At 63.1% G+C, this 57,671-nt stretch carries 51 protein-coding genes and 2 tRNA genes (2 of these 53 cut by a window edge); 16 read left to right on the top strand and 37 right to left on the bottom strand.

The features are described 5' to 3' along the window. Positions 1 to 273, top strand: partial view of a DNA replication/repair protein RecF gene (gene recF, locus ABDZ98_RS14685; RefSeq protein ID WP_160591649.1) — the 3' portion only. The gene continues 813 nt to the left of window position 1, outside the view; only the last 273 of its 1,086 coding nucleotides appear in the window; its start codon lies off the left edge, out of view; its stop codon occupies positions 271 to 273. Here recF and ABDZ98_RS14680 read toward each other — a convergent pair. Beyond that, positions 270 to 947 (bottom strand): GDSL-type esterase/lipase family protein, encoded by a 678-nt coding sequence (locus ABDZ98_RS14680; RefSeq protein WP_160591785.1) that lies wholly within the window; start codon positions 945 to 947, stop codon positions 270 to 272. The genes recF and ABDZ98_RS14680 overlap by 4 nt on opposite strands. A 78-nt stretch (positions 948 to 1,025) precedes the next feature. On the opposite strand from ABDZ98_RS14680, the gene ABDZ98_RS14675 reads away from it, so the two are divergent. Further along, positions 1,026 to 1,742 (top strand): ATP-binding cassette domain-containing protein, encoded by a 717-nt coding sequence (locus ABDZ98_RS14675; RefSeq protein WP_160591647.1) that lies wholly within the window; start codon positions 1,026 to 1,028, stop codon positions 1,740 to 1,742. Then, the gene (locus ABDZ98_RS14670) at positions 1,739 to 4,273 is read left to right on the top strand and encodes an ABC transporter permease (RefSeq protein ID WP_160591645.1); all 2,535 of its coding nucleotides are present in this window, start codon (positions 1,739 to 1,741) and stop codon (positions 4,271 to 4,273) included. The genes ABDZ98_RS14675 and ABDZ98_RS14670 overlap by 4 nt, the downstream gene beginning before the upstream one ends. 69 nt (positions 4,274 to 4,342) lie before the next feature. Here the strand turns inward: ABDZ98_RS14670 and ABDZ98_RS14665 are convergent, their stop codons facing one another. Then, positions 4,343 to 7,039, bottom strand: a complete 2,697-nt coding sequence (locus tag ABDZ98_RS14665) for a TonB-dependent receptor (RefSeq protein ID WP_202386011.1) — start codon at positions 7,037 to 7,039, stop codon at positions 4,343 to 4,345. Between the two features lie 327 nt (positions 7,040 to 7,366). Between ABDZ98_RS14665 and typA the strand changes: the two genes are divergently transcribed. After that, entirely contained in the window at positions 7,367 to 9,193 is a 1,827-nt protein-coding gene (typA, locus tag ABDZ98_RS14660) for a translational GTPase TypA (RefSeq protein WP_160591643.1), read from the top strand. Here the strand turns inward: typA and ABDZ98_RS14655 are convergent. Beyond that, positions 9,190 to 9,852 carry an SdpI family protein gene (locus tag ABDZ98_RS14655; protein ID WP_160591642.1) on the bottom strand — a complete coding sequence of 221 codons (663 nt, stop codon included), beginning with the start codon at positions 9,850 to 9,852 and terminating at the stop codon, positions 9,190 to 9,192. The genes typA and ABDZ98_RS14655 overlap by 4 nt on opposite strands. Beyond that, positions 9,849 to 10,154 carry a metalloregulator ArsR/SmtB family transcription factor gene (locus tag ABDZ98_RS14650; RefSeq protein WP_160591640.1) on the bottom strand — a complete coding sequence of 102 codons (306 nt, stop codon included), beginning with the start codon at positions 10,152 to 10,154 and terminating at the stop codon, positions 9,849 to 9,851. The genes ABDZ98_RS14655 and ABDZ98_RS14650 overlap by 4 nt, the downstream gene beginning before the upstream one ends. 96 nt (positions 10,155 to 10,250) lie before the next feature. Between ABDZ98_RS14650 and ABDZ98_RS14645 the strand changes: the two genes are divergently transcribed. From ABDZ98_RS14645 to ABDZ98_RS14630, 4 genes are all read left to right on the top strand, one after another. After that, positions 10,251 to 11,408: a glycosyltransferase family 4 protein gene (locus ABDZ98_RS14645; protein WP_160591638.1), complete on the top strand. Its 1,158-nt coding sequence runs from the start codon at positions 10,251 to 10,253 to the stop codon at positions 11,406 to 11,408. Between the two features lie 76 nt (positions 11,409 to 11,484). Beyond that, a complete protein-coding gene (locus ABDZ98_RS14640; protein ID WP_160591636.1) occupies positions 11,485 to 12,804 on the top strand; it encodes a replication-associated recombination protein A in 1,320 nt (439 codons plus the stop codon). Continuing rightward, positions 12,797 to 13,666 (top strand): hypothetical protein, encoded by an 870-nt coding sequence (locus ABDZ98_RS14635; RefSeq protein ID WP_160591634.1) that lies wholly within the window; start codon positions 12,797 to 12,799, stop codon positions 13,664 to 13,666. The genes ABDZ98_RS14640 and ABDZ98_RS14635 overlap by 8 nt, the downstream gene beginning before the upstream one ends. A 20-nt stretch (positions 13,667 to 13,686) precedes the next feature. After that, a tRNA-Thr gene (locus tag ABDZ98_RS14630) sits at positions 13,687 to 13,762 on the top strand. Between the two features lie 60 nt (positions 13,763 to 13,822). Here ABDZ98_RS14630 and ABDZ98_RS14625 read toward each other — a convergent pair. From ABDZ98_RS14625 to queF, 5 genes are all read right to left on the bottom strand, one after another. Further along, positions 13,823 to 14,845, bottom strand: a complete 1,023-nt coding sequence (locus ABDZ98_RS14625) for a HupE/UreJ family protein (protein WP_160591632.1) — start codon at positions 14,843 to 14,845, stop codon at positions 13,823 to 13,825. Then, entirely contained in the window at positions 14,845 to 15,765 is a 921-nt protein-coding gene (locus ABDZ98_RS14620; RefSeq protein ID WP_160591630.1) for a peptidyl-prolyl cis-trans isomerase, read from the bottom strand. The genes ABDZ98_RS14625 and ABDZ98_RS14620 overlap by 1 nt, the downstream gene beginning before the upstream one ends. Continuing rightward, the gene (locus tag ABDZ98_RS14615) at positions 15,766 to 17,622 is read right to left on the bottom strand and encodes a DUF3604 domain-containing protein (RefSeq protein ID WP_202386010.1); all 1,857 of its coding nucleotides are present in this window, start codon (positions 17,620 to 17,622) and stop codon (positions 15,766 to 15,768) included. A 181-nt stretch (positions 17,623 to 17,803) separates the two neighbouring features. Then, positions 17,804 to 19,105 (bottom strand): UDP-glucose dehydrogenase family protein, encoded by a 1,302-nt coding sequence (locus tag ABDZ98_RS14610; protein WP_160591628.1) that lies wholly within the window; start codon positions 19,103 to 19,105, stop codon positions 17,804 to 17,806. A 97-nt stretch (positions 19,106 to 19,202) separates the two neighbouring features. After that, positions 19,203 to 19,670 (bottom strand): preQ(1) synthase, encoded by a 468-nt coding sequence (gene queF, locus ABDZ98_RS14605; protein ID WP_160591626.1) that lies wholly within the window; start codon positions 19,668 to 19,670, stop codon positions 19,203 to 19,205. A 105-nt stretch (positions 19,671 to 19,775) separates the two neighbouring features. Between queF and ABDZ98_RS14600 the strand changes: the two genes are divergently transcribed. The 8 genes from ABDZ98_RS14600 (at position 19,776) to ABDZ98_RS14565 (ending at position 26,864) form a co-directional block, all read left to right on the top strand. Next, a complete protein-coding gene (locus tag ABDZ98_RS14600; protein WP_160591624.1) occupies positions 19,776 to 20,624 on the top strand; it encodes a sulfurtransferase in 849 nt (282 codons plus the stop codon). Beyond that, positions 20,576 to 21,832, top strand: a complete 1,257-nt coding sequence (gene metC / locus ABDZ98_RS14595; protein WP_160591622.1) for a cystathionine beta-lyase — start codon at positions 20,576 to 20,578, stop codon at positions 21,830 to 21,832. Before ABDZ98_RS14600 ends, metC begins: the two co-directional genes overlap by 49 nt. Next, positions 21,829 to 22,842, top strand: coding sequence for a mechanosensitive ion channel family protein (locus ABDZ98_RS14590; RefSeq protein ID WP_160591620.1), 1,014 nt, complete (start codon positions 21,829 to 21,831; stop codon positions 22,840 to 22,842). Before metC ends, ABDZ98_RS14590 begins: the two co-directional genes overlap by 4 nt. 92 nt (positions 22,843 to 22,934) lie before the next feature. Then, positions 22,935 to 23,708, top strand: coding sequence for a uroporphyrinogen-III C-methyltransferase (gene cobA / locus ABDZ98_RS14585; protein WP_160591618.1), 774 nt, complete (start codon positions 22,935 to 22,937; stop codon positions 23,706 to 23,708). Continuing rightward, positions 23,705 to 24,001, top strand: coding sequence for a DUF2849 domain-containing protein (locus ABDZ98_RS14580; protein WP_160591615.1), 297 nt, complete (start codon positions 23,705 to 23,707; stop codon positions 23,999 to 24,001). Before cobA ends, ABDZ98_RS14580 begins: the two co-directional genes overlap by 4 nt. After that, the gene (locus ABDZ98_RS14575) at positions 24,001 to 25,635 is read left to right on the top strand and encodes a nitrite/sulfite reductase (protein WP_160591613.1); all 1,635 of its coding nucleotides are present in this window, start codon (positions 24,001 to 24,003) and stop codon (positions 25,633 to 25,635) included. Before ABDZ98_RS14580 ends, ABDZ98_RS14575 begins: the two co-directional genes overlap by 1 nt. Then, entirely contained in the window at positions 25,628 to 26,074 is a 447-nt protein-coding gene (locus ABDZ98_RS14570; RefSeq protein ID WP_160591611.1) for a DUF934 domain-containing protein, read from the top strand. The genes ABDZ98_RS14575 and ABDZ98_RS14570 overlap by 8 nt, the downstream gene beginning before the upstream one ends. Continuing rightward, complete coding sequence (locus ABDZ98_RS14565) at positions 26,067 to 26,864, top strand: phosphoadenylyl-sulfate reductase (RefSeq protein ID WP_160591609.1); 798 nt, start codon at positions 26,067 to 26,069, stop codon at positions 26,862 to 26,864. Before ABDZ98_RS14570 ends, ABDZ98_RS14565 begins: the two co-directional genes overlap by 8 nt. 195 nt (positions 26,865 to 27,059) lie before the next feature. Here ABDZ98_RS14565 and ABDZ98_RS14560 read toward each other — a convergent pair whose 3' ends face one another. The 28 genes from ABDZ98_RS14560 to ABDZ98_RS14425 form a co-directional block, all read right to left on the bottom strand. Next, the gene (locus tag ABDZ98_RS14560) at positions 27,060 to 28,250 is read right to left on the bottom strand and encodes a cupin domain-containing protein (RefSeq protein WP_160591607.1); all 1,191 of its coding nucleotides are present in this window, start codon (positions 28,248 to 28,250) and stop codon (positions 27,060 to 27,062) included. 102 nt (positions 28,251 to 28,352) lie between these two features. Next, positions 28,353 to 28,862 carry a hypothetical protein gene (locus ABDZ98_RS14555; protein WP_160591605.1) on the bottom strand — a complete coding sequence of 170 codons (510 nt, stop codon included), beginning with the start codon at positions 28,860 to 28,862 and terminating at the stop codon, positions 28,353 to 28,355. Between the two features lie 175 nt (positions 28,863 to 29,037). Then, positions 29,038 to 29,946 carry an NAD-dependent epimerase/dehydratase family protein gene (locus ABDZ98_RS14550; protein ID WP_160591603.1) on the bottom strand — a complete coding sequence of 303 codons (909 nt, stop codon included), beginning with the start codon at positions 29,944 to 29,946 and terminating at the stop codon, positions 29,038 to 29,040. After that, positions 29,943 to 31,076, bottom strand: a complete 1,134-nt coding sequence (gene proB / locus ABDZ98_RS14545) for a glutamate 5-kinase (protein ID WP_160591601.1) — start codon at positions 31,074 to 31,076, stop codon at positions 29,943 to 29,945. The genes ABDZ98_RS14550 and proB overlap by 4 nt, the downstream gene beginning before the upstream one ends. Positions 31,077 to 31,122: 46 nt before the next feature. Beyond that, positions 31,123 to 32,193, bottom strand: a complete 1,071-nt coding sequence (obgE, locus tag ABDZ98_RS14540) for a GTPase ObgE (RefSeq protein WP_160591599.1) — start codon at positions 32,191 to 32,193, stop codon at positions 31,123 to 31,125. Between the two features lie 233 nt (positions 32,194 to 32,426). Beyond that, positions 32,427 to 32,502 (bottom strand) — tRNA-Ala (locus ABDZ98_RS14535). A gap of 112 nt (positions 32,503 to 32,614) precedes the next feature. Further along, a complete protein-coding gene (locus ABDZ98_RS14530; protein ID WP_160591597.1) occupies positions 32,615 to 33,496 on the bottom strand; it encodes a hypothetical protein in 882 nt (293 codons plus the stop codon). A gap of 169 nt (positions 33,497 to 33,665) precedes the next feature. After that, the gene (locus ABDZ98_RS14525; RefSeq protein ID WP_160591595.1) at positions 33,666 to 34,457 is read right to left on the bottom strand and encodes a Bax inhibitor-1/YccA family protein; all 792 of its coding nucleotides are present in this window, start codon (positions 34,455 to 34,457) and stop codon (positions 33,666 to 33,668) included. Between the two features lie 119 nt (positions 34,458 to 34,576). Beyond that, a complete protein-coding gene (locus ABDZ98_RS14520) occupies positions 34,577 to 35,380 on the bottom strand; it encodes a pyrroline-5-carboxylate reductase family protein (RefSeq protein WP_337190196.1) in 804 nt (267 codons plus the stop codon). Positions 35,381 to 35,388: 8 nt separating this feature from the next. Further along, complete coding sequence (locus tag ABDZ98_RS14515) at positions 35,389 to 35,895, bottom strand: type III secretion system chaperone family protein (RefSeq protein WP_160591589.1); 507 nt, start codon at positions 35,893 to 35,895, stop codon at positions 35,389 to 35,391. A gap of 174 nt (positions 35,896 to 36,069) precedes the next feature. Continuing rightward, positions 36,070 to 37,599 (bottom strand): tetratricopeptide repeat protein, encoded by a 1,530-nt coding sequence (locus ABDZ98_RS14510; RefSeq protein WP_160591586.1) that lies wholly within the window; start codon positions 37,597 to 37,599, stop codon positions 36,070 to 36,072. Positions 37,600 to 37,645: 46 nt separating this feature from the next. After that, complete coding sequence (gene ftsZ / locus ABDZ98_RS14505; RefSeq protein ID WP_160591584.1) at positions 37,646 to 39,343, bottom strand: cell division protein FtsZ; 1,698 nt, start codon at positions 39,341 to 39,343, stop codon at positions 37,646 to 37,648. Between the two features lie 118 nt (positions 39,344 to 39,461). After that, a complete protein-coding gene (ftsA, locus tag ABDZ98_RS14500; protein ID WP_160591582.1) occupies positions 39,462 to 40,751 on the bottom strand; it encodes a cell division protein FtsA in 1,290 nt (429 codons plus the stop codon). Beyond that, positions 40,751 to 41,659 carry a cell division protein FtsQ/DivIB gene (locus ABDZ98_RS14495; protein ID WP_160591580.1) on the bottom strand — a complete coding sequence of 303 codons (909 nt, stop codon included), beginning with the start codon at positions 41,657 to 41,659 and terminating at the stop codon, positions 40,751 to 40,753. Before ABDZ98_RS14495 ends, ftsA begins: the two co-directional genes overlap by 1 nt. Further along, positions 41,659 to 42,624, bottom strand: coding sequence for a D-alanine--D-alanine ligase (locus ABDZ98_RS14490; protein WP_160591578.1), 966 nt, complete (start codon positions 42,622 to 42,624; stop codon positions 41,659 to 41,661). Before ABDZ98_RS14490 ends, ABDZ98_RS14495 begins: the two co-directional genes overlap by 1 nt. Beyond that, entirely contained in the window at positions 42,621 to 43,601 is a 981-nt protein-coding gene (murB, locus tag ABDZ98_RS14485) for a UDP-N-acetylmuramate dehydrogenase (RefSeq protein WP_160591576.1), read from the bottom strand. Before murB ends, ABDZ98_RS14490 begins: the two co-directional genes overlap by 4 nt. Beyond that, positions 43,598 to 45,013, bottom strand: coding sequence for a UDP-N-acetylmuramate--L-alanine ligase (gene murC, locus ABDZ98_RS14480; RefSeq protein WP_160591574.1), 1,416 nt, complete (start codon positions 45,011 to 45,013; stop codon positions 43,598 to 43,600). Before murC ends, murB begins: the two co-directional genes overlap by 4 nt. Continuing rightward, positions 45,010 to 46,284 (bottom strand): undecaprenyldiphospho-muramoylpentapeptide beta-N-acetylglucosaminyltransferase, encoded by a 1,275-nt coding sequence (gene murG, locus ABDZ98_RS14475; protein ID WP_160591572.1) that lies wholly within the window; start codon positions 46,282 to 46,284, stop codon positions 45,010 to 45,012. The genes murC and murG overlap by 4 nt, the downstream gene beginning before the upstream one ends. Next, entirely contained in the window at positions 46,281 to 47,504 is a 1,224-nt protein-coding gene (locus ABDZ98_RS14470; RefSeq protein ID WP_160591570.1) for a peptidoglycan glycosyltransferase FtsW, read from the bottom strand. The genes murG and ABDZ98_RS14470 overlap by 4 nt, the downstream gene beginning before the upstream one ends. Then, a complete protein-coding gene (gene murD / locus ABDZ98_RS14465) occupies positions 47,501 to 48,856 on the bottom strand; it encodes a UDP-N-acetylmuramoyl-L-alanine--D-glutamate ligase (protein ID WP_160591568.1) in 1,356 nt (451 codons plus the stop codon). Before murD ends, ABDZ98_RS14470 begins: the two co-directional genes overlap by 4 nt. Further along, a complete protein-coding gene (mraY, locus tag ABDZ98_RS14460) occupies positions 48,853 to 49,923 on the bottom strand; it encodes a phospho-N-acetylmuramoyl-pentapeptide-transferase (protein ID WP_160591566.1) in 1,071 nt (356 codons plus the stop codon). The genes murD and mraY overlap by 4 nt, the downstream gene beginning before the upstream one ends. A gap of 13 nt (positions 49,924 to 49,936) precedes the next feature. Then, positions 49,937 to 51,394: a UDP-N-acetylmuramoyl-tripeptide--D-alanyl-D-alanine ligase gene (locus ABDZ98_RS14455; protein ID WP_160591564.1), complete on the bottom strand. Its 1,458-nt coding sequence runs from the start codon at positions 51,392 to 51,394 to the stop codon at positions 49,937 to 49,939. Continuing rightward, a complete protein-coding gene (locus ABDZ98_RS14450) occupies positions 51,391 to 52,863 on the bottom strand; it encodes a UDP-N-acetylmuramoyl-L-alanyl-D-glutamate--2,6-diaminopimelate ligase (RefSeq protein WP_160591562.1) in 1,473 nt (490 codons plus the stop codon). The genes ABDZ98_RS14455 and ABDZ98_RS14450 overlap by 4 nt, the downstream gene beginning before the upstream one ends. After that, positions 52,863 to 54,620, bottom strand: a complete 1,758-nt coding sequence (locus ABDZ98_RS14445; RefSeq protein WP_160591560.1) for a penicillin-binding transpeptidase domain-containing protein — start codon at positions 54,618 to 54,620, stop codon at positions 52,863 to 52,865. Before ABDZ98_RS14445 ends, ABDZ98_RS14450 begins: the two co-directional genes overlap by 1 nt. Further along, entirely contained in the window at positions 54,617 to 55,177 is a 561-nt protein-coding gene (locus ABDZ98_RS14440) for a hypothetical protein (RefSeq protein WP_160591558.1), read from the bottom strand. Before ABDZ98_RS14440 ends, ABDZ98_RS14445 begins: the two co-directional genes overlap by 4 nt. Next, positions 55,174 to 56,160, bottom strand: coding sequence for a 16S rRNA (cytosine(1402)-N(4))-methyltransferase RsmH (gene rsmH, locus ABDZ98_RS14435; RefSeq protein WP_160591556.1), 987 nt, complete (start codon positions 56,158 to 56,160; stop codon positions 55,174 to 55,176). Before rsmH ends, ABDZ98_RS14440 begins: the two co-directional genes overlap by 4 nt. Next, entirely contained in the window at positions 56,157 to 56,654 is a 498-nt protein-coding gene (locus tag ABDZ98_RS14430; RefSeq protein ID WP_343809080.1) for a division/cell wall cluster transcriptional repressor MraZ, read from the bottom strand. Before ABDZ98_RS14430 ends, rsmH begins: the two co-directional genes overlap by 4 nt. A 214-nt stretch (positions 56,655 to 56,868) precedes the next feature. Further along, positions 56,869 to 57,671, bottom strand: the 3' portion of a protein-coding gene (locus tag ABDZ98_RS14425; RefSeq protein WP_160591553.1) for a Gldg family protein. Its footprint extends 46 nt past the window's final position; 803 of the gene's 849 nt are visible here — the last part of the coding sequence; its start codon lies off the right edge, out of view; its stop codon occupies positions 56,869 to 56,871.

Raw genomic sequence — 57,671 nt, 5'->3', positions numbered from 1 at the left:
GCCGCGCTGTGCTCAACCGGGGAGCAAAAGGCCATGCTGATCGCCATCACGCTGGCCCATGCCGTGCTGGCTGCGGGCAATCGCCCCGGCGTGCTGCTGCTGGACGAAGTGGCGGCTCACCTCGATCCGGTCCGCCGCGCGGCGCTGTTCGAACGGCTGGGGTCAAGCGGCGCACAGATATGGCTGACGGGCACAGAACGCGCCCCATTCGCCGAAATCGAGGGCAGAGCCGCCGTCTGGCAGGTCACCGACGGAAAAGTTGTGCGGCTCTAGTCTTTTGCATCCGGCAGGGCTGCGGCAACCGACCCGGCCGTGGCTGCCACAATCGCCTCGATCCCTTCGGCCGTTGGATGGATGCGATCGGCCTGGATCAGGCGCGGCTGGTCATAAACCGCTTCAAGGAAAAAGGGCACCAGCGCGGCATCGAAGCGGGCGGCAAGATCGGGATAGATGGAATCGAAATCCTCCTGATACTGCACGCCCAGATTGGGCGGCGCGCGCATGCCCATCACCAGCACCGGAATATCGCGAGCGGCCAGTTCCTGCATGATGGCGGTCAGATTCTCGCGCGTGGCATCGGGGGTAATCCCGCGCAGCAGATCATTCCCGCCCAGCTCGACAATTGCCAGATCGGGCTTTTGCGCCTCATTATCGAGCACGAAGCCGATCCGCTGGGCACCCGCTGCGGTGGTATCGCCCGATACGCCCGCATCGATCACGCGGGCATTGATGCCGCTGGCGCGCAGCACCACTTCCAGTTTCTCCGGATATCCCTCATCCTCGGCCAGATTATAGCCGGCGAACAGGCTGTCTCCAAAGGCGAGGATAGTCCGCTCCGGTCCTATCACGGGCAGGTCTTCCGTGATCGGCGCAGGTTCGGCCACCTGCTGCTGGGTGGGCGGAGCCTCTGCCCCGCAGCCTGCCAGTGAAAGCGCCGCCAACCCCATCCATAAACCGCCAATACGCATACTATACCGACTTCCAGCCATCTTGTGTGTGCACCATAGCTATGCCATCGCAGGCTTGTGACAAGTCCCCAGAAAAACCAATTCGCTATCGAGGCGCGCGATCTTCGGCTGACTTTGGGCGAAGGCCCGTCTGCCGTGGAGATCCTGCGCGGCATCGACCTTCTCGTTCCGGCAGGCGAGACGCTGGCCCTGCTTGGCCCGTCGGGTTCGGGCAAAAGCTCGCTGATGGCGGTGCTGACCGGGCTGGAGCGCGCCTCATCAGGCACGCTGATGGTGGCAGGAGCCGATTTTGCAGCCATGAACGAGGACGCGCTGGCGCTGGCCCGCCGGGGCCGCATCGGCATTGTGTTGCAGGCCTTCCATCTGCTGCCGACCATGACCGCGCAGGAAAACGTCGCCACTCCGCTGGAACTGGCAGGAGAGAAAGACGCATGGGCGCGTGCTGCTGCGGAACTTGAGGCCGTGGGCCTTGGCCACCGGCTGACGCATTATCCCGCGCAGCTTTCCGGCGGGGAGCAGCAGCGTGTCGCCATCGCCCGCGCCATCGCGCCGCGCCCGCCGTTGATCTTTGCCGATGAGCCGACTGGCAATCTGGATACCACCACCGGCACCAGCATTGTCGACGTGCTGTTCGAACGGCGCGCGCAGACCGGCGCAACGCTGGTGATCATCACCCATGACAAGGCGCTGGCGCAGAAATGCGACCGGGTGGTCACGCTGGCAGACGGCCGCATCGAAACAGACCTGATGGCTGCAACACCGGGCGCGGCATGAACGAACGAGGCTCTGCGAGCCTTGGCTGGGGCACCGCATGGCGGATTGCCCGGCGTGACCTGCACCGGCAGTTTCGCGGACTGCGGCTGCTGCTGGTCTGCCTGTTCCTGGGCGTTGGCGCACTGGCGGCGATCGGATCGCTCACCTCCGCCATTCGCGGTGAGCTGAACCAGCAGGGGCAGGTGCTTCTGGGCGGCGATTTCGAAGTCGAGGTTTACCAGCGCCCGCTGACGCAGGAGGAGAATGAATTCCTCGAAGGTTACGGCACGCTGTCACAAGGCCTCAGAATGCAGGCGATGGCCAGCACCGAAGAGGCAACCGCTCCGATTGAACTCAAGGCCGTGGATGACAACTGGCCGCTCTATGGCGAGCTGACGCTTGATGGCGGCAGCACCATGGGCGCGCCGCCGCAGGGCCAGGCATGGATCGCGCTGGGCGTGGCGCAGAGGCTGGGCATCGGCCCGGGCGATCGCTTCACGCTGGGCCGCCTGCCGCTGACGGTGGCGGGCATTATCGAGGACGAGCCTGACCGGCTGAGCGAGGGCTTTTCGCTGGGCCAGACAGTGATCGTGCCCTTCGATGTGCCTGAGCAAGCCGGGCTGACCGCGCCGGGCGCGATGTATGAAACCAAGACCCGCCTGCGCTTTGACGGCAATTACGACCCCGCCTCTGTCGAAGAGGCGGTGGCGCAGGCCTTCCCCGAAGCGGGGCTGGATACGCGCACGAGGGACCGCGCTTCTCCGGGTGCAGAGCGCTTTGTTTCGCGCATGGGTGAATTCCTCACGCTGGTGGGGCTGGCGGCGCTGGTGATTGCCGGCATCGGCATTGGCGGCGGCGTGGCATCCTATCTGGAAGCGCGCCGCGCCAGCATTGCCACGCTGAAAATTCTGGGCGCGACCAGCGGCGATATCGCCCGCATCTATGGCCTGCAGATCGGCGCTGCGGCGGTCATCGGATCGGTGGCGGGACTGGCTGCGGGCGTGCTGGTCACTCCGCTGCTGGCTAAGGCGCTGGGATCGCTGCTACCGGTCAACACCGATCTGGTGATCGATGTCGCTGCCCTGCTGCGCGCCGCCGCCTTCGGCCTGCTGGTGGCGCTGATCTTTGCCGCGCCGCCGCTGATGCGTGCGCGTGATTTTCCTGCAATGGCGCTGATGCGTTCGCGCGTATCGCCGCTGGTCAGCAGCTGGCGCAGCGCGGCTGTGCCGGTGATTGCGGGACTTGCCGGGATTACCGCGCTGGTGCTGATCGGCTCGCCCACGCCGGGCCTGTCTGCGGTGTTCATGGGCGGCGCGGTGGCGATGCTGCTGCTGCTGGCCCTGCTGGGCCGCATGATCCGCAAGGCTGCACAGAACTGGCCTCGCCCGTCCAACCCGATAATCCGCGCCGCGCTGGCCAATCTCTACCGCCCCGGCTCTGCCACCGGATCGCTGGTGACCGCGCTGGGCTTTGGCCTTTCCGCCTTCGTGCTGCTGGCGGCCGTCCAGACCAGCCTGAACGGCAATATCCAGCGCTCCGTCCCCGCCATTGCGCCCGATTATTTCGTGCTCGACCTGCCCCGAGATGGCGTGGAGCAGTTCACCGCCATGATCGAGGCGCGCGCGCCCGGATCGACGGTGGAGACCACGCCCACATTGCGCGGGGCTGTGCTGGCCTATGGGCCTGAAGACAACCTCACCTACGTCAGCCAGCAGGAAGAGGCGCCGGAAGGTGCCTGGGGCCTGCGCGGGGAACGCGGGCTGACCTATGCCGACGCGCTGCCGCAGGGCAACGTGCTGACTGCGGGCGAATGGTGGCCTGCCGCTTATGACGGGGAGCCGCTGGTCTCTGTCGATGCCGATACGGCGCAGGCTGCGGGTCTGCAACTGGGCGATATCATCACCGTGGGCATTCTGGGCGTGGAACGCAGTGCCCGCATTGCCAATTTCCGCCGGATCGACTGGGAAAGTCTGGGCTTCAACTACGTCTTCATCTTCTCCCCCAATGCGCTGGCCGATGCGCCGCATAATGTTGCCGCCACCGTGGCCTTTGCCGATGGGGCACAGCCGGGCGACCTGCTGCGCCAGCTGGTGCAGGCCTTCCCTTCCAGTTCGGTGATCGAGGTCGGCCCGATATTGGCAGAGGCGCGCAATATTCTGGATCAGGTGGCGCTGGCCATTCTGGCGGCGGCATCGGTGGCGGTGCTGGCGGGCATCGCCGTATTGCTGGGCGCGATTGCCGCAGCGCGTGCCGCGCGCATCTATGACACGGTGATCCTGCGCGTACTGGGCGCCAGCAGGGGGCAGCTTCTGGGCCTGCAATTTGCAGAGTTCGGCCTGCTGGCAGCGATCCTGGCGTTGGTGGCGCTGGCGCTGGGCAGCGGTATCGCCTGGCTGGTGATCGTGCAGATGTTCGAATTCGAATGGCTGCCGGACTGGCCGCGTATCCTGGCCGTGCTGGGCGCAGGCCTGGCACTGGTGCTGATCTTCGCCTTTGCCGCATCTCTGCCGCTGTTGCGCGCCAGACCAGCCAGCACACTGCGCAACCTGTAAGATTACGGACAAGAAAAAGGGGGCCGCAAAAGCCCCCTTCCCCTTGTTCAGTTGTGGTGTTCTGCCCGGTCAGTAGCGGAAACGAACCGTTGCGCCATAGCTGCGCGGATCGCTGGGATAGGCCGAAACCGCACCCGGTTGCGCAGGCGAATCGAAGATCACGCCGAGATCCTGCTTGTTGAGCAGGTTGCGGCTCCAGACAGACAGGCTCACGCCGCATTCGCATTCATAGGCAATCGATGCGGTCAGGTCGTTCACCTCGCGGGTGAAGGGAACCGCCACGGCAAGCGCCGCGGTATTGTCCAGAATCGCCCCGTCAGGACCGCGCACCAGGAAGCCCGGCAGGCCCTCGATCAGCTGCTCGCGCGATTGCCACAGATAGGAAACGCGCGGGACGATAACGGCATGGCCGATATCGAATTCGTATTGCGCGCCCAGCAGCACGGTAAATTCGGGAACATCGGCCGGACGCGTGCCGGTGAGGTTGCCGACGGAGCTGTTCTGGAAATCGTCATAGACCGGGTCCAGATAGGTGCCGCCGAAGTTGATCGTCAGATCGCCAAAGGTCGCCACGCCGTCCAGCTCGATCCCGAATGTGCTCTGCTTGCCTGCGTTGAGCAGGGCAAAGCCGGTGCCGGTGAAGATGTTGGACTGGAAGCCCTTGATGACCTGATCGAACACCGTCAGATTGACCGACAGATCATCCAGATTGGCCTTGATGCCAGCTTCGATCACTCGCGATTTTTCCGGCGCGGCATAGCGGCTGCCATAGGTCAGGTTGTTGACGCCCAGATCGGCATTCAGGATCGCCGCGCGATCCGCCAGGAAAGGCCGGCTGTCACGCGACAGGTTGATGGAGCTGGCCTTGAAGCCGGTGGCATAGCTGGCATAGACATTGACATCGGGTGAGAGATCATAGGCCAGCCGGGCGGTGTAGCTGAAGTTGTCATCGCCAACCTTGCCGCTTTCCACCTGGTTGGGAACAGCCAGGAACGGCGGCAGGAACTGCAAGGCCCGCAGCGGCGCCAGCGGATTGGCCAGCGGATTGTTCATGTTGGCATCGGCATAGGCCTGTGCACCGGCCTGAATGGTCGGGAAGAAGGCGGCGGTGTCCGGGTCGGTCGCAAAGGCGAAAATCTCGGCCTCGGTTGCCAGCCGGTCCAGACCCAGCGCATCGCCAACGGTCTGGGCGACACCGCCTTCATACAGCACCTGATTGCGGAAGGCCGCATATTGCGGCGCGTCCAGATCGATTGACGAGAACACGTCGCTGGAAATCGCATTGGCCGTAAAGGTCTTGCTGTCATCGGTGTAATTGCCGCCCAGCGTCAGCACCAGCCCGTCGGCGATCTCGAAATCGAACTGGCCGAAGATGGACACCGCATCGGACTTGAGCGTGTAGGCCTCATCGAAACCCTGACCATCGGCGAAGAACTGTCCGGCGTAATTGACCCCGTCGAAGAAGCTGAAAGTGGCTTCGAGCGTCGGCACGTCAAACACCCCGCCCGTGCCAGCCTGTATCAGCAGGTTGGCATAGGGACGGAACTGGTTGGCAAACAGCAGGTCGTTGGTCTGATCGACATCCTCGGCAAGATAGAAGACGCCAACCAGCATATCGATGCCGTCTGTCAGCTCACCTGCCAGGCGCACTTCCTGCGTGAACGTGTCAATCGTGAGGTCCTGCGCATTGGGATAGATCAGGTTCGCGCTGGAAAAATCCGAATCCTGCGCGGTCACCGCATTGGTGTTGCGATAGGCCGTGATCGAAGTCAGCGTGAAGCCGCCAAAGTCGTAATCGAGCTGGCCGGAGAAGCCGTAGTTCTCGATATCATTGGTCGAATTGAAATTGTTGTAGACCACGCCGGCGAACGGATCGGCCGGATCGGTGACCTTGCCGCCAAGCGCCAGAATGGCGCCGGTGGCCGGGCTGCTGCGCACGTTGACGACGCCGCAGCAGTTTTCATCGATCGAATCGTAATCGGCAATGAAGCGGGCCGAGAAATTATCGTGATTGTCGAACAGCAACTGGCTGCGCACGAACCAGCGATCACGGTTGTTGGTCTTGTCGCCCGTGCCAAGGTCCTGCAGGTAGCCGTCGCGCTGGTTGATGCCGCCGGAGATGCTGGCTGCAACCGTATCGGACAGCGGCCCGGTCACAAAACCCCTGGCAATCACCATGTCGCGATTGCCATAGGTGAATTCACCCATCGCCTCTAGATCGAACTGCGGTTCCTGCGTGGTGATCGAGATCACACCGGCAGAGGCATTCTTGCCAAACAGCGTTGATTGCGGACCGCGCAGCACTTCGATGCGGCTGACGTTGGGCAGATCGGTAATCTGGGCGGCCGTGCGCGAACGATATACGCCGTCCACAAACACGCCTACCGAGGGCTCGATACCGGCATTATTGGCGCCATTGCCAAAGCCGCGGATGAAGAAATTGGTGTTGGCCACGCTCTGGCGCTGACCGACCTGGAGCGAGGGGACCACGCTCTGCAGGTCGCGCAAATCGCGGATCTGGCCGCGTTCAAGCGTCTCGGCCGTCGTCACGCTGACGGCAACGGGTGTTTCCTGCAACGTGGTTTCGCGCTTGGTGGCGGTAACGATAATGGAATTGCCGGTGCTGGCGTCGGCATCTTCAGCTTCCTGCTGGGCTGCATCCTGATCCTGCGCCTGGACAGCCACAGGGGCTGTAAGTGCAACGGCTGCGACCCCGCAAAGAAACATGCGGGTATAACCGGCGGTGCCGGCGTTCCTGATCTTCATGTGTTTCTCCATCTCTCCCTCTCGGTCCGTTTGTGCCTTGTTTCGGCATCTGTTTGGCGGACCTGAGTGTCTGTAGTTTGGCCGCGCGGATTAGTTTGCGCAATCGGTAAGAACAATCCGCATATGGAAATAAGTTGCGCAAGAAACTACTGATGGTGCAAAAACATCACACGCCTGAGGAGGCACCGGAGGGTTTTCTGGCATAATCCCACGGTTTCCGCGGTTTTCTTGCGCCTTGCAGCCGCAGCCATGCTCCGCTAGGGGCTTGCCCGTCAGCAGAGGCAATTTGCCAAGAATCCTGCTCCCGCAAATCCAAGGTCCTATTTTATGTCCGCGCCCTTACGCAATGTGGCGATCATCGCCCATGTCGACCACGGCAAAACCACGCTCGTCGACCAGTTGTTCCGCCAGTCCGGCACCTTCCGTGAAAACCAGCGCGTTGAAGAACGCGCCATGGACAGCAATGACCTGGAGAAGGAACGCGGCATTACCATTCTGGCAAAATGTACCAGCGTGGATTGGGAAGGTACGCGGATCAACATCGTCGATACGCCGGGCCACGCCGATTTCGGCGGCGAGGTGGAGCGTATCCTGTCGATGGTCGATGGCGTGATCCTGCTGGTCGATTCCTCCGAAGGCGCAATGCCGCAGACCAAGTTCGTAACCGGCAAGGCACTGGCCCTTGGCCTCAAGCCAATTGTCGTGGTCAACAAGGTCGACCGCCCTGACGAGCGTATCCAGGAAGTGCTGGACGAGGTTTTCGACCTGTTCGTGAGCCTGGACGCCAGTGACGAACAGCTCGATTTCCCGGTCCTCTACGCGTCTGGCCGCAACGGCTATGCCAGTGAGAACCCGCAGTCGCGCGAAGGCACGCTGACGCCGCTGTTCCAGAAGATCGTCGATCACGTGCCGCCTCCCTCGGCAGATCCCGACGGCCCGTTCAAATTCCTGGTGACGCTGCTCGATCGCGACAACTTCCTTGGCCGTATTCTTACCGGCCTGGTGTTCTCCGGCTCGCTCAAGATCAACAGCCCGATCCACAGCCTGGATAATGACGGCAATGTCGTTGAGACCGGCCGCGCATCCAAGATCATGTCTTTCCGCGGGCTCGAGCGCGTGCCTGTGGACGAAGCCAATGCCGGTGACATCATTTCCATTGCGGGCCTGACCACCACCACGGTTTCCAACACCATCTGCGATCCTGAAGTTACCGAGCCGCTGCACGCGCAGCCAATCGATCCGCCGACATTGTCCATGCGCTTTGCCGTGAACGATTCGCCGATGGCCGGCCGTGAAGGCACCAAGGTCACATCGCGCATGATCCGTGACCGCCTGCTGCGCGAAGCTGAATCCAACGTCGCCATCCGCGTGACCGAAGCAGACGACAAGGACAGCTTCGAAGTTGCCGGACGCGGAGAACTTCAGCTGGGCGTGCTGATCGAAACGATGCGCCGCGAAGGGTTCGAGCTGGGCATCAGCCGCCCGCGCGTGCTGTTTGGCGAAGACGAGAACGGCAAGAAGACCGAGCCGTATGAAACCGTCATCATCGATGTGGATGACGAACATTCGGGCACGGTTGTCGAGAAGATGGCTGTGCGCAAGGGTGAACTGACCGACATGCGTCCGTCCGGCGGCGGCAAGACCCGCATCACCTTCTCTGCCCCGTCACGCGGCATGATCGGCTATCACGGTGAATTCCTGTCCGACACGCGCGGCACCGGCATCATGAACCGCCTGTTCGAGAAGTATGGCCCGCACAAGGGCAAGATCGAAGGCCGCAAGAACGGCGTGCTGATCTCCAACGGTACGGGCGAGGCGAATGCCTATTCGCTCAATTCGCTGGAAGATCGCGGCATCCTGTTCGTCGGCCACGGCGTGCCCCTGTACGAAGGCATGATCATCGGCGAGAACGCCAAGCCGGGTGACCTTGAGGTTAACCCGATGAAGGCCAAGCAGCTGACCAACATCCGCTCATCGGGCAAGGACGATGCCATTCGCCTGACCCCGCCGCGGACGATGACGCTGGAACAGGCGATTGCCTATATCGATGATGATGAGCTGGTCGAAGTCACGCCGACTTCCATCCGCCTGCGCAAGCGTCACCTCGATCCGAACGAACGCAAGAAGGCCAGCCGCTCCGCCAAGGCGAGCTAACTGCCGCTCGCCTTCTTCTGGTGCCACAGCCACCAGCTGTAGACGAAGGGAACGAAGGCGGCGATCAGGATTGGACCCAGCAGCAAGGCAATGGCCACGCCCTCGCTGGTTTCGACAAAGGCATTGATGATGATGACCGCTCCGGCGGCCATCATCAGCTTGCCGCCCAGCCGGTGCGTGGCGATCCAGTTGTCGGTATCCATGATGGTCCACGGCGTGCGTATGCCGACAAAGAAGCTCGGTCGGCTCTTGGGCAGCATATTGCCCAGGAATATCAGAAACATGCCGATCACCGCGTAGAACATCCGCGGGGGCAGCTGCCAGCCCAGTGCGGGCGCGGCGATGCTGACCTGCACGAAAATCATCACCACGATCATGCCAATCCACACCGCGCGCAGCAGCGGCGCGGATTGCTCCAGCTTGTTCTGCAACGGCTCCAGAAAAGGCGTGGCAGCCATGATCAGCGACACCACCAGCAGCGAGACTGGCGCCACCAGCAGGGCGGTCAGCGCCTTGTCATAACGGTCCGGCTGACCGGCGGCGTTGAAGTGGACGGGCAACATCCCTCCTTCGGGCAAGGTTGCATCCATATAGAACGCAAAACCCACCATCGCGGCCACCACCAGCAGCGAAGCGATCAGCAATCCCCTTACCCTCATGTCTTCTTTCCTTCTCCAACAGGCAGGTCTTCATGCATGGCATTGCGATGCCCCATCCGCCCCATGAAGCCCATCACCGCCTCTTCCAGCGTGGTCATGTTGAGCGTGTAGATGATCGACCCGCCCCGGTTCTCGCCCAGGATCAGCCCGGCGGCCTTGAGCTTGGCGAAATGGCCCGACATGGTCGGCTTGGAGACCGGGAAATGGTCTGCCAGATCGCCCGCAGACATGCCGCCCTGCTTGAGCAGTTCGAGCACCTGACGGCGAATCGGATGGGACAAAGCGTCGAAGACATCATGCATAGCTATTTAGCGAATAGGCTAAATGAACGATTTTGCAAGGCGATTTCATTGTCTCAGCCTCTCGCAATCGGGCGCAGCCTGTCATAAGGGGCATTGATGGATATCGCCGATCTGCGCGTTGCCCTGTTCAGCGGAAACTATAATTACGTCCGCGATGGCGCCAATCAGGCGCTGAACAGGCTGGTTGATTTCCTGCTTCGGCAGGGGGCGTCGGTGCGCGTCTATTCCCCCAAGGTGGAAGATCCCGCATTCGAACCGGCGGGAGAGCTGGTGGGTCTGCCCAACCTGCCCATCCCCGGGCGCGGCGAATATCGCATTCCGCTGGCCCTGTCGGCCTCGGTTAAACGGGACCTGGCCAAGTTTGCGCCCAATCTGGTGCACGTGGCCTCTCCCGATATTGCCGGACACAGGGCCGTAACCTGGGCGCGCGAACGCAAATTGCCGATCCTGGCGTCGGTCCACACCCGGTTTGAGACCTATCCGCGATATTACAACATGGCTTTTCTGGAGCCTGTTGCCGAATCGATCCTGCGGCGCTTCTACAATCGCTGCGATGCGCTGGTCGCTCCGTCCGAAAGCATGGCGGCGGTGCTGCGAGAGCAGGGCATGAACGAGGATATCTCCATCTGGTCACGCGGAGTGGACCGCGATGTGTTCGATCCCGCTCGCCGCGATCTGGCCTGGCGGCGCGAATATGGCATCGCCGATGAAGAGGTGGCGATCGGCTTCCTTGGCCGTCTGGTGATGGAAAAGGGGCTGGACGTCTTTTCCGATGCCATCGCCGAACTGAAAAAGCGCGGCACTGCGCACAAGGTGCTGGTGGTGGGTGAAGGCCCGGCCAGGGAATTCTTCGCCGAACACGTGCCCGGCGCCATCTTTGCCGGCTTCCAGCGCGGACCGGCTCTGGGCAAGGCGGTGGCCAGCATGGATCTGCTGCTCAATCCTTCGGTTACCGAGACATTTGGCAATGTAACGCTGGAAGCGATGGCCAGCGGCATTCCCGTCATCGCCGCGCGCGCCACGGGCAGCACCAGCCTGGTCCGCGACGGGGAAACCGGGCGGCTGGTGGAACCCGGCCGCATCAGCGATTTTGCCGATGTGCTGGAAACCTATATCGCCGATCCCGACCTGCGCCGCGCGCATGGCGCGGCGGGCGAGGTTCGCAGCCGGGAATTTTCCTGGGATGCGATCAACAGCGCTGTGGCGGACGCCTATCTGCGGCTGGTCGGTCAGGCTGCCGCCAAATCAGCGTAATGCGCCCTGAGGTGGATTTCTGCGTGCGCGATGTTGTCTTGGCAATGCGGGCACTGGGCCCCTATCTGCCAATCCCATGACAGACCTGTTCGAAGACAATCAGGAGCAGCCCCGGCGCAGCGACCAGCCAGACGCCGATGCCCCGCTGGCCGATCGCCTGCGCCCCGCCTCGCTGGACGAGATTATCGGGCAGGACCATCTGACCGGGCCGGAAGGCGCGATTGGCCGCATGGTCAACGCCGGCAAACTATCCAGCATGATCCTGTGGGGACCTCCCGGCACCGGAAAGACCAGCATTGCGCGCCTTCTGGCAGACAGCGTGGGCATGCGTTACGAAGCCGTCAGCGCGGTATTCTCTGGCGTGGCGGACCTGCGCAAAGCCTTTGCCGCCGCCGAAAAGGCGCGCGAGGCAGGGCAACGCACGCTGCTGTTCGTGGACGAGATTCACCGCTTCAACCGCGCCCAGCAAGACGGCTTCCTGCCCTTTGTGGAACGCGGCACTGTCACGCTGGTGGGCGCAACCACCGAAAACCCCAGCTTCGAACTCAACGCCGCCCTGCTCAGCCGCGCGCAGGTGCTGATCCTGCACCGGCTCGATGCGCGGGCGCTGGGCCAGCTGCTGGACCGGGCGGAGGAGCTGGAAGGCCCCCTGCCCGTGACGGCGGCGGCGCGTGACGCGCTGATCGCCTCTGCCGATGGCGATGGCCGCTTCCTGCTCAACCAGGCTGAAACACTGTATGCGGCAAACATCGCCGAGCCGCTCGATCCCGCCGCGCTGGGCGAATTCCTCCAGCGGCGCATGGCAGTTTATGACAAGGACCGGGAGGGGCATTACAACCTCATCTCAGCGCTGCACAAATCCGTGCGCGGCTCCGATCCGCAGGCAGCGCTGTATTATCTGGCGCGCATGCTGGTGGCGGGGGAGGAACCGCTGTTCCTGGCGCGCAGGCTGGTGCGCATGGCGGTGGAGGATATCGGCATGGCTGATCCCAATGCGCTGCCGCAATGCCTTGCGGCCAAGGACGCCTACCAGTTCCTCGGCAGCCCTGAGGGGGAGCTGGCGCTGGTACAGGCCTGCCTCTACCTCGCCACCGCGCCCAAATCGAACGCCGTGTACAAGGCGCAAAAGGCTGCGTGGAAAAGCGCGAAGGAGACCGGCAGCCTGATGCCGCCGCAAAACATCCTCAACGCGCCGACCAAGCTGATGAAGGATATCGGCTACGGGACAGGCTATTCCTATGACCATGAGGCCGAGCACGGCTTTTCGGGCGACAATTACTGGCCCGACGAGATGCAGCCGCAAACCTATTACGAGCCGGTGGAACGCGGCTTTGAGCGCAAGGTGAACGAGCGCATCGCCTATTGGAACCGCCTGCGCGAGGAGCGCGGTGCCTAGGCCCTTCTCGCATTTCATCGCGATAGACTGGTCCGGCGCGCAGGGTGAGCGGCACAAGGCGATTGCGATGGCCATTGCCCACGCAGATGGCGGACCGCCGGTGCTGGTGGAACGCCGCAACGGCTGGAACCGCAGCGAGGTGCTGGAGATCCTGCGCAATGACCTTCCGCCAGACACTTTGGTGGGCCTCGACCTGGGCATCGCCCTGCCCTTTGCCGACCACGGCGCCTATTTCCCCGGCTGGGATGCCAGCCCTCCCGATGCTCCGGCGCTGTGGGCGTTGATCGATAATATCTGCGAGGGGGACGACCATTACGCCGCCTCCGCCTTTGTCGATCACCATCAGCTCAGCCGCTATTTCCGCCGTCATGGCGGGCGTGAGGGGGAACGCTTTGGCGGCGGGCGCGGCCGGTTCCGGGTGACCGAGACATTGCAGGCGGCCCAAGGCTGCAAGCCATACAGCAATTTCAACCTGGTGGGCGCGGCGCAGGTCGGCAAATCCAGCCTCACCGGAATGCGGCTGCTGAACCGGCTTCGCGGTCACCTGCCCGTCTGGCCGATCGACCCATTGCCGCAAACCGGATCGGTGCTGGTGGAGATTTACACCTCGCTGGCAGCCATTGCGGCGGGCCGCTCCGCTTCGCGCAGCAAGATCCGCAGTCATGAGGAACTGGACGCGGCGCTGATCGCGCTGGGCAGCGAAGCCGTGGGTGGCAGCGGTGCGATAGACGACCATTCCAGCGACGCGCTGATCACCGCCGCATGGCTGCGCGCCAGTCACTCACGCAGCAACTTATGGGCGCCATCCGCCCTGACCCCGCACATTGCGCAAACAGAGGGCTGGACCTTCGGCGTCTCTTGAGCCAAAGGGCGCGGCAGTGGGCCGGCTTAGCTCAGTTGGTAGAGCAGTTGATTTGTAATCATCAGGCCGCGGGTTCGACTCCTGCAGCCGGCACCATCACCCCTTTTTGCGACCTGACGCCACCGGGCCGCTGCTGGATCGACCGGGCAGAACGCCTCAGGCAAAATTGCTGACGCGTTCGAACAGCCAGAACACCGAGATGGTGCCCAGGGCATAGGCTGCCACACGCGTCGCCAGCGGCCGGGCCAATACGCGCTGAAGGCGGGGCTGGCTGCGGGCAAGGCGCGATGCCAGCGCCGCGATGCCAAGAATGGCAGCGACAAAGACAATCTGCCCCGCTTCCACGCCAAGGTTGAATGCCAGCAGCGCGGTGCCGATCTCTGCGCCGGGAATGCCGATCTCGCGCAGCACGCTGGCAAAGCCAAAGCCATGCAGCAGGCCAAACAGCGATGCGACCACGGTTGGGTAACGATAGGTCAGGCTGTCCTTGCGGCCCCGCACGATCTCCGCCGCCAGGAACAGGATCGACAGGGCAATGGCCGCCTCCACCGGGGCAGACGGAAGGCGCACAAGTTCCAGCGTGGACAGCGCCAGCGTGACCGAATGGGCCACGGTAAACCCTGTCAGCGCAATCAGCGTCCGCCGCCATGTTGCCGCGATGATCAGCAGCCCGGCGATAAACAGCAGATGGTCGAAACCGCCAAAAATATGCTCCATGCCAAGGCGAAGATAATCGCCGAACAGCTGCAGCCTCGACGGCTCCTGAGGCACTTGCCACACCGCTTCACTGGGCGGGAGAAGCGCTGAAATTGTCGGCGCTCCAAGCTGCTCCAGTCGGTACAGAGTGGACAATGACGGGTTGTAGATCGGGAAAACCAGCTCGAACTCGCGGCCCTGCACTCCGCCCGTGCAGGCAATGATCATGTCGGTCGCGCGGTTACCCTCCCCCTCATCACCGATGGTGACGGGCTGACACCCGGCAGGAGGCAGCAGATGCGGCCGATTGTCCATCGTCACACTATCCGGCGCGCGCACTCTCAGGGCGAAGCGATCGCCCGGCAGCTCACGGATCAGGACCGAAACCGGGCGCGCATCATGGGCCTTTGCGGGAATGACCGACAGGCTGGCAGCCATGCAGGCCAGCAGGCACAGCAAGACCCGCAGCACCGCCCGCTGCATCAGGAGTCCCCATTACCGGCAAGGCTCTCGATCGACGGCACGCCGACATAGCGCAGTTCATACTGGTCCACGAGCTCGTCCAGCAGCGCTTCCCTGGTGCTTGTGCGGCGCTCCTCCTGCACGGCGGCAAGCACCTGTTCGCGCACTTCGGAGAAGTCCGGCTCCCGCGCCTGCGTGCGGTCGGTGAACAGGATCAGGTGAAGGCCGTAATTGCCCGCAAACGGCCCCTGCCAGTTCTCACCCGGCTGCAAGGCTGCAAGCCTGGCCGCGAATTGAGGCCCCAGCTCATTGGCTATCGGCCCAAGGAACTGGCGCACATAATTGCGCTGATAGGGGAACCGGTCACCATAGGCGGGGGCATCGTTGAAGCCCGCATGGGCAGAGCGCAACCGGGCCAGCAGGCGCCGCGCCTCGGCTTCCATTCCGCCGGGATGGTCCTTCTCCGCATCGACAAACACATGGGTGAAGGTGAACTCTGCATCCTGCCGGAAGTCATCCATGTGCGCCTCGAAATAGGTGCGCAGTTCCTGTTCGGTGGGCGGCCGGGGATTGAGATCGGCACCGGCGACGAGATATTCGATCTTCTGCACCATGCGCCGCCTGATGACATAGTCGTTCTTGTCCAGACCCAGCGCACTCGCCTCGCGGGCCATCGCCTCCTCACGCACGTAGCTGCGCGCCAGCTCGGCCAGCTGCTCGTCCGACATGGAGTCATATTGCGCCGTGAAAAAGCCCGGCTCGAATGCCGAGGAGCGGTATTGCAGGAAATTCGTCAACGCCTCGCGATCGACGGTGATCACGCGTGAATCCGCATCCAGCACGTCCCGCTCCGTCACCAGTGAATAGGCCGCAAACAGCAAGCCGCCCAGCAACACGAAATGGGTAAGCGGCTCCTTGAGGAGCAGTCGCAGGAGGTTCATTTAACGGACCGGCGTATACCAGATGGGCGAAGAGTAAGCGCGTTCCTGGATGGTGGCCGGCTGGCCCGTCTGCGCCACATCGATGCCCAGCGCGATCGCATCCAGCAGCGAATGGCGCGGCGTGGGGATTTCCAGCACGCGAACATAGTAGAATGCCGCCTGATCGGCCTTGAAATCCGGATCGGTCCACACGGTGGCGAGCTGCACTGCACCGATGGAATTGGTGTAAAGGCCCGTTTCCAGATCGACGGTGTTTCCCACGGCGGGAAGATGACCGGCGCGATCCTTCTGCCTGCCATCGGACCATGCCACGTCATAAATGCGCTCATGCGCTTCGCCGTCATCGTCGATCCAGCCCTTGACCACCTGCACCCGGTCAAGATTGCCGCTGAGCGGGTCCTTGACCGCGTGGATCAACAGTTCCGGCGCTCTTCCCGCAGGTGCAGCCGTCAGGTCCCCGCCCATCGGTATGCCGCGCGCATAGCCGACCGCGGCAATATCGCGCGCATCGGCATCGGCGGCGGTGAAATTGAAGCCGCCGAACATCCGCAGCGCAATGCGCGGTCCGGTGGTGGCATAGACTTCCTTGCGCCGCAGGGCAGCAAAGATGCCAGCGCGCGTGTTCTCCTCCGCCCAGGCGGCCACCCGGCCCGATGCGCCCATTTCCCATGCCGGGAAAATGACCGGACGCGGTCCGATGACATGCTGGCTGAGCGGGATATCAGACACCAGCTTGCCGTAGAAATCGTTCTCCTGCACCGAACTGAGACCGGTGTGGCTGTCGGTCGAACCGATCATGCCGAAATTGTAGGGATTGACCCCGGTGCGGTCCTGGATCTGCAGGCCGCGCAGCAGGGCGGACCGGGCGTAATCGCCTTCATCCGCCGGGGTCGGCGTGCCGATCAGCAATTTGCGGCGGATTTCAAAATCGGCAAATTCGTCATTGGTGGCGATCTCCGGATGGACTTCGGACGTGCCCTTGGCCTGGGTCACTTCCACCAATGGCTCCCAGCTTTGCCGGGCGCGGGCATAGGCGGCCGAAATCGGCTGCCCGTCGCTGTCGGTCATCTGGAACATCAAACCGCCGGAAATATTCGAATTATGCGGGATGGCGAGGAAGTCGACACCGGTTCGCTCGCGAGTTGCGGACATCCATGCCCACAGGTCCTCCGGACGCTGGCTGTCCTGGCTGCTGTAGGGGATGAAGCTGGCCGCACCTTCGGCATCGGTATTGGCCACCACCACGCGGTGCAGGTTCTTGCCGCCATCGACAACAGAGGACCATTCCCAGCCGAACATGGTAGTGAAGGTGCCGGGGATGTAATTGCGCTCAGCCGCCTCGATCTCCACGCTCCAGGCCGTGCTGCGCACCGCATCGGAATAGACCTGGCTCATCATTTCCTGCAATTCGGGCGCAGGCGGGCCAGCCATGCCCGCGGTGGTCACGCTCATCGCACCGCCACGGCCCGGATCGCGCACATGGGCTGCCATCGCGCGCCGCCCCCAGGGGGTTGCCAGCAAGGTCTCATCCGCGCGGTTGAGCAGGGTGAACAGGCCCATCATCTCCGCATGGTCGGTGACCGCCATGAAATCCAGCGGGCGACGAATCTGGATCTTGCGATCAAGGCCCGGCTGCTGGATCGGAATGCCGCGCGCATAGCGATAGGCCATGTCCGGCGTGACGGTGGTATTGGCGGTTATATAGGCATCGAGCGAGTGATTGGTGTGCAGGTGCAGCTCACCCCAGAACAGCTGGGTTGCACTGGGCCCGTTACCCTGCGCAACCGATTGCGCGAGAGGCACCATGGCCAGCGAAAAAACCGCCGCTCCGCCCAGCACCAGCTGACGGATACTCATTCGCGCTCGCTCCGGACCGTTCGCACTCATCGGTCGCACTCCCCCCTTGGACATACATCGCTCTCCACCACGTGGGCAGGATGATGATGGGTACAGGCCTTGTCAATGCGGGCCGGTGCTATTGAAGCTGCGTCAATCGGTCACTGGAATCGATTGATGCAGGATGGCGAGCGTTCCGCTGTCAGCGCCCTACCGCAACATAGCGCAGGCCCTGCTTCTCCACATCCGTACGGCTGTAAAGATTGCGCAGGTCCACCAGCAGCGGATCGTTGAGCACTTCGCGGGCGCGGACAAGGTCCAGCGCGCGGAAGGCATCCCATTCGGTGACGATAACAGCCGCATCGGCGCCGGTCATCGCGTCATAGGAATTCTCGCAATAGGTCAGGCCCTCGATCACGGCCCTGGATGTTTCCATGCCTTCGGGATCATAGGCGCGCACGGTGATGCCCGCCTCCTGCAATGCCTTGGCGATATCGATGGCGGGCGAATCGCGCATGTCATCGGTATTGGCCTTGAAGGTCAGCCCCAGCAGCGCCACGGTCTTGCCCGCAACATCGCCGCCCATGGCATCGATCACCTTTTGCCCCATGGCCATCTTGCGCCGGTTGTTCACGTCCACCACCGACTGCACGATCTGCAAGACAGCGCCATATTGCTGGCCCGTCTGGAGCAGTGCCAGCGTGTCCTTGGGGAAACATGATCCGCCATAGCCCGGCCCCGGCTGGAGGAAGCGCGAACCGATGCGGCTGTCCAGACCGATGCCCTTGGCGACATCGCTCACATCGGCGTCCACCTTCTCGCACAAATCGGCGATTTCGTTAATGAAGCTGATCTTGGTCGCGAGGAAGGCGTTGGCGGCATATTTGGTCAGCTCCGCTGCGCGCCTGCTCATCGAAAGGATTGGCGATTCATTGCGGGTGAGCGGGCGATAAATCTCCTGCAACACCTGCTCGGCATGGTCATCGTTGACACCGATCACCACCCGGTCCGGATGCTTGAAATCGTCGATTGCCGCACCTTCGCGCAGGAATTCGGGGTTGGAAGCTACGGAAAACTTCAGGCCCGGGCTTGTCTCTGCAATGATCCGCTCAACCTCGTCACCCGTGCCGACAGGAACGGTGGATTTGTCCACCACCACGGCGCCATCGCGCAGCAGCGGGGCCATTTCCGCAGCAGCTGCATAGACATAGGACAGATCGGCATGACCATCGCCGCGGCGGGAAGGCGTGCCCACTGCAATGAACACCGCATCGGCGTGTGGCAGGACTTCGGCGATATCCAGCGTGAAGCTGAGCCGGCCAGCCTCGACATTGGCTTCCACCAGCGCATCGAGCCCCGGCTCGAAAATTGGAATACGGCCATCGAGCAGCGCGTCGATCTTGGACTTGTCCTTGTCCACGCAGGTGACATGATGCCCGAAATCGGCAAAGCAGGCACCTGAAACAAGGCCGACATAGCCCGTCCCGATCATAACGATACGCATCCATGAATCCCTATTTTGTGATGGGCGTCCAATGCCCTTATGCGGTTTTCGAAAGTCCTGGCCGGTCCTAGTCGAAGCGTTGGAGAGGAGGCAAGTGTCAGCCCCGTCCGCGATAGGAAGGCACACCCTGATCGGGCAGCCACAGGGCTTCGGGCGGTTTCCCGCTTTGCCAGAAAACGTCGATCGGAATGCCGCCGCGCGGATACCAATAGCCGCCGATCCGCAGCCATTGCGGCTGCATTTCTTCGAACAACCGCTGGCCGATGCCCACGGTCACATCCTCATGAAAGCCATTATGGTTGCGAAAAGCTCCCAGGAACAGCTTGAGGCTCTTGGATTCCACGATCGTGTCCCCCGGCGCATAATCGATCACCAGATGGGCAAAATCGGGCTGGCCGGTCACCGGGCACAGCGATGTGAATTCAGGCGCGGCAAAGCGCACAAGATACAAAGATCCGGCGCGCGGATTGGGCACATAATCCAGCACCGCTTCATCGGGTGATGCCGGGAGCGCGCTGTGCTGCCCCAGATGCAGCGGGGCGGACGAAGATACATCCTTGGTCATGGCCCGCCTGATGCCGCTTTCACACCGGCGTTACAAGTCATAGGTTTTTGCGCCCTGACGCTGCGACACATTTACCTGAGCGCAGCCATGTTCTACGCCGTGCACATGGATAGTCTCGTCTCAACCCAATGGCTCGCACGCGAGCTTGGCTCACCCGATCTGGTCATTCTGGATGCATCGACCCATCTGCCCGATGCCGGGCGCGATCCCGCCGCGGATTTCGCCAAGGAGCATATTCCCGGCGCGCGCTTTCTGGATCTGGCCAGCCTGTTCGATCCGGAATCGCCCGTGCCCGGCGCAGTCCCCACACCGCAGCAATTCGCCGCGCGCATGGCAAAGCTGGGCATCAGCAATGACCAGCGACTGGTCATCTATGACGATTCCTATGTCAAAACCTCGGCGCGCGCATGGTTCATCTGCCGCCTGAACGGCGTGAAGCAGGTTGCCGTGCTGGACGGCGGGCTGGGCAAATGGCGCAGCGAAGGCCGCCCGCTGGAAAGCGGCGATGTCACCAGCGCTCCCGGCGATTATGCGCCCACCCCGGCTGGCACGGACCGCCTGCGCACCAAGGCGCAGGTGCTGGCCAATATCGACAGCGGGGCAGAACAGCTGGTGGATGCGCGCGGCGCCAAGAGATTTACGGGTGAGGAAGGCGATTTCCGCCCCAATATCGCCAGCGGCCACATCCCCGGATCGCGCAATGTGGTGTTCGATCAGGTGCTCAACCCAGACGGAACATACAAGGACCCGGCGGCTATTGAAGCGGCCTTCAAGGCGGCAGGCGTGGACCTGACCTCCCCCATCGTCACCACCTGTGGCGGCGGAGTGACGGCATCGGTGCTGCTGTTCGCGCTGCATCTTGCCGGCAAGGACGATGTTGCCCTGTATGACGGCAGCTGGAGCGAATGGGGCGCCGATCCCGCCCTGCCCAAGGAAATGGGCGAGGCTGTGTGAAAGAAGGCGGCAAGGGGAAAAGCCGTGGGCCGGCAACCAGGGCCGTAGAGGCCGGCCGCCGCAAGCAATGGACAGGCGCGGTGGTCAATCCGCCGATCTGGCGGGCCAGCACGCATCTTTATGCCGACAGCGCAGACCTGGCCGCAGGCCGTCCCGATGAAGACGGGCATTTCTATTACGGTCGCCGCGGATCACCCACGCAATGGGCGCTGGCCGATGCGCTGACGCAGCTTGAGCCGGGAGCGGCAGGAACCGTGCTCTATCCCAGCGGCGTCTCCGCCATTTCCGGCGCGCTGCTGGCGGTGCTTCGTGCAGGCGATGTGCTGCTGGTGACTGACAATGCCTATGAGCCAAGCCGCATGATGGCGCGCGCCGTGCTGGCCGATTGCGGCATTGAGACGCGTTTTTTCGATCCACTCGATACCGCAGGCTTCGCCGGCCAGTTTTGTGATCGGACCAAAGCCGTGCTGTTCGAATGTCCGGGCAGCCTGACCATGGAAGTGGGCGATGTCCCCGCCATGGCCGCCACCGCGCGGGAAAAGGGCGCGGTCAGCCTGATCGACAACACCTGGGCATCCGCACTGGGCTTTCCCGCGCTGGAGCGCGGCTGCGATATTTCCATCATGAGCCTGACCAAGCACGTTGGCGGCCATTCGGACCTGATGATGGGTTCTGCTTCTGCGGACGAGAAATTCTATCGCAAGCTGCGGCACAAGAGCCAGGCACTGGGCGTGGTGGTCTCTCCCGATGATGCAGCCCTGGCGCTGCGCGGCCTGCGAACCATGCCGCTGCGGCTGGAACGCAGCACGGCCAGTGCACTGCAAATCGCCCGCTGGCTGACAGACCAGCAGCAAGTGGCGCATGTGCTGTGCCCGCTGCTGCCCGGCGCGCCCGGCCATGCACTGTGGCAACGCGACTTCACCGGCGGCTGCGGCCTGTTCAGCTTTGTGCTGCGCGGTGCCAGCCCGGCCCAAAGCGCCGCCTTCATCGATGCGCTGGAGCTGTTCGGCATCGGTTACAGCTGGGGCGGATTTGAAAGCCTGGCCATCCCCTTTGACCCCAGCCGCGCGCGCAGCGAAACACCGTGGCCCCCTGCCGGGTGGCAACAGGAGGACAGACATGGCATTAGATTGTCCATCGGCCTGGAGGATCCTGCTGATTTAATTCAGGATCTGCACCAGGCCCTTGATGCAATGGGAAAATTATGAGCCAGATAAGCCAGCCGCAACCATCCTCCACGGGAGAAGAAGTCGTCGCCGGAGCCGAGGCGCTGAAAGACGCTGTCGCCGAAAAGAGCGGCACTTTTGCCGAAATCGTTCACCAGCTCGATGCATGGGGCTTCACCTTCGCCGATACGCGCTTTTCGATCTGGACAGCGCTGGTGGTGGTGCTGGTTGTGGTCGGCATTCTGCTCTTCGCGCGGCTGTTCACGAAATTTGCCCACAGCCTGCTGCGGCGCGCGACCAAGCTCGACCCGTCGCAGCGACTGCTGGCGGAAAAGCTGCTGAGCGTTGCCGTCTGGGCCATCGCCATCATGATCGGCATAGACATGCTGGGTATCGATCTTACCGCTCTGGCGGTGTTCTCGGGCGCATTCGGCCTCGCCATCGGTTTTGGCCTGCAGAAGACGTTCGGCAATCTGATCGCCGGGATCATCCTGTTGATGGACCGGTCGATCAAGCCGGGGGACGTGATCGCCATTGCCGATCAGGCGGGCAACGAGACGTTCGGCCAGATCCGCAAGATCGGCATTCGCGCCGTGTCCGTGACCACGAGGGATGAGCGTGAATATCTGATTCCCAATGAAAACCTGATGATCAATCAGGTGGAAAACTGGTCCTACTCCTCGCGCCAGGTACGCATGCAGGTGAGCGTTGGCGTGTCCTACGGCTGCGACATGAACAAGGCCGAGCAACTGATGCTGGAGGCCGCCCGAAGCGTGGACCGCGTGCTCAAGAATCCGCCGCCCAGCGTGTGGATGAGCGAATATGGCGACAGCTCGGTCAATTTCGTGATCCACTGCTGGATCGATGATCCGGAGGAAGGCGTGGGCAATGTCCGCTCTGCCGTGCTCAAGCGATTGTGGGACCTGTTCCAGGAAAACGACATCGAGATCCCCTTCCCTCAGCGCGATCTCAACCTGCGCGACAACGCCCAGTTCCAGCAATTGGTGGCAGCAATTTCGCAGCGGATGGACAAGCGCGAACAGGCCGACTGAAAGCCGTACTTGAGGGGGCGGTAAAGTTCACCTTAGCCCCGCAACACTCATTCTCACTGGCCTGAAAAGGCCACTGGCATCATTTAGCCGCCATGGAAAACCATGGCACGATCTATCTCGTCGGCGCAGGTCCGGGTTCAGCGGACCTGCTGACCGTGCGCGCAGCCAGGCTGATCGGGTCTGCCCGGCTGATCGTGCATGACGGGCTGGTCGATCCTGAAATACTGCAGTTGGCGCGTCCCGATGCCCGGCTGATCAGCGTCGCAAAGCAGCGCGCGCGCCACACCATGGCGCAGGAAGACATCTGCGCCCTGCTCGTTCGCGAGGCGCTGGCGGGGCATGATGTGGTCCGGCTGAAAGGCGGCGATCCGTTCATTTTCGGGCGCGGCGGCGAAGAGGCAGAGGCTGCCAATGCCGCCGGTGTCCGCGTGGAAGTGGTCCCCGGCATCAGCGCCGCCAATGGTGCAGCAGCCGCAGCGCAGATACCGCTGACCCACCGCGATCATTCCTCCATCGTCACCTTCGTGGCCGGGCAGTGCAAGGGCCTGACCGAGCAGAACTGGGCCGGTCTGGCCGGACAGGGCCGCACGCTGGTGATCTACATGGGGGTCAAGACCGCACCGCAGATTGCCGAGAAACTGATGGCGGACGGGCTTGCCCCGGACATGCCGCTCGCGGTGATCGAGAATGGCGCGCGCGCCAACATGCGCGTGCTGCGCGGACCACTCGCCGCCCTGCCCGATCTGGTGGAACGTGAACGGGTGAAAAGCCCCGCGCTGATCGTGATCGGCGAAGTGACCGCAGAAGTGACCGCTCAACTCATTGAAAAAGCGGCAATACAGACAATTGGAGTGATGCAGCAGTGAATATCCTGACCGGAAACGACCTGAAGACCGGTGCTGTCGTATGGTGGGATGGCCAGAACTGGTCACTCCATGTGGAAGACGCGGTCGATGTCGGCGATCAGGGTGAGGCGATCCTTGCCCGCGAGGAAGCCGCGCGCCGGGTCAATGCATCCTATGCAATTGCCGCCGAAGCCACGCCGGAAGGCCCCCGCCCCGCCCATATCAAGGACCGCGTGCGCGCACTTGGCCCGACCGTGCGCCCCGACCTGACCCTCAAACCCGATGACGCTGCGGCCATCGCAAAGGTGATCTGATGTATCTGTACGACCAATATGACCAGGCGATGGTCGATGCCCGCGTGGCCGAATTTCGCGATCAGGCGCAGCGCCGCATTGAAGGCAAGCTGACCGAAGACCAGTTCAAGCCGCTGCGACTGATGAACGGCCTCTATCTGCAACTGCATGCCTATATGCTGCGCGTGGCGGTGCCCTATGGCACGCTGAGCGGTGCGCAGATGCACGCGCTGGCCGACATCGCCGACAAGTATGATCGCGGCTATGGCCATTTCACCACCCGCCAGAACATCCAGTACAACTGGATCAAGCTGGAGGATGCCGGTGACATTCTGGCGGACCTCGCCAAGGTGGAAATGCACGCCATCCAGACCAGCGGCAATTGCATCCGCAACATCAGCTCGGACCATTTTGCAGGGGCTGCGGCGGATGAAGTGGTCGATCCGCGCCCCTATGCGGAGATCCTGCGCCAGTGGTCCAGCTTCCACCCTGAATTCAGCTATCTGCCGCGCAAGTTCAAGATCGCGGTGATCGCCAGCGAAAGCGATCGCGCGGCCATGAAGCTGCACGATATCGGCATCCAGATCGTGAAGAATGACGCAGGCGAGCTGGGCGCGAAGTTCTTTGTCGGCGGCGGCATGGGCCGCACCCCGATGATCGCCCCGTGCATCCGCGAATGGGTCGATCTGGACCAGCTGGTCACCTATTGCGAGGCCTGCCTGCGGGTCTACAACCGCTATGGCCGGCGCGACAACAAGTACAAGGCGCGCATCAAGATCCTGGTCCATGAAATGGGCGCGCAGGAATATGCGCGGCAGGTGGAGGGCGAATTCGCCCACCTGCTGGAACAGGGCATCGAACCGCCCTTTGCCGAGCTGGAGCGCATCCGCACCTACTTCGCCGATCCCGCCTTCAAGACCGGCCTGCCGACAAGTGCCGACCGCAGCGATCCCAATTTCGCGCTGTGGATGGATCGCAATACCCATCCGCACAAGGCGCCGGGCTATGTCTCCGCCGTCATCAGCCTGAAGCCGGTGGGCGGCATTCCGGGCGATGCCACGGCGCAGCAGATGCACCTGATGGCCGATCTGGCGCGCGAGTTCAGCTTTGACGAATGCCGCGTGATGCACACGCAGAACATCGTCCTGCCGCATGTCGAAATCGGTCGCCTGCATGATCTGTGGACGGCGCTGGACGCGGCCGGTCTGGGCACGCCAAATCTCGACCAGATCGACGATATCATCGCCTGCCCCGGCCTCGATTATTGCAGCCTGGCCAATGCCCGGTCGATCCCGGTGGCGCAGAAGATTTCGCAGCGCTTTGCCGCCAATGGCAAGGGCGATGAGCTGGGCCAGCTGAAGCTGAAGATCTCCGGCTGCATCAACGCCTGCGGGCATCATCACGCGGGCCACATCGGCATTCTCGGCGTCGACAAGAAGGGCACTGAAAACTACCAGCTGCTGCTCGGCGGGTCGGAGGCGGAGGATACCTCCATCGGCAAGATCACCGGCCCCGGCTTTGACGAGGACGGCATTGTCGATGCGGTCGAAAAGGCCACCGACGTCTATCTCGCCCAGCGCACCGAGGGGGAGCGTTTCCTCGATACCTATCGCCGGATCGGCATGGCCCCTTTCAAGGAGGCTCTTTATGACTGAGACCCTTACAAGTGAGACCGCGCAAATTCGCTTTCGCAACGATGATCCCGTCGGCGATCCCGCCGTCACGGTTGAGGCCTTCGTCGGCCAGTCCAACGCGCTGGCCGTCCGCATAGAGCCGGGCGATGACGCCCGCGACCTGCTGCCGCATCTGGGCCGCATCCGGCTGGTGGAAGTCAACTTCCCCGCCTTTGGCGACGGACGCGGCTATTCCGCATCGCGCATCCTGCGTGAGGCCGGATACACCGGCGAACTGCGCGCCGTGGGCGATGTGCTGGTGGACCAGATCGCCTATATGCAGCGCTGCGGTTTTGACAGTTTCGCCCCTGCCCAGCCGCTGGATGCAGGCGACGTGGAAGCCGCCCTTGCGCGCTTTCCCGATGTCTATCAGCCCACCACCGATGCGCGCGTGCCGATCTGGACCCTGCGCCATGGCTGAAGCCGATCCCATTGCCCGTCAGCGCGACGTGATCGACACCGCGCCTGCTTATACGCAGACCGATGCCGATCGCCTCAACCTGCGCTTCAAGGGCGTGGATGTGTCCACCATGCTGGGCCAGCTGTTCGCCGAGGGAGAGCTTGGCCGCGTGGCGGTTGTCTCCTCCTTCGGAACGGAGAGCGCGGTCCTGCTGCACCTGGTGGCCAGCGCCGATGCATCGGTGCCGGTGATCTTTGTCGATACGCTCAAGATGTTTGACGAGACGCTGGAGTACCGTGACACGCTGACCAGCCTGCTGGGCCTGACCAATTCCTCCGTCGTCACCCCTGATGCCGCCGTGCTGGCGGCGAAGGACGAGAACGGCCTGCGCTGGAGCTGGGACCCCGATGGCTGCTGCGAGATTCGCAAGGTGGAGCCGCTGGCGCGCGCCAAGTCCGGCCTCGATGCGTGGATTTCGGGCCGCAAGGCCTTCCAGTCCGTTACCCGTGAAAACCTGCCGCGTTTCGAAGTTGAGGACGGCCGGCTCAAGATCAACCCGCTGGGTGACTGGACCAAGGACGATCTGGAAGCCTACTTCGACCTGCACGATCTGCCGCGCCACCCGCTGGAGGCTCAAGGCTATCTTTCGGTCGGTTGCGCGCCGTGCACCAGCACCGTGAAACCGGGCGAGGACCCGCGTGCCGGACGCTGGCGCGGATGGGACAAGACCGAATGCGGCATCCACGTTCCCGGCGCCTCGCAGGACGGCGATGAGGGCGATCTGCCCCCCGGCTACGAACCCGCTTTCTGAGTCGATTCACCTGAAAATTCAGTCACGTGCAAAAAGCGCAATGGCTGGTGCAGTAATCGCGTTTGTGTGATGGGCCGCGCCCGCACATAGAGGGGGTGCCTTTCAGGCATCCTCTCCCAAAAACTTCCAGCCCGGCCGTTCATTCGGTCGGGCTTTTTTGTTGGTGTTTGGGGGTGGCGGCTCAGGACTGGCGGCTCAGGCGCGTTCAAGCAGGCCGAAGGCGACCAGCGTTTCCACCGTGTCACGCAAATCTTCCGCATCCTCCACGCTGAAATCGCTGATCGCCAGATTTCCGGCAGCCAGTCGCTCAGCCAGTTGCGGTGCGAGGTCCGGCTTCAGGGTGATGGCGGACCCCGCCAGCGTCACCTGCGGCTCTTCGCCCTCCAGCTCCATCGAATAGAGAATGCCCTCACGTACGCGGAACCTGTCATCCGCCGCGATGCCGGCAGCGAGCGTATTGAGTGCACCGCGCACGCGCGTGCCCTGGTCCATGATGAAATTGCTGCCGAATACCGAGAGCGTCGCTTCAAAATTCGCCTTGTCGCGTAGCTGGTCCACCAGCGAGCGGAAAATCGCCTCGTTCGCGGCGCGTTCGCCCTCGTTGAAATAGAGCGTTCGCGGCAGCGAGTGGCGCATTTCAGGGATGCGCAGGCTGGCCTCCGCCACCGCCTCCAGCATGAATTCCGCCCAGGTCTGAACAATGATGCCCACGGTGATGTGCAGGCTGACCTCGTCCCCTTCATTGGGTGCCCGGTGCGCCATGCCGCGCGGGACATACAGGCACTCTCCGGGATTGAGCGTGAAGCTTTCCCGCAGTTCACCCACATCGTCACGCTCGCGGCGGAAGCCCTCGCCCTTGAACGGCAATTGCTCGCGGTTGCCGTAGATTTCCCATTTCTTGGAACCCGACACCTGGATCACGAACACGTCATGGTCATCGTAATGGATGCCGAAACCATGCGCATTGCTGGGCGTGAGATAGATATTGGTCTGTATCCGCGCGCCAAATTCCCGCTCCAGCGCAAGGCAGAATGTGTACAGCTTGCCATCGGCAAAGTGCAGCTGCGGCAGGACGATAGTGGCCCCATTGCGGAAGTTATCGAGCACGCTGCCGCGATCGATCACGCCATTGGCAAAAGTATACTCCTCTGCCGGCAGACCCTGCCCGGACTTGGCCATGGTCAGCGATGTTGGCGGCAGTTCGGAATCGGAAATGATCTCGTCAATCCGGTCGATGCTCAGCAAATCCTGCACGGCGGCAACCGGGCCGGGCGTGCGGTAATATTCCCGCTCATACCAGGAATCGAAGAATTCCTGAGGGCTCAATGGAGCTATCAGGCTCTCAAGCGGACTCTCCTGCGGCCCCCGGGCCGTTACCGATTTCATCTATCCACAATGTCCCAAGGCGCCCGAACAGGCGGCACTACACACAATCAACCAATGGGCTGGAGCCAATGAGTTGCCAGCGAATGCGTTGGTGTTGCGGCCTCAGCGGCCGGTGCCACGACCCCGGCCATAACGGGCAGAATCCGAATCATCGCCATCGGTCAGGCCGCTACGGCCATAACCGGAACGATCATTCGAATCGCTATCGGTGTAGCCGGTGCCGCTGCCGCGACCACGACCCGGTGAATCCGAATTGGTGCCCGAATCGCTGTCCGTCAGGCCGGATGACCGCCCGCCGCCGCCACCGCGGCCATAATTGGCGCGATCGTTGGAATCGGCATCGGTATAGCCGGTGCCGCCGCCGCCACGGCCATAGCTGGCGCGGTCATTCGAATCGGCGTCAGTATAGCCAGTGCGGCCGTGCGAAGCGCTGTCATTGGGATCGGAGTCGGTCGTGCCGGTGCGGCCATAGCCGGATCGGTCATTGGGATCGGAATCCGTGCGCCCGGTGTTTTGCGCCTTGGCTGGTGAGGTTATCATCGTGCTGGCAGCAGCACCGGTGACCAGTGCAACAAAGGAGCGGCGCGATACCCGGCTGGTTTTTTTCGGCATTCTTCTTCCCCCGATATTCTGCCCGACATGCCATTTCAGCCAGGTAGAACGTGACCCTCACATCTCCCATAGCACTATAAGCACAATTCGCGAAAGATGGATGAAATTTTATGATAGGTTTGCGCCATTGCGAGAAAGTTTGCAGCGGCGACAATGACATCCATCAGGCAGGAAATTACAGCCAGCCCTTGTCCCGGTACCATTGCCCGGTAGCCGCAAGACCACGCTGCGTTGCCACCTGCGCCTGCCACAATTCGGGCGGAACGCGCTTGTCCTGGCTGCTGACCCAATCAGGATGGATCATGTAGCGGGCCCGGTCGAGTGTCAGCTTGGCCTTTCCGCCGCGAACCATGCGGTCAAGCCGGGCGGCTGCCAGCACGGCCCAGGGCGGGAGCTGCGGGGTCCAGACCCTGCGGCCCATCGCCGCCCCGATGGAGCGGGCAAGATCGGTGTGGCTCCAGCCGCCTTCGCGCCCATCGTCAGGCTCAAACATGCGGTTCAATGTGGCGGGCGTTCCCTCCACCAGATCCAGCAGCAGGCGGGCAAGATCCTCGACATGGATGATAGACGCGCGGCCGTTGCCGGGCATTGGCACCACGCCGAATTTGGCGGCGCGGAACAGATCGAGCATCTCGGTATCGCGCGGGCCGTAAATCGCCGGGGGCCGGATGATCGTCCAGTCCAGGCCGCTGACCTGCACTGCCTCCTCCGCCAGCCGCTTTGACCGGCCATAATCGGACAATGCCGGCTCGCGCGCGGACAGCGAGGACACGAACAGCATGCGCTGCGCCTGCACGCCCCTGGCTGCGGTCAGGAGGTTTTGCGTCCCCGCCACATTCCCATGTTCGAAACCTGCGGCATCGGGCGCATTGACCACGCCGGCAATGTGCAGCACGGCGCGCGCACCGTCCACCAGGCGGGAGAGGGCAGCCTTGTCTTCCAGATCGCCGCCGACCCATTCCACCAGATCGCGCGGTTCCTGCTGCTTGCGGGTCAGCGCGCGTACCGCCAGCCCCCGCCGGCGCGCTTCATCGAGCACGCTCTGGCCGACAAACCCGGTGCCGCCGGTGATGGCGATGGTCACAGCAATACCAGCTGATCGCGGTGGATCACTGCAGAGCGCGGGGAATACCCCAGCAGCGCCTGCAACTCCTCGCTTCGATAGCCCTTGATGCGGGCAATTTCGTCAGCATCATATTCGACCAGGCCCTGCCCCAGCGCCCGTCCCTGTGCATCGCGCACCGCAACCGGATCGCCCCGGCGAAAATCGCCTTCGATCAGGGTAATGCCAGTCGCCAGCAGGCTTCCGCCCTTGGCCAGCGCCTTGGCGCAACCGGTATCGACAACCAGCACGCCCTTCATCCGCTGACGGCCGCCCAGCCATGACTTGAGCGCGCCATCGTTGCGGCGCGGCAGGAACAGCGTCCCCCGATCATGCTGGAATGCCCGCTCAAACGGTCGCACATGCGTGCCGTTGATGATCGCCAGCACAATGCCCGCACGCTCGGCAATTTCGGCTGCCTGCAGCTTGGATGTCATGCCGCCCGATCCAAGCCCGGAGCTGGAGCCGCCGGTGGCCATGTCGTGAATGTCCCGTGTCACCCCTTCGACCAGCGGCAGCATGCGCGCATCCGGATCGGCGGGGTCGCGATCATACAGGCCATCGATATCGGACAGCAGGACCACGGCATCGGCACGCGCGGCCTGCGCGGCGCGCGCGGCCAGCCGGTCATTGTCGCCAAAGCGGATTTCCTCGGTAGCGACCGAGTCATTCTCATTGATGACCGGCACCGCGCCCGCCTGCAGCAACTTGCCGATGGTGGCAGCGGCATTGAGATAACGGCGGCGATCGTCGAGGTCTTCCAGCGTCACCAGCAATTGTGCCGCTGTCAGCCCGCATTTGCCCAGCAATTGCGACCACAGGCCTGCCAGCGCGATCTGCCCCACGGCTGCGGCGGCCTGCGCATCGGCCAGATTGGAGCGGCCTCCCCGGGCCAGCCCCAGCTTTGCCGCACCCAGCGCAATTGCCCCGGAACTGACGACGATGACCTGCTGGCCGCGCTTTCGCGCCTGGGCAATTTCCTCACACAGCGCCTCCAGCCAGGCACGGTTGGGCTGGCCGTCCTTGCCCACAAGCAGGGCCGAGCCAACCTTCACCACGAGGCGCGGTGTCTTGGCAGGATCGGCGAGGTCGGCAAGGCGCGTGATAGTCATGCTGCTTCGCTTAGCGAAAGGTGAGCCGCAGGCAAATGGCCCAGCGTCAGCCCAGTGGTGACCAGGGCTGTTCCTCGGGCTCCTCCTCGCCAACTTCGGCAGGCAGGCGACCGGGCGTTTCAGTAGTGGTCTGCGTGGGCAGATAGCCAAGAACGGCATCAAGCAGATGGGGAATACCCGCCCCCGTGGCACCCGAAATGGGGAACACCTTTTCCGCTCCGGCAGCGATCAGTTCGGCAGAGAAGCCCTCCACCAGTTCGGCATCGGCCAGATCGGTCTTGTTGAGCGCAACCAGCCGCACCTTGTCTTCCAGCGCCGCGCCATAGGCCTCCAGCTCGCCCTCCACGATGCGCATGGCTTCGACCGGATCATCGCCCGAAATGTCGATCAGGTGGATCAGCGCGCGGCAGCGCTCAATATGGCCAAGGAAACGGTCGCCAATTCCGGCACCTTCGGCGGCGCCTTCGATCAGGCCGGGAATATCGGCGATCACGAATTCGCGGCCCTTGTGATGGACAACGCCCAGCTTGGGCACCAGCGTGGTGAAGGCGTATGCGCCCACCTTGGCACCGGCATTGGATACGGCATTGATGAAGGTGGATTTGCCGGCATTGGGCAGGCCGACCAGTCCAACGTCCGCCAGCAGCTTCAGCCGCAGCCAGACCGCCAGCTCCTGCGCCGGCTCTCCGGGCTGGTGCTGGCGCGGGGCGCGATTGGTGGATGTCTTGTAACTGGCGTTACCGCGTCCGCCCAGCCCGCCTTCCAGCAGCACCACGCGCTGACCTTCGTGGGTGAAATCCGCCAGCACGGTTTCGCGGTCCTCGTCCAGGATCTGCGTGCCCACGGGCACTTCGATCACCAGATCCTCCGCGCCCTTGCCGGTACGATCACGGCCCATGCCATGTCCGCCGCGCTTGGCCTTGAAGTGCTGGTGATAGCGAAAATCGATCAGTGTATTGAGGCCGGGAACAGCCACGAACACGACATCGCCGCCCTTTCCGCCATTGCCGCCGTCGGGGCCGCCATATTCGATGTATTTTTCACGCCGGAAGCTGACCGCGCCCGGTCCGCCCGCGCCCGATTTGATGTGAACTTTTGCCTGGTCGAGAAAATGCATTGTAACTGTTTAACCTCAAGTGCCAGCAGGACCATGCGGCCCGCCGGCTATCATCGCCGCTGATCCCTATGCAGGTGCAAGGGGCGGCTGAACGCGCGCGCTGGCGCCTTTGTGGACCCGATCTAGTCCAGTCTCCGGCCACTGTCACGGTTTCGGTGTGTGATCGGCCAGCATGGCCGGCGGCGTGCGGGCCGGTTTGCCCGCGCCCTGCGAAGGAACGCGCCTGGGAAAACTGGTGGAGCCGAGCGGGATCGAACCGCTGACCTCGTCATTGCGAACGACGCGCTCTCCCAACTGAGCTACGGCCCCGTTTGCGCCCCGGCGCAGGAAAACCTGCCTCAGGGACGGCGGCTAATAGCGAAACGCCGCGGCGCTTGGAAGGGGGAAGTTGCACCCGACCATCCCGCCAATTCCGTCCAGCCTACTCCGCCACAGCCGTGTTGGGCACAGGTTGCACCACCGGCGTCGCCACACTGCCTTCCGAGACCGGAATGACCGGTATGCCCACGCCCGTCTCCGGGTCGATCACTTCGCCCAGCAGTTCACCGGACTGACCGGCGATCAGGCTGGAGGATACACCGCCGCCCTGCGCACCGTAAACTGCCACATAACCGGGCTGCGACGCGCCATATTGCGAACCATAGCGCCGGTCCCAGTCGGCCGAGGCCATCTGATAACGCTCGTAATCGTCGAAGAACTGCTCAAACGCATTTTCGAACAAGGCCAGATTGGCCACGGCATATGCGGTCAGGTCCTCTGGCGGTGTGGTCACGAGCTGGCTGGCCAGCGTGCGCGCCACATTGCAGAAGCCATTGCGCGCAGCCGGCAGGGCGAAGTAATTGTAAACCTGCGTCAGGTCGGCCTCACGCGCCCGAATGGCGGCGCGGCTGGAATCTGCCTGCCGCCGATAGCGGCGATCAAGCTCTTCATTCACAGAGGTCAGCTCGCGCGCGAACATGCGCAGGAACAGGCCATAGGAATCGGTGATCTGAGCGTCATCAGGCCCGGTGCAATTGAGCGCAGCCACATTCCAGCCGGAGCGGAAGTGCCACACGGCCGTCTTCTCATCGATGCCGTAGTTCACGGAAAGGCGCTCACCATCCGCGCTCTTGGCAGGCACATCCATCACATAGGCCGCGCCCGCAGGCGGAATCGGGCGGTAAGGGATCGGTTCGGGTGCAATCACCACAGGCGGAGGAGGAGGAGGCGGAGGGGGCGGCGGCGGTGGCGGCGGCGTGGCACAGCCTGCCAGCAGGCTCAGGCCCAAAACCACGGCAATGGGTTTCCAGCGAATGGTCAGCATGCTCTTCCCGATTCCTCTCTCGCAGCGCCAGGGCTTTTGCATAGCCAATCGCGCCTGAATGTCTTGTGACCGACTAACTAGCTTGCGAACAACGCAAAAGAAATGCCCGGAGTGCAGCTATGCACCCCGGGCACGATGAAGTGAATCCTGATTGCGATCAGGCGAGTTATCAGTTGCGTGATGCGCCCATGAAACGCAGCAGGAACAGGAACATGTTGATGAAATCGAGGTAGAGGCTGAGCGCCCCGAGCACGACCATCTTGCCCAGCGGGTAAGATGCGGCAACACCCGGATTGGTCACCTTCAGCTGCTGGATCTGCATGTACTCGGACTTCAGGCGCTGCGTATCATAAGCGGTAAGACCCGCGAAGATCAGCACGCCAAGGAAGCTGATTGCCAGTTCCAGAGCGGTCGATCCGATGAAGATGTTGATCACCGAAGCGATAATCAGGCCAACCACACCCATGATCAGGAAGCTGCCCATGGCGGACAGGTCCTTCTTGGTGGTGTAGCCAAACAGGCTGAGACCCGCAAAAGCGCCCGCCGTGGCGAAGAACGTCGCCGCGATCGATCCGCCGGTATAGACTAGGAAGATCGAGGACAGCGAAAGGCCCATCAGCACCGCAAAGCCCCAGAACATCATCTGGAGAGTGCTGGTGGAAAACTTGTTGCGGCCAAAGCTCATCGCAAACACGATGGCCAGCGGTGACAGCATGATGATCCAGCTCAGCAGGCCGCCGGTGGTGAACACCTGCGCCGCCATCGACTGGTCCCCGCCACGCGCGAACAGCATCGCTACAATGCCCGTGAGCAATACGCCCGAGGACATGTAATTGTAGATCGAGAGCATGTGCTTGCGCAGGCCTGCGTCGAAAGTCGAGCGGCCAGCGACATCACCCGTCTGGCTCGGCGACACCCCGAAGCCCTGCCGGGTCGCACGGTCGTCGTTCCAATTTGCCATTTGATCCAAAACTCCGTTTGTCCGGCCTCACATAGCGGGCCGGAATGTGTCCAATATCGAGTGTGCGGTGGGAATTTTCAAGGGAAACCGTATGCGCTGTGGTTAACGGCGCAAAGCCGTCATTTGCGGGCTTCGCGCACCATCTGGGCGCTGCGATCACGCGCGGCCCGCAGGCATTCGGTGATCAGGCGGCTAAGCGCCTCGTCATCGTCCAGCACATCCAGCCCGGCGCGGGTTACCCCGCCCTTGCTGGCGACCATGTCTGCCAGCTTGCCCGGATCATGCGGCGATGCCGCCGCCAGCGACGCTGCGCCTTCCACCATTGCAATGGCCAGACGGCGCGCCTGATCTTCGGGCAGGCCCAGACGAGTGGCCGCACCGCCCAGCGCATCGATAAAGCGATAGACAAACGCCGGGCCGCTTCCTGCCAGCGCAGTGACAAGATCGAACTTGTCCTCACCAATCCATTCGGGCGTGCCCAGCGGGGCCATCAGGGCGATCACGCCATCGCGGCCCGCTTCATCCAGCCCTGCCTGCGCAAGCGCAACCGGCGCCTTGCCCAGAGAGACTGCCAGATTGGGCATCACCCGCACATGGGCGCGGGCCGTTGGAAAATGCTGCGCCAGAACGTCCAGTTCAACCCCCGCCAGCAGCGACAGGATCACCGTGCCGCTGCCTGCCAGAGGGGCCACCTGCGGCGCCACATCGGGCAGGTTCTGCGGTTTCACGCCCAGCAATATCGCGTCGAATTCACCCGCTTGCGGCAATTGCCTGGCAACCGGAATATCGCCCGGCGCACCATCGCGCACCGGATCGACGACGGTGAAGCCGGACGGATCACGGCCAGCCGCCAGCCAGCCTTCCAGCATGGCCCCGGCCATATTGCCGCAACCGACAAGGAGAATGGAATCGAACATGGGAATGCCCGATATCAGGCTTCGCCCGCTGCATCCACCAAAGCGGAATCCAGCGCATCGCGGGCACTCTTGTCTCCCCACAGCACAAACTGGAATGCGGGATAGAAACGGTCGCATTCGGCAACCGCGCTTTCCACCGCCAGCTGGGCGACCGAAAGCCCCAGCATGCCATCGTCACCCAGCATCAGGCCGTGGCGATAAAGCAGCACGCCGCCTTGCGTCCAGATATCGAAATGGCCGAGCCAGAGCTGTTCGTTGATCATCGCCAGCAATTCATAGGCGGCGCGCTTCTTGTCATCGGGCACGCGCACTTCGGGCAGGCACAGCAATTGCAGCACACGGTCTTCTCGACGCCAGATTCCGCGCAGCTGGTAAGTCGTCCAGCTTCCCTGAATTTCTCCGCAAATTTCGTCATCATTGACGAATTCGCAGGGCCATCCATGCGCCTCGAACAGCGCCGCCAGCATCTCTACCGGGGCGGCATCTTCGGCTTCTTGCATCGGCTCACGCCCGGTGTTCATACAACTGGGATCCCGTTCTCGGATTGCTCTGCCAGTCAAATCGCGCGCCGGGCGAATAAGCGCAATGGGGGAGCCATGACGTCATCGGGGAGAACTCGACAAGGCTGTTGGCAAGGTGTGCAAAAATAGCTGGAGAATGGCGGGGATAGCTTGGGGACAACTGCGTATTTACGCCTAGTTGAGCGCGGTTACTTCCTCCCCTTCGGCGCTGGTGAACCGAAACGCATCAACACCGGCGTTGCCCAGTGCGGTAACGAACTCCTGCGCCGCGCGGGCAGAATCGAAAGGCCCGGTCAGCAGCCTGTTGGTCTGATTCCAGCGCGCGCGATAGGCCGACCGGTTGTCCAGCAGGCCATCGGCATTGCGCACCAGACGGCGCCAGTCAAAGCGGAATGCTGCCAGATCCTGCCCGGTAGCGACCTGCACCCAGTGGCGACTGGGATGTGCGGGCGGTGGCGGCGGTTCGGGTGCCTTCTGCTCACGCACAGGTACAATGGCGGTGATATCCACCGCGCCCGGTGCAGCAACCGGTGCGGCGGCTTCCTCCTCGAGTGAGAAATCAGCAAACACATCGGCCAGGCTGACCGGCTCCTCCTCGGCCACCACGGTTGCGGCGGGAGTTGGAGAAGGAGTTGGAGTTGGAGTCGGGGCCGGTGTTGCTGCGGGTGTTGGTGCGGGATCGGCGACTGCCACAACTGCCGCCTGTGCAGGCACTTCCTCGCTGATGGAGAAGGAAGGCTGGGCCTCAGGCTCTGGCACCACCGGTTCAGCGCTTGCCAGGGCGGGCAGTTCTTCAGCAGCGCTACCCAGGGCCGCGCTACCCAGTGCCGGACCGCCGGGGATCAGCCGCGCATCGACATTGCTGGACGGTGACGATGGCAGCGGCGTGGCGGCATTGCGGGCAAGGCGCGGCTCATCACGGCCAATGTCTGCCGCCCTGGGGAACGAACCCAGATTGGCTGCAGCCGCCTGCTGTGCCGGGGTCAGCCGCTGCATATAGCGCAGGTACGGCCCCATCCGGCGCGATATGCGTGGTGGCAGCATCGTCTCGGCAATCGAGACCGCTTCATCCTCCCGGCCCAGAATCGCCAGCGCGAAGGCGCGCGTGCGATAGGCGGCAAGGTCGCGGCGCTGCAACAAGGGGAGCAGGATCGCTTCGGACGCGGCCTGATCGCCGGCAATGGCGTAGCTGAGGGCAAGGCGCCGCACCGTTTCGGCATTTTCATCGCGTGATAATGCCTGCCCATATAGTTCCTGCGCGCGGGCATTCTGACCGATCAGGTCGAACGCCAGCCCGCGATCCGCAGCATAGCCATCCAGATTTTCGCCTGCGGCCTGCGCCCGGTCGAACAGGTCGAGCGCCGCAACCGGGTCTTCCTGGCGCAGGGAAACTAGCGCCAGGCCGGATAGCACCGCACCATCATCGGGCGAAACGGCGCGCGCGCGGACAAAGAAGCCCGCAGCCGCATCCACATCGCCCAGTTCCAGTGAGGCGCGCCCTGCAGCGATGAGCGCGGGGAGCGATTCGGGTGCGCGTGAAAGACGCCGCAACGCCTCATTCAGGCGCTCCGACGCGGGATTGGGCAATTGCTGAACCACTTCCTGTGCCTGCACAGCAAACGGGGCGCAAAGACATTGGAACGCACCCACCGCGCACAGCAGCAGTGCGCGATGAGGGCGGACCCGGTTGGTTTTTACGATCATCGCTGCCGAATACACATCCCGGCCTGAACGCCGGAAAAATGACCGGCTATTGATTGTTCTGGCGGCCAAGAAAGCGGGGAATACGCATGGCCGAGCTCTGCTCTTCCTCGTCATCTTCCTCGTTCTCATCTTCCATGCCTGCGCGCGAGAGGTTGGCCATCCGTTCAAACAGCGTACTTCCACCGGCAGGGGCAGCAGCTGACGCAGCAGCCGGTTTCGGTTCTGCCGGAGCAGCCTCAGCCTGTGGAGCAGCATCATCGGGACCGCCGAAGAACCGGCGGCGCCTGTTTGCCTGAGGGTCAGGGATCGGCTGATTGGCTTCGGCCAGACGCGAGGCATCGAGCAGCAGCTCATCCTGCCCGCGCGCATCGCCCGTTTCTGCCGCACCGGCATCGCCAGTTTCAGAAGCGGGTTGCGCCTCCTGCGTCAGTTCGAACATATCATCGCTGCCTGGTGCATCACCGCCCTGATCGCCGGACCGGGCCGACATGGCCGCGAAATTCTCGGTCACGGAACCGGTGAAGCCATCGTCTTCGCCATCATCAGGCAAGGCACCCGCGTCGGAGGCTTCATCCTCCTCCCGCAAGGAATAGGCATCACCGTCGTCCGTTTCGGACTCGGGCAGGTCGAACGAGGCGTTCAGGCCATCATCCCGGTCATCTTCGTCGGTCGAATCCGCACCGATTTCAGCTGCGGTGGGAAGCGGCAGAACGGGCTTCTTCGGCCCGCGCGACGCACCCAGGTTGAGCGGCTGCCCGGCGGAATGCGCCTGTTCGGAGCCTTGCTCTATGCCGGTTGCCACCACGGAAACGCGGATCTTGCCATCGAGGTCGGGATTGAAGGCTGAGCCCCAGATGATGTTGGCTTCGGGATCGACCAGCTCGCGAATGTGGTTTGCAGCCTCATCCACTTCCAGCAGCTTCATGTCCTCACCGCCGATGATGGAGATGATCACGCCCTTGGCACCCTGCATCGACACGCCATCGAGCAGCGGGTTGGCAATGGCGCGTTCGGCCGCTTCCAGCGCGCGGTTGGGGCCTTCGCCTTCACCCGTGCCCATCATCGCCTTGCCCATCTCGTTCATGACGGAGCGAATATCGGCGAAATCGAGGTTGATCAGGCCCGGCATCACCATCAGATCGGTGATCGAGCGCACACCCTGCTGGAGCACTTCATCGGCCAGGATGAAAGCTTCCTTGAAGGTGGTTTCCGCCTTGGCCACCAGGAACAGGTTCTGGTTGGGAATGACGATCAGCGTATCGACGTTCTTCTGCAGCTCATCAATGCCGGCCTCGGCTGCGCGCATGCGGCGCGTGCCTTCGAACAGGAACGGCTTGGTCACCACGCCCACGGTCAGGATACCGTTGCGGCGGGCGATCTCTGCAATCACCGGCGCAGCGCCAGTGCCCGTACCGCCGCCCATGCCGGCAGCGATGAAGACCATGTTCACGCCTTCCAGCGCGCGCTCGATCTCGGCAATCGTTTCCTCTGCCGCCGCGCGGCCCACTTCCGGGCGCGAACCGGCACCCAGGCCCTGGGTAATGTCCGGGCCAAGCTGGATGCGATGTTCCGCAAGCGCGTTGTTCAGCGCCTGCGCATCTGTGTTGGCGACGATGAAATCCACGCCCTCGATCTCTGATTCGATCATGTTGGCAATGGCATTGCCGCCAGCGCCGCCAACACCGATCACGGTGATCCGGGGGCGCAGTTCTTCAACCGAGGGGGGTCCGATATTGATGCTCATCTCGATGCTCTCCTGAGGAGCCTGTACAAAAATTGATATTTCGCTTGTGCCACAAAGCGATTCCAGCCGTTAATAGGTAATAGGATGTATCCACAGCCATGCGCGCATGGCGATGTGTCTAAAAATAGTCCTTCATCGCCGACCAGACGTGCCTGACAAGCGAAAATCCGCTCACCCTTGTGGTGCTGGTGAAGCGTGAACCGACCGAACGAATATCGACCGGGTCCTCCGCAGCATACAGCACCAGCCCCGCCAGCGTGGCGAATCCGGGCACGCCATGCGCTTCGGGAAGCCCGCGCAACTGCGGTGATTTTCCAATCCGCACCGGTGTGCCCAGCACGCTTTGCGCGTAATCGGCAAGGCCTGCCAGTTCCGCACCGCCGCCGGTCAGCACAACCTGCCTGGCAGCAGATTTACTGCCGGTGAAGCCCATTTTCTCCAGCGCGCGGCCAACATCGCTCATCAATCCGTCAAGCTCGGCCGTGATGACGGAGATCAGTTCCGCGCGCGGAATTCTGCCGCGATCATCGGCGCCGCGCGCCACATGGCCGGTGCCATCGTCGTCAGGACCGGTCACGCTAATCATCTCGCGGTGATCGGACGGGCTGGCAATGGCCGAGCCTGAAACGCACTTCAGCCGCTCTGCCTGGAACCGCCTGATGCCAAAGGCAGATGCAATCGCATCGGTGATGTCGGCAGACCCGCGTGAGATGGAATGCAGCCCCACCAGCATGCCGCCGGCGTAAACGGCGACATTGGTCACTTCTCCGCCAAATTCCACCAGCGCCACACCCAGGTCGCGCTCTTCCGGCGTGAGGCAGGCATAACCGGCAGCCAGCGGCGAGGCGACAATCCCCTCCACTTCCAGATGGGCATTCTGCACTGCTTCGGTGACATTGCGCATGGGCGCGCCGTCGGCCAGCATCACGTGGATATCCACGCCCAGCCGGTCTGCATGCAGCCCCTTGGGATTGGCCACGCCGTCTGCGCCATCAAGGAAATAGCACGCGGGCTGTGCGTGCAGCACCATGCGCCCGTCCGGCTCCAGCCCCTCTCGCGCGGAGACGAGCAGGTGCTCGATATCCTCTTCCTCGATCCGCCTGCCGCCAATCTCGATCTCCACCGGACTGATGGTGGAATACAGGCCCGCCCCTGAACAGCCGATCCAGACGCTGGTGACATTGACCCCGGCCAGCTTCTCCGCCCGTTCGATCGCATCGCGCACGGCATAGGTGGCCGCCGCCATATCGGTGACATAGCCGCGCTTTATGCCCTGCGCCGCGCGGTGGCCGCTGCCCAGTACGTGCAGCTCACCGTTCTCGGTCAGGCCCGCGATCATGGCGGAAATGCGGAAAGAGCCGATGTTCACGGCGCCGATGACCTGCGTGATCCGTGGCTGGCTGGCCATCAGCTGTCCTCCTGCAAATCGAGTTCGCGATCGGCCCGTCCCGGCACGCGCAGATACATGCGCGGCGGATTGCGCATGTCGAAACCGGCCACTTCGCCGCCAATCAGGCGGTGCAGTCCGTCTGCCCGGGCAAAGCTGATCAGGGCGGCTGCGGCGCGGTCCTCCCCTTCGGGCAGGGCCAGTTGCTGATCGGTGCGGAAAGTCAGGTTCCAGCGGCGATTGCCAACCCATTCCGCGCCCACAACCTGCGGACGCAGGGCAGGCGCTGTATCGAGCAGCCGGGTCAGCGCTTCCACCTGCGACTGCGCACCTTCACCGGCAATCACCAGCATGCCCTCCGCATCGGCGGGAGAGATCGGGTCCAGTTCCACGCCGGTGGGGTCGATCAGCATCAGCCGGTCTGCCCGGCGCAGCACCGCATGCGGCTCCCGCTCGACGATATCGATCACCAGCGCATCGGGCAGTTGGCGCGAGACACGCGCATCCTTGACCCAGTCGAGCGCTTCGATCCTGCCGCGCAATTCCTCCAGATCGACCAGAGGCATGGCCAGGTCCTCATTGCCGATGGCAAGCGCATAGACTTCCATCTCGTTGAGGCGATTGGTGCCCAGCACCTCCACATGGCGAACCTTGTAACCGGCATTGGCCGCGGTCCGCGCGAACCGCTGCGAGGCGATTTCGCTGACTCCCGTGACCCGCGCCACCACCACCACCAGCGCCAGCACGAAGGCGAATATCAGGACGATGAAGAAGCGGTGCCACTGCTCTTCGGTGAAGGGCAATGCCTGCATGATCCGGTCGAGCACCGACGTGGTCTTCGCCCGTGCCTTGCGCACCTGGCCCTGGCGTCCCTGCGCCTTGGCCTGACGGCGAACCCCGGTGGCGTTGCGGCGGATTGTCTGGGCCATCAGGAGGACGCTCCCCCCGGTGACAATTTGGCGAAATGGTCCAGCGCATCCTTGATGATGATTTCCACCAGTTCAGGATAGGCAATACCGCAATGCAAGGCCTGCTCGGGCACCAGGCTGAGCGGGGTCATGCCCGGCTGGGTGTTGGTTTCCAGCAGGAACAGCCCGTCTTCCCCGCGCTCGTCATCCCAGCGGAAGTCGGATCGGCTGACACCGCGGCATCCCAGCCTGCGATGCGCCTGCAACGCATATTCGAGGCACAATTTCTCGATTTCCGGCGGAATATGCGCGGGGCATACATGCTCTGTCATGCCATCGGTATATTTCGCGGTGAAATCGTAAAAGCCGCTCTTGGGCACCAGCTCGGTCACCATCAGGGCGCGGTCACCCAGCACCGCCGTGGTCAGCTCGCGCCCGCGAATATACGGTTCTGCCAGCAGCGTTTCGAACTTCTGCCACGGCCCTTCGGCATCGCGGCGGATGGGATTGCCGCAATTGCTCTCATCCGTGATGATCGCAACACCCACGGAAGATCCTTCGTTGAGCGGCTTGAGCACATAGGGCCGCGCGATCGGATCGCCGGCATACAGGTCTTCGCTGTGCACGATGCGCCCGCCCGGCATCGGAATGCCATGCGGCACCAGCGCCTGCTTGGTCAGTTCCTTGTCGATGGCGACAACCGAAGTGGCGAGGCCCGAGTGTGTATAGGGAATGCCCATCAGGTCCATCATGCCCTGCACCGTGCCATCTTCACCCGGCACGCCGTGCAGCGCATTGAACACCACATCGGGCGCGGCCTCACGCAATCTGGCGGCTATGTCGCGGTCCAGATCGATGCGGGTGACGCGGTGGCCCAGCCCTTCAAGAGCATTGGCCACGCCATTGCCCGACATCAGCGAAACCTCGCGCTCATTGGCCCAGCCGCCCATCAGGACGACGACATGCAGGTGCGGCAGAAGGCTCATGGTCTGCCCACCCGCTGAATTTCCCATTCCAGCGCCACGCCCGTCTTTTCAGAAACGCGGCGGCGAATTTCCTCTCCCAGCCCTTCGATATCGCTGCTGGTGGCATCGCCGGTGTTGATCAGGAAATTGGCGTGTTTCTCACTCACCTGTGCGCCGCCCATCTTCAGGCCACGGCAGCCGGCCTCGTCCACCAGTTGCCATGCCTTGCGCCCGCCTGCCGCAGCAGGGTCAGGGTTCTTGAAAGTCGAACCGCCGGTTTTGGAACGCAATGGTTGCGATGCCTCGCGTTCGGCGGCGATGCGGTCCATTTCCTTGCCGATAGCCACCGGATCGCCCGGATCGCCCTGGAAACGGGCTGCCACCACAATCGCCCCATCGGGCAGTTTGGAATGACGATAGCTGTAGCCAAGGTCCTGTGCCGGGATATTCACGCATTCGCCGCCCGGCATCACCACATCGCAATCGATCAATATATCCGCCACTTCGCGCCCGTAGGCTCCGCCGTTCATGCGCACGAAACCGCCCACCGTACCGGGTATTCCGCGCAGGAACTCCAGACCGGCAATGCCCGCATCGCGCGCGGTTGATGCAACCAGAATGCCCGGCGCACCGCCGCCGCATTCGATGATATTGTCCCGCCGCACTTCCACGCTGGCAAAGGGCTTGCCCAGCCGCACCACCACGCCCGGCACCCCGCCATCGCGGATGATCAGGTTCGATCCCAGACCCAGCGCCATGACCGGCGTGCCTTCGTCCAGCCCGGACAGGAAACGGGTAAGATCGTCCAGATCGGCAGGTTCGAACAGGTAATCCGCCGCACCGCCGCTCTTGAACCACACCAGCCTGTCCAGCGGGGCATCCTTGACCAGCTTGCCGCGCACGGGTGAGGTGACGACATCGGGCTGGCCCACGTCCTCATCCGATCCCGGCGCGTTGGCGCCCAGCAGTTCATCGCCCGTTTGCGTGCGCCAGTTCATGCCGCTTTTGACCTTGCTGCCTTGATGGATGCGGCAAGTCCCGCCGCCCATTTGGTGATATCGCCCGCGCCAAGGCACACGATGATGTCTCCTGTCTCGATTATTCCGGCGAGTTCGCTCGCCAGTTCCTCTGGCCCGGCGATCTCGCTGGCATTGCGATGGCCGCGCGCCTTGAGGCCAGCGACAAGGGCGGTGCTGTCCGCCCCGGCGATCGGCTGTTCGCCCGCAGCATAGACGGGCGCGGCAAAGACGATATCGGCATCGGCAAAGGCGCCCTGGAACTCTGCCAGCAGATCGCGCAGCCTGGTATAGCGATGCGGCTGGGCGACCGCGATCACCCGCCCCTTTGCCGCTTCGCGCGCAGCCGAGAGGACCGCGCGGATTTCAACCGGGTGATGGGCATAGTCGTCGATCACGCGAACACCGTCCACCTCGCCCACCAGCGTGAAGCGCCTGCGCACTCCGCCAAACCGGGCAAAGCCAGTGCGGATGGTGTCATCGTCGCAGCCCATTTCCACCGCCACGGCAATCGCCGCCAGCGCGTTCTGGACATTGTGACGCCCGGGCATGGGCAGCACGATATTGGCGATGCGCCGTTCATTCCCGTCGCGGTCGCGCTGCACGGCATCGAAACGGGTGGAGCCGCCTTCGCTGGCGATGTTTTCCGCCCGCACGTCTGCATGAGGGGAAAAGCCATAGGTGATGACGCGGCGATCACGCACGCGGGCAATCACGTTTTGCACTTCAGGGTGGTCCACGCACAGCACAGCCGCACCATAGAAGGGCACATTCTCGATAAATTGCAGGAAGGCTTCCTTCACCGCATCGAAAGTGCCGTAATGGTCGAGGTGCTCCGGATCGATATTGGTGACGACCGCAATCGTGCCGTCCAGCCGCAGGAAGGAGCCGTCGCTCTCATCCGCCTCCACCACCATCCAGTCACTGGCACCAAGCCTGGCGTTGGAACCGTAGCTTTCGATGATCCCGCCATTGATGACCGTGGGGTCGATCCCGCCCGCATCCAGCAGCGCCGCCACCATCGATGTGGTGGTGGTCTTGCCATGCGTGCCGGCAACGGCGACGGTGCGCTTCAGGCGCATCAGCTCTGCCAGCATCTCCGCCCGGCGCACCACAGGGATGCGCGATTCCAGTGCCGCGGCAACCTCCGGATTGTCGCGCTTGACTGCGGTGGAGGTGACGACGACCGCCGCATCGCCCAGATTTTCCGCCCGCTGGCCGATCATCACGGAAATGCCGCGCGCGCGCAGCCTTTCCACGCTGGCGCTTTCGGCAATGTCGGAGCCCTGCACGTGGTAGCCCAGATTGTGCATCACCTCGGCAATGCCGGACATGCCGATGCCGCCAATGCCCACGAAATGGATCGTGCCGATATCGGTGCCGATCGCCTTCACGAGTTGCTGTCCTTTGCTGCGCCCTGCGATGCGGTGGCATTCCTGGTGGAACCGCGCGCGGTCTTTGCGCCAACGCGGATCACGTCCTGAATGGGCGTGGCGCCGAAGCTTTCAACCAGATCGGCAAGTTTTTCCGCGGCATCGGGGCGACCGCAGTTCCACGCCGCATGGGCAGCCGTGGCAAGCGTTTCGGGATGCTGCGCCATCGCCTGTATCTGCTTGGAGATATCCTTGGCCATTTTCTGGAACAGGTCGGCCTGACGGTGGCGCATGGCATTGGCCTTGGTGCCGGATGCATCATCGGGATTGGGCACGGTCGCCATCGCCTGGCGAATGGACCGCGCGCCGCCAGCCTTGACCATTTCGCGGGCATTGGCGGTCTGATGATCGTCTGTGGCAATGGGCAGCGGGATCAGGATCGCCGGACGACCCACGGCAGTCAGTTCGGCAATGGTGGATGCCCCTGCACGGCCGATAAACAGATGCGTATCGGCAAGCCGGTTCTGCATATCCTCGAAATAGGTGCCAAGCTCCGCCGGTATCGCATATTCGGCATAGCGATCCCGCACCCGTTCCAGATCTTCCGGGCGGCATTGCTGGGTAATCTGCAGGCGGCTGCGCAGCGCGGGTTGCAACATGGACAGCGCATCGGGCACCACTTCGGACAAGATCCGCGCGCCCTGGCTGCCGCCCGTCACCAGCACGCGAAACAGGCCATCGGCGGTGAAGGCGGGAAATTCCTCATCGCGCAGCGCCAGCACTTCGGGCCGCACCGGATTGCCCACCAGATGGGTCTTGGGCGCATATTTGCCCTTCAGCCGCTGCACATCGGGATAGGCGGTGGCGATGGCGCTCACCCGTCCTGACAGCAGCCGGTTGACCCGGCCCAGAACGGCATTCTGCTCGTGAATAATGGTGGGAATTCCGGCTGAACTCGCCGCCAGCAGCGCGGGCAAGGCGGGATAGCCGCCAAAGCCGATCACCGCGCTGGGCTGAAATGTCTCATACAGGCGTTTTGCCATTCCGCGCCCTTGCAACACGGCGGAAATGCCCGTCGGCCAGCGCAGCGGGTTCTTGCCGAAACGCCCCGCCGGCAGGACATGGGCGGGCAGGAAATCGGGCTTTCCGGGAATTTCCGATCCGCGCTTGTCCGTGATCAGCGCCACGTGATGGCCGCGCTTCTCCAGCTCTGCCGCCAGCGCGAAGGCAGGTGTCAGATGTCCGCCGGTACCACCTGCGGCCAGAACATAATGACAGCTAACCGAACTCATGGCCTCGTCTCTTTCTCCAGCGAGCCGCGCAGATCGAATGCTTCGCGGCTGAGATATGGGTTGCGCCTGGTAATGGTCAGCAACATGCCAATTGTGAAGCACTGGGCGATGGTAGACGATCCGCCATAACTCACCAAAGGCAAGGTCATGCCCTTGGACGGGAAAAGTTGCAGGTTGACGAGAATATTGATGAAAGCCTGCCCGCCAAACAGGGCAATCAGCCCGCTGGCGGCCAGAATGTTGAACAGCCGGTCCTCATCCATCAGCCGCACCAGAACGCGCACCACGATGGCGAGATAGAGGGCGACGATCACCATGCACGCAAGCAGGCCGAATTCCTCGCCGATGACCGAGAAGATATAATCCGTATGCGCCTCTGGCAGGTTCATCTTCTGCCTGCCCAGCCCCAGCCCGGTTCCTGTCCAGCCGCCGCCCATCAGCGTGCGGCTGGCAAGATCCACCTGGTCAAAGGCACTGCCCCCGCCAAGGAAGGAATCGATGCGGTTACGGGCGTTTTCATAGAAACTGTAGGCCAGCACGAGTCCCGCAAGGCCAACACCGGCCAGAATGCCGATGCGCTGCAGGGGCAGGCCCGCCAGCATCACCAGCACAAACCAGCTGCCCACAAACAGGATCGCTTCGCCGAAATTGGGCTGCGCCATCAGCAGGAATACGATGGTGCCGACCAGCGCCGCCGAAATGCCGATGACGGGCAGGCTGGGATCGCGGATCTTCCACGACAAGATCCACGCCAGCGTCACCGCAAAGGCCGGTTTGAGGAATTCCGAGGGCTGGAAAACGATTCCCAGATTGAGCCAGCGCGTGGCGCCGTTCTTCTCCACCCCGATCAACGGCACCAGCAACAGCATCACCAGCATCGCTGCCGACAGCAGGATGGCTTCACGCCGTGCCATATCCTGCGGCAGCAGGGACGTACCCAGCATCACGCCAAGCGCAGCCACCTGCCAGATGATGTGCCGCATGAAGAAATACAGCGGGTCCAGCGTTTGATCTGCGGTCGAAAGCCTGTCTGCACTGGCAGGAGATGCGGCCAGCACGGCAATCGTCCCCAGCGTCATCAAGGCGAGCACCAGCATCAGCAGCACGCGGTCAATCTCCCGCCACCACACCTGCAACTGGCGCTTGCGATCACGCGGGAAGCGCGCGGTCTGAGGTGCAGGCTTGCCGGGCCGGGGAATATACGGGCGCGCCGTCGTCATGCTGCGGACCTCGCGGAAAATCCGGCTTTCGCAGGATCGCTGCCGGTAAGTCCGGCCACGATTTCGCGGAACGTATCGCCGCGCACTTCATAATCGCGGAACTGGTCAAAACTGGCGCAGGCAGGCGAGAGCAGGACAACGTCGCCCGGCTTGGCCGCATCCAGTGCCCGCGTGGTGGCTTCGCACAGCATCTCGCAATTGTGCACCGGCATGTACGGAGACAGCAATTGGGTGAACAGCACGCCCGCCTCGCCAATAGTGTAGGCGGCGACGACATTGCCGAAGAACGGTATGCATTCGTCCAGATTGTCCGCCTTGGGCAATCCGCCGCAAATCCAGTGAATGCGCGGTTCCGGTCCCGGAGCATAGGCGGCCAGCGCGGGCGCGGTGGACGCAGGATTGGTGGCCTTGCTGTCATTGATCACCAGCACGCCATCGAACGTGCCGAGCACTTCCATGCGGTGCGGCAGTCCGGCAAAGCTGGCCAGCCCTTCCAGCACCTGTGCGCGGGTCAGCCCCAGTTCCTCCACCAGCGCAGCGGCGATGGCGGCGTTCTGCAGATTATGTGGCCCCTGCAGGCTGGGCCAGTCACCCTGATGCTGTGCCAGCCCGGAGGCCGAAGCGCACACGGCGCGTCCGGCAGCGCGGCGGCCAGCTTCCACGGCCTGCACCGCGCGCGTTTCATCATCGTCGCAGCCGAACACGGCGAACTGGCCTTCATCCTGCATGGCCAGCAAGCGCGCCTTGGATGCGGCATAGGCGGCAAAGCCATCATACCTGTCCAGATGATCGGGCGTGATATTGATCAGCGCAGCAGCTTCGCAGGCCAGCGAACGGGTCAGGTCGATCTGGTAGCTGGAAAGCTCCAGCACATAGACACCGCCAACAGGCAGTGGATCACTGCCCAGCACGGGCAGGCCGATATTGCCGCCCATGCGCGCCGGAACACCGGCCTGATCGAGCAGGTGATGAACCAGCGCGGTAGTGGTGGATTTGCCATTGGTGCCGGTGATGCCCACCACCTTGTGGGCGGGCAATTCGCTGCGGGCCATGGCGAACAGCTCTATGTCGCCGATGATCGGCACGCCGGCCGCGCGCGCCTTTTCGGTCAGCGGATGGGTGTTGAGCGGGACACCGGGAGAGACCACGATGGCATCGAACTGTGCCAGTTCGATCTCCATCGGATCGGCAATGGTCGCGCGCCCTTCCAGCTTGCGGCGGGGCGTATCCTGCCGGTCCCATGCAGTAACCTGCGCTCCGCTGGCAAGCAGGCTCTCCGCCACCGCCATTCCCGATCGGGCAAGGCCGAGGACGGCAAATTTCTTTCCGGAAAAGGCGTTGGCCGTGATCACCTGAGCTTCAACGTTGCAAGACCGATAACGGCCAGAACGATCGAGATAATCCAGAAGCGGATCACCACAGTCGATTCCTTCCAGCCGAGCTGTTCGAAATGATGGTGGATCGGGGCCATGCGGAACACCCGCTTGCCCGTGCGCTTGAACCAGAACACCTGGATGATGACGCTGACAGCTTCAAGAACGAACAGGCCGCCAACGATGGCCAGCACGATCTCGTGATGACTGGCCACGGCAATCGCACCCAATGCGCCGCCCAGTGCCAGACTGCCGGTATCGCCCATGAACACCGCTGCCGGCGGGGCGTTGAACCACAGGAAGGCAAGGCCTGCCCCCATGATCGCTGCGCATAATATCGCCAGTTCGCCTGCTTGCGGAACGTGCGGAATGCCCAGATATTCGGAATAATCGACGCGGCCCACCAGATAGCAGATCAGCATGAAAGCGCCCGCCGCGATCACCACCGGCATGGTGGCAAGGCCGTCCAGCCCGTCTGTCAGATTGACCGCATTGCCCGCGCCCACAATCACCGTGGCGGCAAACACATAATACAGCCAGCCGAGCGGAATTGATCGGTCGGACAGGAAGGGCACATAGAGGTTGGTGTTGATTTCCCCGACAATCAGATAGGCGGCAATTCCGGCGACGATGAATTCCGCCAGCAGCCGCACACGGCCCGAAACGCCCTTGTGGCTGCGCTTGGTCACCTTGTCGAAATCATCGACAAAGCCGATCACGCCGAAACCGGCAGTCACTGCCAGGCAGGCCCATACGAACGGGTTGGACAGGTCCATCCACAGCAGCATCGAAAGGATCAGGGCGATCAGGATCATCAGCCCGCCCATGGTGGGCGTGCCGACCTTGGCCTGATGGCTGGCCGGGCCGTCGGCGCGGATCGGCTGTCCCTTGCCCTGGCGCACGCGCAGCATGGCGATGAATTTGGGACCGATCAGCAGACCAATGACCAGCGCTGTCATCATGGCCGCACCCGAACGGAAGGTCTGGTACCTGATCAGGTTTAGCAGGCCTTCGAAATCCAGTAATTGTGCAAGAAAATACAGCATTGTTCCGCTTGAATCAGCCTTCCCTGGCGCCAAAATGCGCCACCAGGCGCGACAGGCCCACCGAATTGGAACCCTTCACCAGCACGGCGTCTCCGCCGGCCATGCCGAATTCCTCCAGTGCAGCAATCGCCTCACCCGTATTTTCGCAATGGGCAAAGTGCAGGGGCTTGCCAAGCACATTGGCAAGGCCTTTCCCCAACTCACGTGCCAGCGCGGTCATCTCCTCGCCCACCAGCACGACGAAATCGACATCGGCTGCCAGCAGAGGCTCTGCCAGCTGGGCATGGAAACCCTCTGAAAAGTCTCCCAATTCCTTCATCGCGCCCAGCACCGCCACACGGCGCGTGGCCGGGGTCTGGCCCAATTGCGCCAGCGTAGCGCGCATCGATGCGGGATTGGCGTTGTAACTTTCATCGATCAGCAAGGCATGGCCGCCCGGAACAGGAATGCGCAAACGCGCCCCGCGGCCCTTCAGGCCGCCCATCTCCGCCAGAGCCAGCCCGGCGGACCCCATGTCTCCGCCCGCAGCATGGACGGCAGCCATCACGCACAGCGCGTTCGATATCCAGTGATCGCCCGGCTCGGCAACATTGAAGCACAGGCGATGGTCGCCAAAGGCTGCCGTGACCAGAGACCCGCCATGCGCCATGGGAATGGCATCGAGCAGGCGCATGTCTGCGTGCGGCGCCCGCCCGAAGGAAATCACCTTCGCGCCCTTGGCCAGCGCCGCATCTCGCAGCCGGTCGAAATGCGCGCTGTCTGCCGGGATCACCGCAGTGCCGCCCTTTTGCAGGCCTTCGAAGATTTCGGCCTTGGCATCGGCAATCGCCTCTTCACTGCCAAGGTTTTCGATATGGGCAGGCGCAATGGTGGTGATCACCGCCACATGCGGACGCACCTGCGCGGTGAGGCCGGAGATTTCGCCGGCATGGTTCATGCCCATCTCGAACACGCCGAACCTGCTGCGCGGGGGCATGCGGGAAAGGCTGAGCGGAACGCCCACGTGATTGTTGTATGACCTTATGGAACGGTGCGCCGCGCCCTTGCTGGAACGTTCGAGGGCTGCGAATATCGCTTCCTTTACGCCGGTCTTGCCAACCGATCCCGTCACCCCCAGAATTGTCGCAGAAGCGCGCTTTCGTGCGGCTTTGGCAAGAAGCTCAAGTGCGCTTGAGGTGTCTTTTACCAGCACATGCGGCTGATCGATCGGACGCTCCACCAATGCCGCAGCGGCGCCGCTGGCAAAGGCCTTGTCGATGAACTTGTGTCCGTCCATCGCCTCACCCTTGAGCGCCACGAACAGATCGCCGGACCGCACATCGCGCGAATCCATTTCCACGCCGGAGACCTGAAAGTCCCCGCTCGCCTTGCCGCCGGTTGCCCGGGCGATTTCCTGCGCACTCCACAACGCAAGGCGCAGGCGGTCGGCATCGGCCTGGGGCCAGCGCAATATCTGTGCAACGGCATTCATTGTCCGGCAGCTCCTGCCAATTGTGCGGCGCATTCGCGCGCAACGGTCACATCGTCGAAAGCCAGAACGCGCATATTGTCCCCTGTGCCCACAATCTGTCCCTGTTCGTGTCCCTTGCCGGCGATCAGCACGATATCGTCCGCACCTGCCGCAGCGATGGCCGCAGCGATGGCCTGACGCCGGTCGCCAATTTCCTGCGCCCCCGCTGCACCCTGCAGGATGGCCGCGCGGATCGCCGCCGGGTCCTCCCCGCGTGGATTGTCATCGGTGACGATGACCATGTCCGATCCGGCCACGGCAGCAGCGCCCATCGGCGCACGCTTGCCGGTATCGCGGTCTCCGCCAGCACCGAACACGGTGATCAGCCGGCCTGTAACATGTGGGCGCAAGGCTGCAATCGCGGCCTCCAGCGCGTCGGGCGTATGGGCATAATCGACATAGACCGGTGCGCCGCTCTGCGCGATTGCCGCGCGTTCCAGTCGCCCGCGCACTGGCTGCAACCGGCCCAGCGCATCCATCACCTGCGCCACGGGAGAGCCCGTGGCCAGTGCCAGACCGGCAGAAACCAGCGCATTGGCAACCTGATATGCGCCGATCAGCGGCAGGCGAACCTTGTAGCTGTTGTCTTCATAGACAATCTCAAGTTCCTGCCCCAGCTGGCTGGGCTTGCGGGTAATCAGCCGCAGCTGGTCACCCGCCTCACCCACAGTGAACAGTGACAGGCCGCGCGCGCTGGCGACCTCTATCGCCCGCGCTGACCATGCGTCATCCGCCCAGATCACGGCAGCGCCGCCATCGTCCACAATCTCGGAAAACAGCCGCATCTTGGCGGCGAAATAGTCCTCCATGTCGGCATGGTAATCGAGGTGGTCGCGGCTGAGATTGGTAAATGCCCCGGCGCGCACGGGCAGGCCTTCGTTGCGATATTGGGCAAGGCCGTGGCTCGATGCTTCATAGGCCACATGCGTCACGCCTTCGCGCGCCAGACCGGTCATGTTGGACAGGAAAGTCACGATGTCGGGCGTAGTCAGTCCGGTGGAGACGCTTTCATCGGGAGTGGTCACACCCAGCGTACCGATCGAGGCCGCGCGGCATCCGCACATGCGCCATATCTGCCGGGTCATTTCCACGGTGGAGGTTTTGCCATTGGTGCCGGTGACGGCAACGATGGTTTCGGGAACAGGGGTGAAGAAACGCGCGGCGATGCGGGCAAAGGCGCGGCGCGGCAGTGGATCGGCCAGATGTACGGCGCCAACCACTTGCGCCTCTGGCCGCGCGACAACGGCCACCGCGCCAGAGGCGACGGCAGCAGAGATATAATCTTCGCCGTTCACCTTAACGCCCTGGAACGCGCCGAATATATTGCCGGGAGCGACCTTGCGATGATCGATGGCAAAACCCGTGACACGGCTTTCACCCGCCGCCCCTGCATCCTGACCGATGGCTGCGGCAAGCTGTGCAAGCTTCATCAGTGCGCCTCGCCCGCGACCAGCGGTTGCAGATCTGTCAGGTCGATGTCGCGGCTGTCATCGGGCAACACGCCCAGTTGCGGGCCGATGCGCGGGATCAGATTGCCCACGATCGGGGCAGCATTCCAGGCGGCGGTGCGCTGGTATGAACTGGCGACCGTGCCCTGCGGCTCATCCAGCATGGCGATCACCACATAGCGCGGGCGGTCCATCGGGAAGGCGGCGGCAAAGGTGGAAACCAGCGTGGAGCGGGCATAGCTGCCGTTCTTGGGCTTTTCGGCGGAGCCGGTCTTGCCCCCCACGCGGAAGCCGGGCGCATTGGCGTTTCGACCCGTGCCATAGACCGCGATCATGCGCAGCAGCTGGTTCATCCGCGCGCTGGTGCTGGCCTTGAACACGCGGCGGCCGCGCGCGGCATTGCCCGGTTCAACCCGGCGCAACGTGGCCGGGCGCCAGATACCGCCGTTGACCATGGCGGAATAGGCACTGGCCAGATGCAGCGGGCTGACCGCCAGGCCATGCCCGAAGCCAACCGTCATGCCGGTAAGGCGCGACCAGTCGCCTGAGGGCCACAGCGGCATGCCGCGTCCTGACAATTCGATATAGGGCCGCTCATTCATGCCCAGGTCCATCATGTACTGGCGCAGCTTGTCCGGCCCCAGATTATCGGCGATTTGCGCGGTCACGATATTGGATGAATGGATCAGCGACTGCGGCGCGTTAAGATAGGTGCCAATAACGTGACTGTCGCGAATGCGCATGCCGCTCATCTCGATCGGCCGGTCGGCGCGATAGGTGCGGGAAAGGTCGGTGATGCTGCCCGCATCGATTGCCGCAGCCACGGTCAGTGGCTTGAAGATCGAACCCAGTTCATACACCTGGTTGGTCACGCGGTTGAACACTGCGGGCATCTGACCGTTGGCCACCATCTGTTCGGTGCGCACCAGATCGGCCTGGGTAACCTGGTTGGGATCGAAATCGGGCAGAGAGGCCAGGGCCAGCACTTCGCCAGTATCCACATCCAGCACAATTCCGGCTGCGCCCACCGCATTCACCGCCAGCATTCCGCGGCGCAGTTCGTCTTCCAGCGCGCCTTGCACGCGCACATCGATAGACAGCGCCGAAGGCACACTGCGCTGCGCATGGTCGATCAGATAATCATCCAGCACAGCCTCCATGCCCAATGCGCCGTGGCCATCCTTCACATAGCCCAGCACGTGCGCGGCCAGAGAGCCTTGCGGATAATGACGATCATTCTCACGCGGCAGTTCCAGCGCGAGTTCACCGATTTCCATCACCTTGTTGGCATCTTCGGGCAATACCCTGCGGCGCAGATAGGTCTTGCGTCCGGCCCGCAGTTTCTGCGCGACATCGACCGGGTCCAGATCGGGGAAGATCGCATGCAGGCGGCGCGCGACATCATCGGCCGAATGGACCAGCGGCGGGCCGCCATCATCCATCGCTGCGGGATTATACCACAAGGCATAGGCGGGAAATGCGCGCGCCAGCGGCACGCCGTTGCGATCGGTGATCTCCCCGCGCGGGGGCAGCAATGCCTCTGCCATGCTTTGCTGGGTCGGGGCCGGCTGGACAACGCCGAGATAGGCAATGCGCATCAGCGCCGTCACCGCGATCAGCAGAAACGCCAGCAGCACCAGCAACGCGCGCAGCCGCGCAACCAGCAGCGAGCGGCGGCGATAATCGACAAGGCGGATGCGCCCGGTGCCCAGCGGGCTTGGGGCGGCATAGGCGTTCACTGCCCGGTATCTCCCAGGGCAATTCTCACTACCGGAGCCGATGCGCTGGCACTGGCATTGGCATTAAGCGGAATTCTCAGCGTCTGCTGGGCGATGCGGGCGACCAGCGGCGTTGTGTGCGGTGCGCCGCCGCCGCCAGTTTCCACCAGCGCGACATCCACCGGACGGCCGGTCAATGGAGAAACCAGCCGCGGGAACGGCTTCACCTCGTCCTGCGCGGTCTGCCCGGCAAGGCGGATCGGTGCCGGTGCACCGGCAGCGCGCGGGCTGGCAAAGCGCGACAGCTCACGCTCATTATCGATAAACTGGTCGGCCTTGGGCGCGCTATAGCCAAAATCCACCCGGTTCCACGCGGCCAGCTGGATCTGCCGCGAGCGGGTGAGAAATTCGGTTTCGAGCAGCATGTTCTGCTCTTCCAGAGAGACGATCTGGCGCTCTGCCTTGGTCACTTCGCTGGAAAGCGACCAGACCTGAAAATGCAATACGCCATACAGTGCGGTGCAAATGCCAAGGGCTGCGAACCAGCCAATGCGGCGGAAGCGGGCTTGCGGTGTCATGCGGCCTGTTCCCTTGCTGATTGTGATGGGGCGGCGGTGCGACGGGCAGCGCGCAAAGTGGCCGAGCGCGCGCGCGGATTGCGATCAATCTCCGCCTGAGACGGGCGAATGGCCTTGGTCAGATCGGTAAAGCGCGCCGGGGCAGATGCGCCCAGTTCGGGCAAGTGACGGGACTTGCCCGCTGCGGCATTGGCGGCATCGCGCAGGAAGCGCTTGACCATGCGATCTTCCAGGCTGTGGAAGCTGACGACAGCCAGCCGCCCGCCTTCACCCAGCAGCTGCTCTGCCGCGGCAAGGCCCTGTGCCAGCTCATCAAGTTCGCCGTTCACGTGGATGCGGATGGCCTGGAAACTGCGCGTTGCAGGGTCCTTCGGCGCGCCGGCCCGGTATCCCAGCGCCTTGCGGATCACCTGCGCCAGTTCCCCGGTGGTGGTCAGCGGGCGCGCCGCAACAATCGCGCGGGCCACGCGGCGGGACTGACGTTCCTCGCCATATTGATAGAGCACGTCCGCAATCTCGCCCTCATCCGCCTCATTGACGAAATCGGCAGCGTTGGGGCGTTCGCGGTCCATCCGCATGTCGAGCGGGCCGTTGCTGGAAAAGGCGAAGCCACGCTCCGGCTGATCGAGCTGCATGGAGGAAACGCCGATATCCATGGCAATGCCGTCAACCTGCGCAATGCCGACTTCGGCCATCGCCTCCACCATCTCGGAAAAGCGGCGCGGATGGAGGACCAGGCGCGGTGGCTGCTCCTTCGTCTCGGCCCAGCCGTGACCCGCCTCAATGGCATCGGGATCGCGGTCGAAGGCATGCACCGTGGCACCGGCATCCAGAAAGGCGCGCGTATAGCCGCCTGCACCGAATGTGGCATCGATCACCACATCGCCCGGCGCGATGGCAAGCGCGGCCAGAACTTCGTCCAGCAGGACGGGCACATGGGGGGCGCCGGAGGAGGACTGGCCGGAAGGATTGGCGGCGGTCACTTGCCCCTCCCCTTGGCCGCAGCCTCGGCCATTTCCTGCTCGCAATAGATCTTGAAGAAGTCGAAATCGTCGCCCAGCCCCATCAATATGTCGGGGTTCCAGATGGTGATCACATCGCCGACACCGTGGAAATAGAGCTTGTCCTCGATCTTGCCGAGCTTGACCGATGAGGGATTGAGCACGAAGCGGCCGCTGGCATCGAAGCTGTGACGCTTGAAGCTCCACAACCTGCCAGAGCGGATGGCGCGGTCGAACTTGTCACCGTTCTGCCGGGCCTCTTCCTGCTGCTGGGCGAGAATTTCATCGAAGCGGGCGATACGGTCAGAGCCAAAGCCCACCAGGCACGGCCAGCTGTCATGCTTGCCCACGCACAGTACGCGCTCGTCGCTGGCTTCGGCGATGGGATTGCGCATTTCCGGCGGCAGCACGAAGCGATCCTTCTCGCCGCGAAGCGAAAAGCCCTGACCGCTAAATCCTGCAACTGCCTGCGTCACTTCCCCCAGCCCCACACATTCGGGATCCAATTCAATGGGCAAGCCGCCAGCGTTCGCGCCGTGCAGGTGCACAGCCCGTCCACCCCGAAAAACGGGATGCAACGCAAACGGCTTGTCCGATGGAGAGTTTATGTAACGCGGAGAAAGGCGGGTGGGAAGGGGAAAATACGGGAAATGTGGGGAAACTGCCACAAAACCCTGTATTTATGTCATTTTATGGAGACCCACGAGCCAAAGGCAATATTGAAGACGGGGTTGAATCCCCTGAAATTCCATCAATTTCCGCTATTTTGGCCACCGACTCCGCCAGCTGGCCCGTATTTTCCCCATTCTGGGCAAAAATGCGCTCCAGAATGATTCTCAGGCCCGCGCGGGCGTGCATGTGCGGCCCGGCAAAATCCAGAATCGCCGCATCCGCCACGATCAGCGCATGCCCGGCGCCGACCCGGCACAGCGCGGCGAGCCCGCTCCAGTCATGGCCGTGGCAATCCACTTCAGGCAGGTGGCGCAGGCGGCCGGGCAGGTTGACCGGGATCGGCTGGCCGGAGAAATCCGCCCATGTCATTCCAGCCTGCTGGCTTTCGTCAAATTCCAGCTCCAGCCCCCAGCGTTGCAGAATGGGGGACAGCAGCGCCACGTCCTGCGGCCGGCGCCGGTCCCCCAGGGCAAAGCGCGATTCTCCGGTCATCATCGGATCGGCAAACAGCAGCACGCTGCCGCCTGCCCGCACCCAGTCATCCAGCGCAACATTCTCTTCCGGAGAAAGCGCGCGCGGCTGGGCCAGCAACAGGTAGCGAAACGGTGCAAGGGCCTCCGCGCTGAGGTAGTCCAGCGGCTCGATCCGGTAGGTATCCTCGATCTGCGCGCGCGCCCAATGGACCTGCCCGCTGCTGTCGAGCAATTCGCCCAGCCCGTCTGCCTCTCCCCAATAGATCGGGATGGTGCCCATCAGCGCCAGCGATGGCCGGTCTACATCCTGCTCCTGAGCCAGAACAGGCGCTGCAACTGCCAGCACCA

This window comes from Alteraurantiacibacter aestuarii, from assembly GCF_039523595.1.
Lineage (GTDB): Bacteria > Pseudomonadota > Alphaproteobacteria > Sphingomonadales > Sphingomonadaceae > Alteraurantiacibacter > Alteraurantiacibacter aestuarii.
The sequence above is the reverse complement of the archived record's forward strand: the minus strand, read 5'-3'. Positions and strand labels throughout refer to the sequence as shown.

What these genes read in the sequence shown, in the direction of transcription:
- ABDZ98_RS14680 (WP_160591785.1), bottom strand. Translation starts at nt 947, where the DNA reads ATGGGGTTGGCGGCGCTTTCACTGGCAGGCTGCGGGGCAGAGGCTCCG.
- ABDZ98_RS14670 (WP_160591645.1), top strand. Translation starts at nt 1,739, where the DNA reads ATGAACGAACGAGGCTCTGCGAGCCTTGGCTGGGGCACCGCATGGCGG.
- ABDZ98_RS14665 (WP_202386011.1), bottom strand. Translation starts at nt 7,039, where the DNA reads ATGAAGATCAGGAACGCCGGCACCGCCGGTTATACCCGCATGTTTCTT.
- typA (WP_160591643.1), top strand. Translation starts at nt 7,367, where the DNA reads ATGTCCGCGCCCTTACGCAATGTGGCGATCATCGCCCATGTCGACCAC.
- ABDZ98_RS14655 (WP_160591642.1), bottom strand. Translation starts at nt 9,852, where the DNA reads ATGAGGGTAAGGGGATTGCTGATCGCTTCGCTGCTGGTGGTGGCCGCG.
- ABDZ98_RS14650 (WP_160591640.1), bottom strand. Translation starts at nt 10,154, where the DNA reads ATGCATGATGTCTTCGACGCTTTGTCCCATCCGATTCGCCGTCAGGTG.
- ABDZ98_RS14645 (WP_160591638.1), top strand. Translation starts at nt 10,251, where the DNA reads ATGGATATCGCCGATCTGCGCGTTGCCCTGTTCAGCGGAAACTATAAT.
- ABDZ98_RS14640 (WP_160591636.1), top strand. Translation starts at nt 11,485, where the DNA reads ATGACAGACCTGTTCGAAGACAATCAGGAGCAGCCCCGGCGCAGCGAC.
- ABDZ98_RS14625 (WP_160591632.1), bottom strand. Translation starts at nt 14,845, where the DNA reads ATGCAGCGGGCGGTGCTGCGGGTCTTGCTGTGCCTGCTGGCCTGCATG.
- ABDZ98_RS14620 (WP_160591630.1), bottom strand. Translation starts at nt 15,765, where the DNA reads ATGAACCTCCTGCGACTGCTCCTCAAGGAGCCGCTTACCCATTTCGTG.
- ABDZ98_RS14615 (WP_202386010.1), bottom strand. Translation starts at nt 17,622, where the DNA reads ATGAGTATCCGTCAGCTGGTGCTGGGCGGAGCGGCGGTTTTTTCGCTG.
- ABDZ98_RS14610 (WP_160591628.1), bottom strand. Translation starts at nt 19,105, where the DNA reads ATGCGTATCGTTATGATCGGGACGGGCTATGTCGGCCTTGTTTCAGGT.
- queF (WP_160591626.1), bottom strand. Translation starts at nt 19,670, where the DNA reads ATGACCAAGGATGTATCTTCGTCCGCCCCGCTGCATCTGGGGCAGCAC.
- ABDZ98_RS14600 (WP_160591624.1), top strand. Translation starts at nt 19,776, where the DNA reads ATGGATAGTCTCGTCTCAACCCAATGGCTCGCACGCGAGCTTGGCTCA.
- metC (WP_160591622.1), top strand. Translation starts at nt 20,576, where the DNA reads ATGGGGCGCCGATCCCGCCCTGCCCAAGGAAATGGGCGAGGCTGTGTG.
- ABDZ98_RS14590 (WP_160591620.1), top strand. Translation starts at nt 21,829, where the DNA reads ATGAGCCAGATAAGCCAGCCGCAACCATCCTCCACGGGAGAAGAAGTC.
- cobA (WP_160591618.1), top strand. Translation starts at nt 22,935, where the DNA reads ATGGAAAACCATGGCACGATCTATCTCGTCGGCGCAGGTCCGGGTTCA.
- ABDZ98_RS14575 (WP_160591613.1), top strand. Translation starts at nt 24,001, where the DNA reads ATGTATCTGTACGACCAATATGACCAGGCGATGGTCGATGCCCGCGTG.
- ABDZ98_RS14570 (WP_160591611.1), top strand. Translation starts at nt 25,628, where the DNA reads ATGACTGAGACCCTTACAAGTGAGACCGCGCAAATTCGCTTTCGCAAC.
- ABDZ98_RS14565 (WP_160591609.1), top strand. Translation starts at nt 26,067, where the DNA reads ATGGCTGAAGCCGATCCCATTGCCCGTCAGCGCGACGTGATCGACACC.
- ABDZ98_RS14560 (WP_160591607.1), bottom strand. Translation starts at nt 28,250, where the DNA reads ATGAAATCGGTAACGGCCCGGGGGCCGCAGGAGAGTCCGCTTGAGAGC.
- ABDZ98_RS14555 (WP_160591605.1), bottom strand. Translation starts at nt 28,862, where the DNA reads ATGCCGAAAAAAACCAGCCGGGTATCGCGCCGCTCCTTTGTTGCACTG.
- proB (WP_160591601.1), bottom strand. Translation starts at nt 31,076, where the DNA reads ATGACTATCACGCGCCTTGCCGACCTCGCCGATCCTGCCAAGACACCG.
- obgE (WP_160591599.1), bottom strand. Translation starts at nt 32,193, where the DNA reads ATGCATTTTCTCGACCAGGCAAAAGTTCACATCAAATCGGGCGCGGGC.
- ABDZ98_RS14530 (WP_160591597.1), bottom strand. Translation starts at nt 33,496, where the DNA reads ATGCTGACCATTCGCTGGAAACCCATTGCCGTGGTTTTGGGCCTGAGC.
- ABDZ98_RS14525 (WP_160591595.1), bottom strand. Translation starts at nt 34,457, where the DNA reads ATGGCAAATTGGAACGACGACCGTGCGACCCGGCAGGGCTTCGGGGTG.
- ABDZ98_RS14515 (WP_160591589.1), bottom strand. Translation starts at nt 35,895, where the DNA reads ATGAACACCGGGCGTGAGCCGATGCAAGAAGCCGAAGATGCCGCCCCG.
- ABDZ98_RS14510 (WP_160591586.1), bottom strand. Translation starts at nt 37,599, where the DNA reads ATGATCGTAAAAACCAACCGGGTCCGCCCTCATCGCGCACTGCTGCTG.
- ftsZ (WP_160591584.1), bottom strand. Translation starts at nt 39,343, where the DNA reads ATGAGCATCAATATCGGACCCCCCTCGGTTGAAGAACTGCGCCCCCGG.
- ftsA (WP_160591582.1), bottom strand. Translation starts at nt 40,751, where the DNA reads ATGGCCAGCCAGCCACGGATCACGCAGGTCATCGGCGCCGTGAACATC.
- ABDZ98_RS14495 (WP_160591580.1), bottom strand. Translation starts at nt 41,659, where the DNA reads ATGGCCCAGACAATCCGCCGCAACGCCACCGGGGTTCGCCGTCAGGCC.
- ABDZ98_RS14490 (WP_160591578.1), bottom strand. Translation starts at nt 42,624, where the DNA reads ATGAGCCTTCTGCCGCACCTGCATGTCGTCGTCCTGATGGGCGGCTGG.
- murB (WP_160591576.1), bottom strand. Translation starts at nt 43,601, where the DNA reads ATGAACTGGCGCACGCAAACGGGCGATGAACTGCTGGGCGCCAACGCG.
- murG (WP_160591572.1), bottom strand. Translation starts at nt 46,284, where the DNA reads ATGAGTTCGGTTAGCTGTCATTATGTTCTGGCCGCAGGTGGTACCGGC.
- ABDZ98_RS14470 (WP_160591570.1), bottom strand. Translation starts at nt 47,504, where the DNA reads ATGACGACGGCGCGCCCGTATATTCCCCGGCCCGGCAAGCCTGCACCT.
- mraY (WP_160591566.1), bottom strand. Translation starts at nt 49,923, where the DNA reads ATGCTGTATTTTCTTGCACAATTACTGGATTTCGAAGGCCTGCTAAAC.
- ABDZ98_RS14455 (WP_160591564.1), bottom strand. Translation starts at nt 51,394, where the DNA reads ATGAATGCCGTTGCACAGATATTGCGCTGGCCCCAGGCCGATGCCGAC.
- ABDZ98_RS14450 (WP_160591562.1), bottom strand. Translation starts at nt 52,863, where the DNA reads ATGAAGCTTGCACAGCTTGCCGCAGCCATCGGTCAGGATGCAGGGGCG.
- ABDZ98_RS14440 (WP_160591558.1), bottom strand. Translation starts at nt 55,177, where the DNA reads ATGACACCGCAAGCCCGCTTCCGCCGCATTGGCTGGTTCGCAGCCCTT.